This is a genomic window from Brevibacillus panacihumi (assembly GCF_003710985.1).
GTDB classification, from domain to species: domain Bacteria; phylum Bacillota; class Bacilli; order Brevibacillales; family Brevibacillaceae; genus Brevibacillus; species Brevibacillus panacihumi.
Genome location: NZ_RHHT01000045.1, coordinates 57672 through 113989 on the forward strand (window position 1 = coordinate 57672; position 56318 = coordinate 113989).

Genomic DNA, 56318 nt, shown 5'->3' on the forward strand with positions numbered 1-56318 from the left:
TCATCCCGATCCGCTTGTGTCCCCGCTGGACCAATGCCTGTGTCGCATCATAAGCGGCCTGAAAATGATCGATGGTGACGGACGGCAGCTTGTTGTCTGCGTCACGTGTAGCAGCCAGTACGGTAGGTACTTGCGTGCTGGTCAAGGCTTGCAGGTGATCCTCCTTGATCTCCGCTCCCATGAACAACAGCCCGTCCACCTGTTTTTCCAAGAGTGTGTTGATCAATTGCAGTTCTTTTTCCAGACGCTGGTCGGAGTTGCACAAAATGATATTGTACTTGTACATCGTCGCGATGTCTTCGATCCCCCGCGCCAACTCAGAAAAAAACAAGCTGGAGATGTCCGGGATGATGACACCGACTGTTGTTGTTTTCTTGCTGGCGAGACCGCGTGCAACGGCGTTGGGGCGATAGCCCAGGCGTTCGATCGCTCCGAGCACCTTCTTGCGAGTCATTGGTTTTACGTTCGGGTTCCCGTTCACAACGCGGGAAACGGTCGCCATCGATACTCCTGCTTCTCTTGCCACATCGTAGATTGTAACCGGCATCATGCACCCTCGCTTTCCCTATAAAATGGTTTTCATAATTATTTTCATAAATATATGCACCTATGATACGACAAGCTGTGCCTGTTGGCAATCGTTTTGCCAGGCCATTCATGCCGCTTATTTCATCAGTTTATTCATGGTTTTCAACAGCTCGTCAATGACCTCTTGGTCCCCTTGCTGGATGCGTTCGATGACGCAGCTTTTCATATGTCCTTCCAGCAGGATTTTGCCGACTGCATTCAGCGCGGATTGGACGGCTGCGATCTGATTGAGAATATCGTCGCAGTAGACGTCCTTCTCAACCATCCCGCGAATCCCGCGAATCTGTCCTTCTACCCGATTGAGACGCGACACGAGATTGGATTTGATCTTGTCCGAACGCTCTGTAGCACGCCCAGATGAACAGCAATGGTCTTGTTCCAATTCCTCCATCCGGTACCATCCTCCTTTTGCATTTCCGTATGTACCATAAGCTTACCTTGGCATTCCCGGGTTCGTCAAACGGGGAGAGGCCTGGTTGCGAATCCAGCGTTTTGATCAGGAAAAAGGCTGCCCCGCAAAAATCGGTTTCCCCGATCTTTTGGGACAGCCACTCTCAAGCCATACATCCTCGTCGTGATTAGCCTCTGGCTGCTACGACTTCCCCTTTGTACAATCCAGAAGCGATCAGTTCATCCACAAAGCGGTTGAAATCCGGGATATTCAACTGCTGCTTGGCATCGGACAGAGCCACGTCCGGATCCGGGTGAACCTCTACCATAATACCGTCCGAACCTACTGCAATACCGGCTTTGGCTGTCGGCAGGAGCAGATCGCGGCGTCCTGTCGAGTGAGTCACGTCGACAAAGACAGGCAGATGAGTTTCCTGTTTCAAGAGCGGAACAGCGGAGATGTCCAGCGTGTTGCGCGTCGCTTTTTCGTACGTGCGGATACCACGCTCACACAGCATGACCTGCGAGTTGCCCTCAGACAGGATGTACTCCGCAGCGTAGATGAATTCTTCAATCGTAGCGGAGAGTCCGCGTTTCAACAGGACAGGATGGTTGAGACGGCCCGCTGCTTTGAGCAGCTCGAAGTTTTGCATGTTGCGTGCGCCGATCTGAATGACATCGATGTACTGTGCCGCCAGCTCCAGGTCCGCAGGCGTCACGATTTCGCTGATGGTGACGAGGTTGTACTCATCGCCAATGCGCTTGAGGATTTTCAAGCCTTCTTCGCCCAAGCCTTGGAAATCGTATGGCGAGGTGCGTGGTTTGTACGCTCCGCCGCGCAGGGTGCGAAGGCCGCGTTTGACATGGTTTTCTGCAACAGCGCGCACCTGTTCGTAGCTCTCTACCGAGCAAGGGCCAGCGATCAGGATCGGGCTTGCGCCGCCAAATTCCACGCCTTTTACGGTGATAACCGTGTCTTCGGCCTTCTTCTTGCGGCTGACCAGCAGCACTTTTTTCTTGTCGTCGTTTTGCAGATCAAGAGAGACCTGGAAGATTTGCTTGAACAGATGGCGAATCGTGTTATCGTTGAAAGGTCCTTTGTTATGTTCTACCAATTGGTTCAGCATTTGACGCTCGCGCTCAGGATCAAAGCGGTTGCTGCCCAGTTTCTCTTTCGCCTTCCCGACTTCTTGAACCAGCGCAGCACGCTGATTGATCAATTCGAGAATCTGCAGGTTGATCTGATCGATCTGTTTACGCATGGTTTCGATTTGGTCGTGTGCCATGTCTCTCCACTCTCCTCTGTCTTCTGTAAGTAAGGTGTCGTCGATAAATTAGGGTTATTATAATCGATTCATTCTCCCTTGTCAGCAGTTTAGCGCCAAAAAGCGCGAAAGTAAATTGGAAATCGAAAACATCTTATTTTTCGACAGGATTCTTTTCTTGCAAAGTCGAATTATAGCGTTATTACAAGATCAGGAAAGACGTATGAAAAATGAGGAGTGACCTACCTTTGCTAGAGGTTGAAAAAACAGCCCAAGAAGAGCTGATATTTGCTTTAGATATTGGAACACGCAGCGTCGTCGGCTTAATCGTGGAGGCCGTCGGAGAGAAATACCGCGTCATCGATTGTGTCATCCGCGAGCATGACGAGCGCTCCATGCTGGATGGACAAATCCATGATGTGATGGCCGTGGCCAAAGTTATTGGACAAATAAAGGAAGAACTGGAACAAAAAAATGGTCCCTTGCACCGGGTGGCAGTCGCGGCGGCAGGACGTTCCCTGCGGACAAAGCGGGTAAAAATGGATATGCCGCTGGCCAAGCATGCCTTCATTACCCGCGAAGACGTGGTGGCAATGGAATTCGCTGCGGTGCAGGAAGCCCAGGCACAATTGGCACAGGAGCTGAACGAGCAGGATGTGACCCGCTATTACTGCGTCGGCTACAGCGTGGTCAACTACCATCTCGACGGCGAATTGATCGGCAGCCTGATCGATCAGCGCGGGGACGTAGCCAGTGTCGATGTGATCGCTACCTTCCTGCCGCGCGTAGTCGTCGATTCCCTGATCACTTCTCTGAAGCGGTGCGATCTGGACATGCAAGCCCTGACGCTGGAGCCGATCGCAGCCATCAATGTCCTGATTCCGGTCACGATGCGACGCCTGAATATCGCCTTGGTCGACATCGGTGCCGGCACCTCTGACGTCGCTTTGACAGAAGAGGGAGCGATTACCGCATACGGCATGGTTCCGGTGGCGGGTGACGAGATTACGGATGCATTGATGAATGCCTTTTTGCTCGACTTCCCGATGGCGGAAGAAGTCAAACGAGCGCTCTCCGTCCACGAATCCGTATCCTTCACAGATATTTTAGGTCTGGAGCAAACGTTGCCCGTAGCAGATGTGATTGCCGCCATCCAGCCGGATATTCAGCAATTGGCAGAAAAAATTGCCTTCAAGATATTGGAGTTAAATGGAAAAGCGCCGCAGGCAGTCATGCTGATCGGCGGCGGCAGCTTGACGCCTGGCTTGACCGATAAAGTGGCGCATGTGTTGAAAATGCCCGCTGCCCGGGTGGCTGTCCGCGGGAGCGATGCGATCAAGCAATTTATCGGAGACGATCATCCTTCACTCAATGGACCGGAATTCGTCACGCCAGTCGGGATCGCAGTAGCTGCTCGTCGCCATCCGCTGCGCTACGTGACGATTACCGTAAACGATCAAACCATTCGTATTTTTGACCTGCGAAAAATGACCTTGGGCGATGGACTTCTTGCCGCAGGGCTCGACATTCGCCGACTGTATGGACGCCCTGGTCTCGCCATGAGCGTCACGGTGAACGGACGGATGAGGATCATTCCAGGCGGTCATGGAACTCCTCCGGTCATCGAACGCAACGGTGAGCCCGCCGGATTGGACACCACCCTGGAGGATGGCGATACGATCCGGGCAATAGCGGGAACAGACGGGGAAAACGCCAAGGTGCAGATCAAGGACTTGCTGGATCGCCTGGACACCCTGGACATCCTCATCTATGATCAGCCTCTCTCGCTCGGACCGATCGCACGGGTCAATGGCGAGGTGCAGCCGCTGGACACCTGGCTTGCTGATCGCAGCGAGATCGAGATCCGTCTCCCCCAAACGGTAGGAGAAGCTCTGGTAGAAGCGGGTTGGGAATTGGCTCCTGTCGAAGCGGATGTGCCGAGCTTCCAATTTACCGTAAACGGGCATTCCTACAGCTTGCCTGCCCGGCAAGAGATTCTGCTGCTCAACGGCAAGGCATGCTCAAGAGCGGATTACCTGCGTCAGGGGGATGAGCTGGTGTATCGCCTGGAGGAAGTGCCCATTCCGGCAATCCGCGATGTCATTCCATTGGAGGAATGGGTCCAGGAATCGATCACCGTCCATTTCAATGGCGAGCCCGTCACCATTCCCGTCGCCCAGGTCACGATCACCATGGACGGCCGCGAAGCTCGTCCCGAGGAACCGGTCGCGAATGATGCCGTGATCCTGGTCAAGTCTACGGTAGGTTCTACTCCGGTGTTCAGCGACGTGTTCCGCTATGTAGACTTCTCTTTGGATCAACCGGACCGCGAAACCATCTCCGGCTTTGTCATGCTCGTGAACGGCGAGCCAGCTACGTTCCAAACCGAGTTGAAAACAGGCGACAAGCTGGAGTTGTTTTGGGATTAAACTGGTTTCCAAAACAAAAAGAGCAGTTGAGAGGGAATCGTCCCCGATCAACTGCTCTTTTGCTTTTGCTTTTTATTTTTGTTTTGAAAAGCTGCGGTTACGCAGGAGAAGAAAAATTCCAGGCGCAGCTCATCGCGTAGTCCAACCCAGCGGAGCGACGGTTGGCGGGAAGCAGAATCGCAACCATGCATTCACATCGAAGCGACCGCTGCTTTTGCGATTCCCCGCCAAACGTCGCGGAGCGGACAGTAACCGCTTCCCTGTGGACGAAGACCTGAGCGGAGAATGGAATTTTTCTTCTCCTCACGAAAGCCACATATCAAGATTTCAACGCTTCCCCAATCGCATCCTTGGTAATCTTCCAGTGAGAGGTATGCCATTTTACCTGGCCGCCATCCAACAGGAAAATCTGCGGGGACTCGTGCTTGATCGCAAATCGGTCGGCCACTTCATTGGATACAGGACGATCCTCCCGTACGAGAATGACCGCTGCCGGAACCTCTTGCTCCTGCAAAAAAGACTGAAACTCCTCATATGCAGACGTGCTGATCGGGCAGATCGTGCTGTGCTTGAACAACAGGCGTTTGCCCTCTCCCGCTACGAATTGATCCAGTTCCTCAATCGAATGCAGTTCTTTTTGTGCCATGCTATCTTCTCCCTTCTGACGTGACGCTATGGCTTCAGTATACGAAAACATGAATGGTAAAGTCCATGTGCCAGGTGCAAAACAAAAAACCACCCTGCGCACAAGGTGGTCATGGAATTACACCATAATTTTCGTCAGACGATGACGCAGCTCCAGCATCCATTTTTCGTCTCCCAGCGATTGGGCCAGCAAGAACAAGTCCAGTAGCTCGTTGACTCGCTCTTCCAGCGCTTCCCGCACCGTAGAGTCGCCCTCATTGGCAATCAGCACCAATAAATTGGACAACTCTGACATTTCCTCAAACTCAATCGCCTGCCGCTCGGGATTCTGCCCCAATTCCGCCATCAAGTCTTTCAGGTCTTCTTTGACAACATCCACTACCTGTGAATGGGCGCAGCTGTCGTCCACGCAGACGTGTACGGGTACATTTAATATCTTCACCCGATTTCGATACACGACGTTGCGCAGCACGACCTCCATATCACTGCCGCAGCGGCTGCATTTCTTCTGCATGAGTTCACCCCTATCTCTATCCACATATGTATGCGTCCCTTATGTATTCGCGCCACCCTTCTTCAATCCTGCTAAACAACAGATGGTACTTGGTGGATGTAGTGGCAGACAAATCAAAAACGATGCCCTTTTGACGGCATCGTTTTCCGAAGCAGATCTGAAGATTATGCGTAAATGGCGTTTACTTTTTCACAATGCGGACATACCGCCACCTTGCCGGAGTGACCAGCTTCGTCTTCCACCCGATACCCCGTAATCTGGTCCGAAAAGCAAAACAGGCACTCGGTATTGAAGTCCATGTCGTACTGCGCTTTCCAGACAATCGACTTGAAATCTTCCCCTACATTGATCGTAATGGGCAGCAGATCGTGTTGGAGACTGTGTAATGATCGTTGCATCGCAATGCCATCCTTTCGTGTATTGCAAAGTCTTTTCGTATCCTCTAGCTTTTCCTGATTTTCAGAATAATAAACATGGCGCCTGCACGGAGAAAAAAAGAATCTTCCTAAAAATGGGCGTTTGCCCGTATCGGCTCTTCGCCTATCCCCATATGTTATGGGTGTAAGCACAACAGCGGCTTAACACAAAAGGAGGTTTTTGATCGCATGAGCAGCATCTTTAACGGCGGTAATTTCGACGAGTTCACTCTGGTGTTGATCCTGTTCATCCTGTTGGTCATTGTAGGTTGCGGCTGCGATTAATCCAGTCCTTCCAGATAGCACAATTCAGCAGGAAGTCGCATATACTTGAACACCGGATCCTGTTAAGCGCGTTTCATACGCCAGCTACCCACCACGCGGGTAGCTTTTTTCCATTTTATATGTGTACAATATGAACGAACCGATTTGGAAATGGAAAGAGAGGAACCTCCATTTATGAAAGATCCACGTATCGAAAAACTTGCTGACGTATTGGTTAACTACTCCACTCGCGTACAGCCAAATGACAACGTTCTCATCTACGCGATCGGTCAAGTGCACGAATTGGTTCGCGCCGTCATTGCAAAAGTGTACGCTGCGGGCGCCAACCCTTATGTGCAGTTGATCGACCAATCCATCCAACGCGAACTGCTTCTCGGGACCAATGAAGCCCAGCTGGAAGTCATGCGCGAAGCTGATGTGAGCTTCATGAAAAAAATGGATTGCTACATCGGCATTCGCGGCGGGGACAACATCAGTGAACTGGCCGATGTGCCAGGGGACAAAATGCAGCTCTATTCCCGCCTTCTGACCCGCCCGGTTCTCGATGTGCGTGTACCGGAGACTCGCTGGGTGATTCTGCGTTATCCGAATGCTTCCATGGCGCAGCTCGCCAATATGAGTACGGATGGCTTTGAAGATTTTTATTTCAAGGTGTGTACGCTCGACTACGGCAAAATGGACAAAGCCATGGACAATCTCGTCGAACTGATGGAGAAAACGGACAAGGTGCGCATTACAGGACCTGGCACCGATCTGAGCTTTTCCATCAAGGGAATTCCGGCGATCAAATGCGCCGGGGAAGCCAATATTCCAGACGGAGAGGTGTTTACCGCTCCGGTGCGGGATTCGGTCAACGGCACGATTTCGTACAACACGCCATCCCCTTACCAGGGCTATACGTACGACAATATCAAGCTGACGTTCAAAGACGGCAAAATCATCGAAGCGACTGCCAACGATACTGCAAAAATCAATGAAGTCTTTGACACGGATGAAGGCGCTCGCTATGTCGGAGAGTTTGCAATCGGCGTCAATCCGTACATCCAAAATCCCATGAAGGATATTTTGTTCGATGAAAAAATCGACGGAAGCTTCCACTTCACACCTGGTCAAGCCTATGACGAAGCCTTCAACGGCAATAAATCCTCCATTCACTGGGACCTCGTGATGATTCAGCGTCCGGAATGGGGCGGCGGTGAAATCTGGTTTGACGACCGCCTGATTCGCAAGGACGGCCGATTTGTCGTACCGGAACTGGAGTGCCTCAATCCTGAGAATCTGAAATAATCTGCGCAAACGAAAAAAGCGAAGGACTCCCAGTGGTCCCTTCGCTTTTTTATGTGCACATGCATAGCATTGCTTCGTGCATCCTTCCCTTTTACATACTGTAGGCGGGTTCTTTGATCAGAGCGGGCGTCTTTTTCTCCAAAAATTGAATGGTCATCTCCAGATGGTGAATCGTATACTCCCAGCAAAATTTCTGATACGGATCAAACGTTTTCTCCAGCTTGATGTAGTTCGCCTTGCTCTGCGCTAACATCTGGCGCTGGATCGACATACAGTTTTCCATGAGTTCGCGCTGTTCCTGCGGCGTGCGTCCATTGCCGAAGAACACCTTCACCAGCATGTCAGAGCGCAGCACTGGCGGCAGGATCGGTGCTTGCATCTCCTGCTGGAAGGCTTCCTCGCCAGTCTTTGTAATCGAATACAGGATCTTGTTGGGCTTTCCGGATTGGATGACCTCTTGTTTGGTCACGAAGCCTTCTTCTTCCAGTTTGCGGAGCGCGGGGTAAATGGCACCAAAGCTGGCATCGTAGAAGAAACCAATGCTGTTGCTGAATGCCTGTTTGATGTCATACCCGCTCATTTCTCCATAACTCAAAAATCCAAGAATGATCGTTTTTACATCCATCTCTTCGCATCCTCCCATACCATTCCGTTCTTTTCTCTCTGTCTTGGACCGAACAAGGATGTTCAGCCTTTATGTTCAAAATATTCTTGAACTAAACTTCATTATACGTCTATTCGAATGAACATACCAATGCTAATTCTTTATTATATCAATCAAAAATAATGATACAACGCAAAGCCCCCGTCTCCCATGACAGAATCCTACTCCACCCGAATGGCAGACGTTTCCTTCCCAGCCTCATAAATCGTCATTCTGGAAACATGATCAGATGGATCATGGACGAACTCCACCTCCACTGACAGGACCCGGATAAAGAATCGGGTTTGTGACATGGGAGACAGCTCCAGACGCATTCCCCCGTCCACTTGCAGGAACAAACGGTTTTGCTCGGTTGACACTCTTGCATGCATGCCCTCACTCAAACGATAAGAGCCTGCATAGCGTTCAAAAATCGCAGGATCAACCTGCACTGCCTTCCTCATGGCAGGGGTCTTTGGCATTTCATATGGCTCATCAAACACTATCTGTTGGACTGCCTCCAGGAAGCTTTGCTCAAATTCATAATCCTGTTCTTTATTGCTCAAGTAGATAAGCGTTTTCCCAGCGTCGAGATATCGCATCATCAATGTCGCGTATCCCGGCCATCCCCCGCTGTGGCTGACGATGGTCCCCCTGCTCCCATGCTTTTCCAAGATCCAGCCGAATCCGTAGTCAAAGGTTTTCCCATTGTTTAACCGGACAGGCGTAAAGGCCTGTTCCAGAGACTGTTTGCTTACCAGCTTCTCCGTATATAATGCTTGATCAAATCTGAGCAAATCTCCAAGTGTCGAGTTTACCGTGCCATCTCCTTGAATCCCGTCCAAATACACGACATACTCGGTCTCGGTCAGCTGGTCGGGAAGCACGTATTGATCGGTCATGGCATCGTACACATAGCCATACGCATAGTCTTGGATTTTTTCATTGGAATGTCTCCGGTTGTATACCCGCGTATGCAGCATTCCGAGGGGACGAAACAGATGCGCATCCAGATACTCGGCGTAGCTCAGCCCGGAAATCCGCTCGATCAGCAAGGCGAGCAGGACATACCCGGTATTGCTGTATTCCCATTGCTCATTCGGCAAAAATTTGCGCTCCGGCTGATACTCTGTCAACAGTCGCAACACATCTTCATTGACAGCGATTTGATTCCGATCCCAATGCTTCTGAAACAACTCCATGTAATCGGGCAATCCTGAAGTGTGGGTAAGCAGATGTCTCACGGTAATGCCGGGATAGGGGAAACCAGGAAACCACCTGTCGATCAAATCTTCATAGGCCAATTGCCCCTGTTCTTCCAGCAGCATGATCGCTGTGGCGGTAATTGGCTTGGATAGGGAAGCCAGTTCAAACACAGATTCAAGCGTCAACTTGCGTTTGCTCTCCAGATCTCCATATCCAAATGCAGCCTGAAACAAAATCTCCCCTTGCTCAGCTGCGCATATTGCTCCATTGAGCAGTTCTTTTTCATGCAGCTCTGTACATAACCTTTCCAACTGCTGTTTCACCTTCATACAAAAACCTCCTAATCGTATTAGTTCATTTAACTATTTAGATACCTAACTTATTCCGCAAAAAAATTACGGCTTGCGTAATTCCTCCTCTACGATTTTCTGTAATTTCAGTGTCAACGAACGAAGCTGCTGTATCTCTTCGAACTCCATTTTCGAATAAAAACGTTCAATAATATCTCGCTCTACCGCCTCCTGCTTGGTGAAATAGGCAACGCCCTGAGAGCCTAGCTGCACAAGGATTTCACGCCGATTCTGAAGATTGATTTCCCGCTTCACGTATCCCATTTTCTCAAGCTTTCCCACAATCTGGCTGACAGCGCTAGAGGATACTTCCATCTGATCGGCAATCTCCCGGACCGTCATTCTCTGATGTTTATGGATCAGCTCCAATAGCAACGCCTGCTTGGTCGTAATCTCATCATCCAGCAAGGAGCGATATTCATGCAGGAGCAACGTATTGATCAGATACTCGGCTTCATTCATTTCTTTCACACAACGGATGAGCTCCTCATTTCCATGTTTCATTCCAACTCATTAACCACCTTTATTGTTAAGGTATCTAACACATAAGATACTGGATTTCCTGCGGCAAGGCAAGAGACTCCACCGAGAAAATGGGCGTCCCTCCCCTCCCGCCGTGCCATAGGATGATACATACCTATCTGCTGTAGGGGGGAGAGTTCATTGAAGAGTAAAAAGTGGTCCCACTATACACGTGTAAAGTACCCTGTGAGCAGCAGCAGTTTGCATCCCTTCAATTTTTTCGTGCCGATCGTCGAACAGGTACAGGAGGGAGTCGTCTCCATCGTCACCGAGGACGCTTCCCCAACGAAAAACGTGGATTCCTTTCTCCGCAGTATGATCTCGGAAGAAGAGCCCCCGATGTCTGCCGAGCGAAGCTTTGGTTCCGGCTTCCTTTTTCATCCAAAAGGATATATTCTGACCAGCGAGCATGTCATCGGAAAATCGAAACATATCTATGTCAAGCTGTTCAACGGGCGGGTCTTTGAAGCCAAGCGAGTGCTTGCAGACCGGGTCCGCGATTATGCTGTCATCAAGATCGATGCGGACTGCAAGCTGTTTCCCCTGGCATTGGGGAGTTCTGCTCACACCAAGGTCGGGGAATGGGTGATCAGCGTCGGTTCCCCACCTGTCGACGTAGAGCCAAAATCAAACAGGCTTTCGTTCCCCCAGTTGAAGCGCAAACTGGACGGGTCTTTGAATCGCCAGCCTGTAGGTCTCCTTCTCTCCAATCTGGCGAAACACCTCGCGTCCTGGCTTGGGATTCACTTCGATCAGCCAGGGTCTCCCCTGTGCGTCTACGCCAATGTCCAGACCGAACTCCATCATCCTGCCAAATCGCTCCTCGAGAACTTCTGCGATCTGATGCGCCAATCGGTCGCATTCCTCCGCGATCAATTGCGCGCGGCTCTCGCCGAATTTTTGTGTGAAGAAAGGTAAAAACGGAACTGCACTCCCGCCACCGTGCAGATTCGATGTAGAGCTCCCCGCTTTGCCTACCCGCACGCCGCGACCGGTCACGCTCCATTCCCCCCGCTCGTCTTTTTGGATCAGCAAGCGCACGTCCGCTACGCGATTGCCGACCAAAGCCAGATCCACCCCCTGTTGAACGAGAAAATTGCCGTCGCTGATCCGCTGCTCCCGCACCCAGCGCCTCACCCAATTCTCCACGCCTTGAATCGTCCCCAGCTTGGCTTTTACCTGCGAATAAGCTTTCGAGCGTCCGAGCAGCTCATATCCCTTGTCCCCCGCCGCAAGCTTCAGAATGCTGCGCCCTCCGGTACCATTGCCCGGCTTGATGTACAGCAGCTTATACCGTTTCAGCATCGCACGCACGGCTCCGGGACCGTAGATCGTGGTTTCCGGGATCCACTGGCTGACCCGTTCATCCTTCGCCAGCATCAGCGTCACTCTCCACTTCTTGCTGAACGGGCTGTTGGCAAAGGTGAACAGATTGCTGTGCCGAAGCCGCATATACTGGGGCACCCGGCGACGATAGCGGTCGATCACCACATCCGGCCAAGGCTGCCACCGGCTTTCCCAGCCACCTTCCTTTTTGGGCGTGAAGCCGCGAATTTTTCGTTGCGCTGCATTCACATCCTGATGAGAAAAAAGGTACACTCGTGCTCCCAGTTTGCGGCCAGCCAGTACCAGGCGACGCAAATAGTCCGGTTCTGAGAAGCGTTTTCCTTCCCGCCAGGTCAAAATGCCTACTACTCGCTCCTGTGCCAATCGAACCACCTCACCCATCATCTTCATCCACTGCCTAGTCTATGTGCCGCAGCCTAAGGGGGAGACATCCCGCGAAAAAACGGGCTTTTTCCTCCGCTGCCACCTCATCTCCGCATAAAAGGCAGCCTAAGAAGCCACAATTTAATGAGTAACAGGTACTCGCTACACTTCTGTTACTTACGTCATGCAAGTTCCTGTGATACAATAGGGGTTAATGTATAACAAGGTGCATAGAGGTGACGTCCACGTGAGTCAGGATTTAGCAGGTGAACACATGTGTCCAAAATACGAATGTGCGATGAACATCTTGGGTAAACGCTGGACGGGCTTGATTCTCCACGTGTTGCTTCGCGGGGCTGTACGCTTCAAGGATATCCGCGAAATGGTCCCGCATATGAGCGATAAAATGCTGTCAGAGCGTCTGAAAGAGCTGGAGGAGCTGGAAATTCTGGAACGCAAGGTGTTCCCCGAGATTCCTGTCCGGATCGAATACGAACTGACAGAAAAAGGAAAAGACCTCCGTCCCGTCATTGATTCCATTCATACATGGGGTCAAAAATGGATGTAACCCCTTCCCGCTTCCTAACAGGCGGGAATTTTTTTTGTCCAGGCATAAGCTCCCCTGCTTCACTGTAGACTCTAGCATCCTGAGATGACGGGAGGCTGAGACTTTGCGAGCGGCAGTGTACATCCGCGTCAGTACGGAAGATCAGGTAAGGGAAGGCTTCTCCATCGCGGCCCAACGAGAACGTTTGCTGGCTTACCTCCACTCCCAGGGCTGGGAGCTGGCCGATTTTTACACCGATGAAGGCGTCAGCGCCAAGGATCTCCAGCGTCCCGAGCTGACTCGCCTTCTGGACGATGTGCGCCAGAACAAGATGGATGTCGTGCTTGTCTACCGGCTGGACCGTTTGACCCGTTCCGTGCTGGACCTGTACCAATTGCTGCAGACGTTCGACGTCCACGGAGTCCATTTTAAAAGCTGCACGGAGGTCTACGATACGACGACTGCCATCGGGCGACTGTTTATCACGCTGGTGGCCGCCTTGGCCCAATGGGAGAGGGAAAATCTGGCGGAGCGCGTCAAAATGGGGATGGGGCAGATGGTCCGCGAGCGAAAAAGGCCCGGCGGTCCCCCACCCTACGGGTATGCCTTGCAGGATGGGCAATTGCAGATCCAACACGACGAAGCCTGCCATGTGCGGCTCATGTTCGAGCGATACGCCCAGGGACATTCCCCTCGTCAGATCGCGGAAGAAGTGAATCTGCGGGGAGCGCGCGGCAAAAACGGTGCCTGCTGGAGTGCCAGCGCGGTCCTGCGGCTCTTGAAAAACCCTGTCTACTATGGAGCCTTGCGCTGGAACTACGCCCATTCCGCTCCCCAACTGCGCCGACAAAGGGAGCAGGGTGATTATTTGTTGGAAGAAGCCGTCCATCCCGCCATCATCGATGAACCGACTTTCCAGCGTGTCCAGCAGCGCATGGCTGCCCGCGGCTCCCGACATCCGCGCGTGCTCGGCTCCTCTTTTCTCTTTTCCGGCATCCTCTTCTGTGCCCGCTGTCATGCCGAGATGCGCGGAAAAACCACACATAGCAAGGGAAAAAACGGAAGCCAGCACAGCCATACGTATTACAGCTGCAGCAACAAAGGAAAAGGTCTGTGCAACGCCACCCCCATTCGGGAGGATCGGCTGGAGCAAGCCCTGCTTCAAAACCTGCAAGAGAGTCCACCCGAGTCACACGCTTTTTGGCGGAATATTTGCCGTGATGCCAATACTCGGTCGTCTTTTCCTGCACCTTCACCCGCGTCCTCTGCAAAATGGGAAGAACGGCGCAGACGCTGGGAGGAGGCCTATGAAGCCGGTGTCCTCACACTGGCAGAATTGCAGAGGAAGCTGCAGGATCTGGGGCAAAAGCAATTGGCAGAAAAGGAAAAGCTGCCATCCCTCCCACAGATGCGGCATGAAGAGGAACGGGATGAACAGCAGTCCCTTACATGGAACAAGATCTGGTCCGAATCTACGCGCGAAGAACGCAGACAGCTCGCAACCAGCCTGATCCAGCGGCTGGAGGTGGAGGCATCTCCGGCTTTTGGTCCAGGAAACAAGCGCGGTGCCAGCGTTCGTCAGATCCTGTTTGTGGAAGAATAGCTTGGTTCTTTTTTTCTCTACGTGGGCATGCGGTTCTCCATTAGGGTTGGAAAATTCGGTCACGGCGGGGATTATCAGCGCAAAGAATCGGCGCTTGCAAGTCGCCAAGCGGATGTACGAGGAGATCTTTCAGACAGACGCAGCGATTAACCCCGGCAACAGTGGAGGACCGTTAATCAATCTGAACGGCGAAGTGGTGGGGCTCAATGCTTTCATCATTCAATCCAGCCAATGTCTCGGCTTTGCGATCGGGATAGACGCCTTGAAGCAGCAGTTGGATCAATACATGTTTCACTGAGGAACCAAAGAGAAAAACCCCGTCTATTGGGACGGGGCTTGTTTCTCAAAGGCAATCAGGATGACATCCTTGCCGTCTTGATTATTCAATTCACGTTCTGTCTCCTGAAGCTGTCTCAATTGGTCAGCGGTCAGTTGGGCAATCGGCAAATCGCCTAGACGCTCTTGGTTCACGCGGCACTCCCCCGTTAAGAGATCAATTCACGTCTAGTCTGCCCACCTAAAACGCTGTGTATTTAAGCAGTCCGCTGAAAGGCTTTGGCAATATCCGAGCAGGAGCGCTTGCAGAACAGAATCGGCAGCTTGCGATCCTTGGCCTGGCTCTTCACAGTCTTGGCCAGGTTGTGGTTGACGAAATCCGTCAGCACGAGAATCAATTGAACACCGGTCGGGATTTTTACTCCCGTCTGCGAGTTTTTTCTTCCCGTCACGTGATGAATCTCCTGAAAACCTTTCCCTTCCAACAGTTCGATAATATTCCCCAGGCGATCTCCGCCGATTACCAAAATGGATGACATGTCATAAGCCTCCTTAAAAAATGTTCTGCAGATTCATGTATGTAGCCAAGCGTCTTTTTAATTGATAATGAGTATCACTCTTATTGATAAATATTATCATTCCCAATTAGCTTTGACAATACTCTCCGTCATAAGTTTTTTGGAAAAATCGAAAACTAGGGCGAACGCGTGAACGTCCTACATAGTGGTTGCCGGGGGCTTTTTGTGAAAGGTATAATGAGGAAATAGATCATTTTGCGAGGAGGTGGCGTCGTGCAAGAGCTTTCGCAACTACACGCCATTTTTGATCGGACCCAAGGATATATCCACCGCTTCATGAGCCTGATTCAGCCGATTATTGACGCTGCGCAGGATGAGCACACCCGCTTGTACTATCACCATATATTGGAGGAGGAAGAGCAGCGCGAGGATCGCTTGAAGGAATTGATTCCCTATCTGCAATCCCTCACGGCAGAAAAAGCCGAACAGCTAAGCGACCGCGAACTGTCCCGGCTGCTCTCCGATATCAATCTGGAACGCTTTGGACTGCATAACTTCCGGGAGCATCTGGAGCTGGCCCTCTATGAGTTCCGCGACGAAGAGACGCGTCTGGACCTGGACGGGATGCGCGCGACCACCCATGAGGACTACCTGCGCGTCAAGGATATCATGGCCAGCTTGAGCGAGCGCTTTTCGGATGTATCCCACCCGGCTCTGACCGATCATGATGAGGGTCATGACATCCATGCCGTAGATCACCTCAAGGCCTCTGCTGCTCTGCCAAAAGGGGTCGCATCCGTCATCAAGCATGAGACAAGCCCTGCTCCCGCCAAAAAAGGGCTGACGGTAGGAAGTTTGAAAGGAAAATAAAGAACGAAAAAGCCGTTCTATCATGGAGGTAATACAATGGACAAACTCCGTAAATACCCTGACTCTCCCCTGACGCAAGACGAGTGGAAGCAACTGGACGAAACAGTCGTCGACATGGCTCGCCGCCAGCTCGTGGGACGCCGTTTTATCGATATTTACGGCCCGCTGGGTGAAGGCATCCAGACGATCACCAATGACGTCTATGAGGAGTCCCGCTTTGGCGGTCTTTCCCTGCGCGGCGAATCTCTGGAAATGACACAACCGAGCAAGCGCGTCAGCATGACCATCCCGATCCTGTACAAAGACTTCATGCTGTACTGGCGCGATGTGGCGCAAGCACGCACGCTCGGGATGCCGCTGGACATGAGTGCCGCGGCCAACGCAGCAGCAGGCGGAGCCTTGATGGAAGACGATCTCATCTTCAATGGCGCAGCCGAATTCGACCTGCCTGGCCTGATGAATGTCAAAGGCCGCCTTACCCATCTGAAAAGCGACTGGATGGAATCGGGCAATGCTTTCGCAGACGTAGTGGAAGCCCGCAACAAGCTGTTGAAAATGGGCCACAGCGGTCCCTATGCCCTGGTCGTCTCTCCTGAGCTGTACGCCCTTCTGCACCGCGTCCACAAGGGAACCAACGTGCTGGAAATCGAGCATGTGCGCAATCTGGTGACCGACGGCGTGTACCAATCTCCGACCATCAAAGGACGCTCCGGTGTCCTGGTGGCGACTGGCCGTCACAATCTGGATCTGGCGATTGCCGAGGATTTCGATACCTCCTTCCTCGGGGATGAGCAGATGAACAGCCTGTTCCGTGTCTACGAGTGCGTCGTGCTGCGCATCAAGCGTCCAAGCGCAATTTGCACGCTGGAAGACACCGAAGAATAAGCGAACAAGCAGAAAAAATGGCGTATCCCAAAGAGCATTTCGCTCCAACGGATACGCCTTTTGCTTTGCGTAAAGAAATCTGCGGCGGCTGACTATTTTCGCTCCAGCAATTTTTTCAGCTTGTTTTCTGTGGTGGAATCCGCAGCAGGCGTGTAAATGCTGCAGCGCAGATCCGAATCGCCATGCACCTGCAGAGATGTCAGATGAAACAGCATCTTCCCCGCCTTCGCATGCCGGAACTCGATCAAGACCTCGGGGGCGGTTTTTACCTCGCTTTGCTCCCAAAGCGCCTCGAAATCAGGATGCACGCTCTTCATTTCCCCGAGAAACCGATCATACCATTCATCCTCCACGTACTGCCCGTAATACACCCGGAGAATGGCAAGATACCCTCTGGTAAAATGCTCCCAGTTCACCGCCAATCGCTGAAGTTCTTTTCTGGTGAATAACAGCCGAATCATATTGCGCTGCTCGACCGGGATTTGCTCAAAATCCAAAAAGACGTGCGCGGCCGCCTCATTCCAGCCGACGATAAAAAATCGCCTGTCGGTGATAATGGTCGGGCAAAAACGCAGCTCGTCCAATATTTTTTGCAAAGACGGGCTGATTTCCGGCGGTTCTTCCTTCTGTACGATTGCTCCCGAGCCCGCTTCCAGGGCCAAAGCGTACAAATACTTTCGCTCGTCGATCGTCAATTGCAGCGCATTCGCGATTTGATCGAGAACCGATGTGGACATTCTGATGTCTCGTCCCTGTTCGAGCCACGTATACCAAGTCGTGCTGACCCCGGCCAATTGGGCGACCTCTTCTCTGCGCAGGCCCGGTGTTCTTCTGCGAGTGCCTGGTGCAAGCCCGATCGATTCCGGTAAAATGCTGGCCCGTTTTGCTTTTAAAAAAGCAGATAAAGCCTGTAGTCTCGTCTGCCGTTCCATGTCATCAATCCCTCACAACGTTATCCTGGTACTCATTATACTAGGATAATCTATAACTTGTAATAGGATAAAGAACATGACACGATACTGATATCAATTCCTATCGTTCAGGGAGGGGTTCATGATTATGGAACGTGTCGTCATTACGGGAATGGGCGTTATCTCGCCGCTCGGGAATGCAGTAGAGAGCTTTTGGAGTGGTTTGGTCCAAGGAGCATCCGGAATCTCGAGGATCGATACCTTCGATGTGTCTAGACAGAAATCGAAAATAGCGGGATTGGTTCGCGACTTTGATGCAGATGCTCTTTTGGGGCGAAAAGAAGCGCGGCGCATGGATCGTTTTTGCCAGTTTGCCTTGGCAGCCGCCAAGCAAGCCCTGGAAGATTCGCGTATTTCTCTGGAGGAGGTAGACCGGGAGCGTCTGGGAATTTACGTCGGCTCTGGTGTCGGCGGCATACAGACATTGCTCGAGCAGGATGCGATGCTGCGAGATCGCGGTCCTGAGCGGGTAAGCCCGTTTTTGGTGCCGATGATGATCTCCAATATGGCCGCTGCATTGATCAGCATCACTTTCGGTGCGATGGGTCCGACACTGTCCCCGGTTACCGCTTGTTCCATCGGCAATACCTCGATTGGCGAAGCGTTCAGACTCATTCGTGCAGGCGGTGCGGACATCATCTTCGCGGGAGGATCGGAAGCTGCTGTTACCGAGATCTCCTTGGCAAGCTTCGGCAATGCTACTGCCTTGTCGACCCGCAACGATGAGCCGACCAAAGCCAGCCGCCCTTTTGATGCCGACCGCGATGGGTTCGTCATGGCGGAAGGAGCAGGCATTCTGGTTCTGGAATCCCTTACGCATGCCCTGCGTCGCAACGCTCGCATCTATGCGGAAGTGATCGGCTATGGAGCGAGCTCGGATGCCTACCATATGGTGGCGACTCACCCAGAAGGCATCGGTGCCTACCAGGCGATGAAAATGGCGATCTCGGAAGCCGGAATTCACCCTTCGGAGGTGGATGTGATCAGCGCCCATGCGACCAGCACTGAAATCGGAGACAGATCGGAAACCATGGCGATTAAGCGCCTGTTCGGAGATGATGCATACCGCATCCCGATTACTGCCAACAAGTCGATGACCGGGCATCTGCTGGGTGCTGCCAGCGCTGTGGAAGCCATCGCTTTGGTGAAGAGCCTGCAGCAAAATATCATTCCTCCTACGATCAATCTGGAAACGAATGATCCGGCATGCGACTTGGACTATGTGCCAAATGAAGCCCGCGAGGCGGAATTGAACATCGGGTTGTCCAACTCTTTTGGCTTTGGCGGCCATAATGCCGTGATCGCGCTCAAAGCTTATCGTGAATGACCTGGAAAAAAAGCCGTCCCGCAGTCCTGTTCGAGACTTGCGGGACGGCTGTCTGCCGCATCACAGTTCTATTCTTTTCGTGGCAATCTTGTCGCAAAACTCACTGTCATGCTCCACAAAAAGGATCGTGGGCGCATGTTCAAGCAGCAGCTCCTCGATTTGAATGCGAGAGAAAATATCGATGTAGTTCAACGGCTCATCCCAAATGTGCAAATGAACCTTCTCACAAAGACTTTTGGCGATCAGCACTTTCTTCTTTTGGCCAGCGCTGTACGAAGATATATCCTTTTCAAATTGGACCCTGGAAAAATCAAGCTTCCTCAAAATCGATTTAAACAAGCTTTCATCGATTCCATGGCTCCTGGCAAAGTCCTTCAGATTGCCCTGCAAATAGGAAGTGTCCTGTGAAACGTATGATATTTTCAACTGACTCCCTTTTCTCAGGGTACCCGTATGATCAATCTCCTCTCCCAGGATGAGTTTGATGATGCTTGATTTTCCTGAACCATTTTTCCCGGAGAGAGCAATTCGATCCCCTTGCTCAATTGTAAAGCTGATATCTGAGCAGACCCTTTTCTCCCCGTAATGAATCGAGATGTGTTCCAGCTCAGCAAGCTGTCTTTTATGATAAACAAGCTGGGATAGTTTCAAGCTGTCGGCGCTCTCGATATTCTTCAGTAGATTTGCCTTCTCCTCGATGGCGGATTGCTGTCTTTGCTCGATGGATTTCGAACGCTTCATCATCTTCGCTGCCTTGTGGCCGACATACCCTTTATCTACCTTGGAGCCGGAATTTCTGGTCCCATTCTTTGTTTTTTCCACTTCATGCGACCAGTTGTTGGTTCGTTTCGCGGCATCCGATAAGCGTTTGATATCCTTTTTCAATCTTTCGTTCTCTGCGAGCTCATACTGATCCCGTCTATTTTTGTTCTCCCACCAGTCGGAGAAGTTCCCCTTTTGAACCTCTATGTCAGTCTTATTGATCGAGAGGATATGATCCACACAGTTGTCGAGAAAGGCTCTGTCGTGTGATACCAGAATAAACCCGCTTTTGGAATTGAGATACTCGCTGACAATTTGTCTGGCCTCTCGATCCAAATGATTCGTCGGTTCATCAATCAGCAAAAAACGATTATCCTGAAGAAACAAAGCAGCCAGCAGCACTTTTGTCTGCTCCCCGTTGGACAATGTCTCAAAAGGCCGGTCCAAAACATCCTCCGACACCTGCAGCAATGAAAGCTCACGCATGACCTGCCAGTGATATTCTTCTGGCACCCGATCATTGATCACTTCAAGCGTGCTTCTTTTCTTGTCTTTGACGGGAAACGGAAAATAATCAAAGCTGACAGACGCCGAAATGCTTCCGCTGTATTCATAGTTGCCAAGCAATAATTGAAGAAAGGTTGTTTTCCCTCTGCCGTTTCTACCTGTAAAGCCCAGTTTCCAATCCGTATCAAGTCGAAGATTGACATTTTCAAATATGTTATCAAAGCTGCCATCATAGGCAAACGTAAGGTTTGTTACATTGATCATTGACATATAAGAATCCCTCCTGTATGCGAAAAAATAAAAGCCACAAGAAAGTTACCTTTCTTGCAGCTCAAATGCATACAGAAAATCCACCCCGTCACGGGGCTGGACCTGGATATCGTTTGAGCGGAGAAGATAACGTAACTTTCTTGCATACGAAAAATAAAACATGCGAAATACATCGCTTTTTTGTTTTATTTCTTAGCAAGAAAAAGTCAACATTATCCACTTCAGCTCCCTTGTAAAAGTAAGCATATTTTATCATGCTTTTTCCTTCTTGACAACCAATCCTTCTCGGGAACACGCGGCACCACACAAAAGGGAACATCCCTCGGCCATGCTGATGGCCTTTGGGACGTCCCCACTTCACGTATCTTCTATCCCTTACACGGTTACTTTGCTGTAACGCTCCAGCGCTTTCCCCAGACGAGAAATCGCCAGCTCTGTATCCTCTTGGTTGAGCAATGTGTAGTTCAGACGCATGTTGTTCGTCTTGGTATCAGCTGCATAGAAGGCTTCGCCCGGAACGAACGCTACCCCTTCCTCGACCGCGATCTTCAGCAGGTCTGCCGACACGACATGCTCAGGCAGGGTAGCCCAGAGGAACATGCCTCCTCTTGGCTTCTGCCAGCTAAACCCTTCCCACTGCTGGCGAAGCAGCAGTTCGTTCATCCACTCCATCCGCTCTTTGTACGAAGCGCGGATTTTTGCGATGTGACTCTCCAGATCAAAATTGGCGAGCAGTTGGTGCAAAGCGATCTGGTCGATGGTGCTGGACTGCAGGTCTACGGCTTGCTTTGCCTTGACCATCATCTGGATGACGCGCTCGTCTCCGAGTGCCCAGCCTGTGCGAAGGCCTGGAGCCACGATCTTGGAGAACGTGCTGGTGTAGACCACACAGCAGTTCGTCGGATGTTCATCCAGTGAGAAAATGGAACGATACGGCGCCTCTCCATCAAATTGGATCTCGCCATACGGATCGTCCTCGAGGATGAGAATATTGTTTTCCTTGCATTGGCGCAAGAGTCCCAAGCGGCGTTCCATACTCCATACCTTCCCGGTCGGGTTGGCGAAAGTAGGAATGACATAAGCCATTTTTGGTTTGTACTGGGCAATTTTTTTCGCGAGATCATCCAGATCCATTCCGTCTTCATCTGCTTCCACCGGAATGACCTGAATACCGCGGAAATGGAACAATTGGATCGCAGCCAGGTAAGTCGGATTTTCTACCAGCACGACGTCGCCTTCGTCCAAATATACACGGCTGAGCAAGTCGACGGCCTGCTGGGAGCCGGTGGTGACCAACATATTGTCCACTCCAACGTGGATATGTTTTTGCTTCATGCGTTCCGCGATCCATTGGCGAAGCGGAATATAACCATCTGTCAAACCGTATTGAAGCGCAGTCGCGCCTAAATTAAAAGCACCGTCGAAGGCTTCCCGCATCTCAGCGATCGGAAAAGAATCTGCTGCCGGCAAACCGCCAGCCAAGGACAAAACCCGACTTCCTTGGGTCAGCTTCAAGATTTCCCGGACAACCGAAGATGATAAAGCTTCAGTAGATTTTGAAAATAAATACTCCATGTTCGGTTCCCCCTAGATTTTACTTATTATTGTTTTATCACTGACGTACTCTAAAGTCCAATCTTCACTGGCTATCGGGGGATAGGTTTTAGCTATGTCGAAACATTCACGGTTTTTTGCCTACAAGAAAACCCCTTTCGCTCGGAAAGGGGTTCGTATTTTTCAACTATAGGGCTAGGCGATGCGTACCACACGTGTTTTTTCCTGCGCTGGGAGGAAATCCAGATCGACATGCGCCCGGGCTGTTTCCAGTCCGATGTCCTGCGCCAATTGAGTAGCCTCTTCCTGGAAGGTCAGTGTACAGCTTCCTTCATTCAATTCGCAAAGCCGCTTCAAACGCTTGAGGCGCTCAGCTGTTTTTTCCTCGCGCATAAGATCATTTTGGAGCTCCCAGACATCGACGTGTCGGGCGTCTGCAATCATACTGATATCATCGACGTGAACGATCAGTCTCTTGCCTTCTTCTGTGACAAAGCCGACGGAGCAAAAATGCGTACCGGACATTTCCAGACGAGTGAGAACGGCGTTGGTATAGATTTCACCTGTGCGCAGCCGAATCGAGCCAGCTTCAATAGCTCCGCCTACTTTTCGCTCGTTGGCGATCACTGTATACATGTCTGTGTAACCGTTTATCTGATAGCGCATGGCATCCTCCTGCTATGTAGATGAATGTGAGACTCATTATCATTCGCAACAACATCATCGTATAATGAAAATCATTATCTGTCAACGTTGAGAATGATTTTTATTGTCTCCTTTTTTCATTTAGTATATGCGGCTAGTGGGTAGATGGCTATTAGAAAAAGCTGGAGGGCATAAATCCGGGCTTGTTTGGTTGGCGGTCGGCAGGCTGTGGTGGCCAGGGAGGAAAAGGGGAAAACGCTCCAGGCGGGTTGGGATCTTCACTGTGGGTCATCCTGGCCGCCTCCCACTCCAAAGGCGGAACCGCGGCCAAAAGCAGCTGATTTCAAAGAAGTGATTCAAGGTTGTCCGCTAAAAACGTGTTCCGCCTTTTCCGTTCCGGCTTGGTTAAGATCCCAAATGCCTTCGCTTTTTTCCCCTTTTCCTCGACCAGCACTCCTGATCTCCGTAGGGGTTAAAAGAAAAAAGCCCCAGGACAATTCCTGGAGCTATTTGCATAGACACTAAATCGCTTCTGCCAAAATCAAAAAGCGGTGCTGGCGGATTGCGAGATAACCCTTGGATTGCATTTCCTGATGGATCCGGTACAGTGCCTCCATCTGCCGCTCCACGTCAAAGTCTGGGGCTTGCCAAGGGATTGCGCGTAAGTAGTAGATGAGGGCTCCCACATCGTAGAAGCGCTGGGTCGGGTATTCCTCTTTGGAGCACAGGATACGGAATCCGTTTTCCTCCAATTGTCGGACTGCCGTCTCCAGCTTCCACTCGGTAAAGTCTGTCGGGAGCGGCAGACCTAATTTTTCATTGAGCTGGCTGCAATCCTCGCCGCCTACTTGCTGGGTCAGGAATATGCCCCGCTCGGCGATGATCCGGCGCACTTCTTTTGCCGAAAAAGACTCATGCTTATTCAGGATCAGTTCGAATTGTCCGTCTTCAAAAGGCAGTCTGTCGTCATCTTCGACCTGTAATACTTGCACCCCCAGAGGCTCCAAACGCTCTTTTGCAACCGGGATATTGGGCAGATACCCCTCCGTTGCAGCCGTCTTCGCTGGGAAGGGTCTTAGCATGGACAGAAACTCTCCCCCGCCTGTTCCCATATCCAGCAAGGAGTTCGCTTTCTGAATCTGCGCTATTGCCATGCTCCCGTACGACCAGGACAAAGGCTCGCTGTGAAGGCGTCCCGTCCCTGTGATCCAGGAGAAATCCCAGCCCTGAAAAGGCTGATTGGCTCCGTTTATGTAGGTCATGAATAGTTCATCATGTTTCATTTTCTCATCTCCTCAGTCGATGGGATCTTTTTTACTTCAACGTTGTTTTAATATATTGATTTTTTCTCTTACCTCATTCGCTTCCTCTTGTCCGATGTACCTCCCCGGCAACTCCCGAAACAACAAAAGGTATTCCAGAAGCTCCACATTGTTTGGTGCCAGTTCAACGGCTTTCCTCGCATGAAAGAGAGAGGATTCATAGCCGCCTTCATAATGACAGAAGCAAATGTTCAACAGTTCGGAGGCAAGGTAGTGCAAATCGGGGGTTTCCTCGTCCAGAAGTAAAGAGACAACAAACGTGTAGGCACAAAAACTTTTTTCATCATACCCCACCTTGTAAAGAATGCCCCTAACTGTATCTTCGTCCATCCCTCGCACATGTTCCTTAGCTTTTTGGAAATCTCCCTCTAGAATGAGTTTGATCAGTTCATCCTTTATGTCAGCACCTCCTCATAACGTTACCCGTCTGATGAACTTGGAAATTATCCATTTATTTCTAAAAAAAATGAATGAATTATTTTTTATATCATGATAGCATCCAAATTGCGGAAAATAACCATTTGAAAGGAAGATTCACGTTATGGAAACAAGAGTCGAAACTCTCCCGAACTATCGTATTGCGTATGTACGACAATATGGTCCTTATGGTCCTGCCAATCTGCAGGCGATGCAAAAACTAAAAAAATGGGCGATGGAGAAAGGACTGCTTACCGAATCAGCTATTTTATTCGGAATACCGCAAGATAATCCGCAAACAACCCTTCCTGAGAAATGTAGATATGACGCTTGCATTGCCATCAGGAATGATGAACAGATAGATGATCTCGTCTGCGAAAGTGAACTACAAGGCGGAGTTTATGTTATTTTTACCATCAAACATACAGCAGAAGATGTACAACGAGCATGGACTGAAATTTTCCCAGCCATACACAACATGGGATTTCAGATTGACGGCAAACCGATTTTAGAAAAATACAGTGGCGACATGCTAAAGAATGATTTTTGTGAAATATGTGTACCGATAAAACCGGTTTAGCCTGATGGTTTTCTGATGTAACGCATTCCTTTTTAAGAGCGTAACCATTCATAGTATTGTACATATTTTCCATGAAAGGAGTAAAGCTATGTATGGTTTGCTTAATCTAGGCAGCCTTGTTCTTGGTCTCATCGCTTGGATCCTTCCTACTGTAAATCTTATGCGAAATAAAAAGCATGGCCATCAAAATTGGGGCATTCTCTCCATGATGAGCTTCGGCGCTTGTGCGATTTCACTAAGTTTCCAAATTTTCTATCACAATCATCTGGTGACGATTGAGGACTGGGCTGCTCTGATGGATACGACGGACGCCGTGGCGTTCGCTACAGCCGTTCTTCTGATTGGTACTATCCTATTAAATGTAATGACTCTATTTCTATATCACGACAGAACAACAAAGTAGGAGTTACACTTTCTGAAAGTACAAAAAAGCACCGGAAAACCGGTGCTTGCCTTATGATAATGATTTCTAATCTCCGTTTACTTCCCCTTCGCAAACAATCCCAGACGCTCGATCCGCGATACCGCTTCTGCCAGACGCTGTTCATCGGACAAGAGGGCAGCCCGTACGTAGCCTTCTCCGGTAGGGCCGAAGCCGATGCCCGGAGCGACGACGACATGCGCTTTTTCCAGCAGCAGGTCGGAAAAGGATTCCGAGGTATAGCCGGCAGGTACTGGCAGCCAGGCAAAGAACGATCCTTGCGACGGCTGGGCTTGCCAGCCAATGCGGTGCAGATTGGAAAACAGCGCGTTGCGTCGTCCCTCATAGACGGCTACCAGGTCGCGCACGCATTGCTGGGAATCGGTCATGGCGCGGGCTGCTGCCATCTGGACAGCCCCGAACATGCTGACAAAATAATGGTCCTGAATCAGATTGATCAGACGTACCAGCTCACGATTGCCCACCATCGCTCCTACGCGCCAGCCCGCCATATTGTAGGTTTTGGAGAGCGTGTAGAACTCCACACCCACTTCCTTGGCTCCGGGGAGCTGCATGAAGCTGACTGGTTTTTTGCCGTCGTAGCTGATCGCTCCGTAGGCAAAATCATGGCAGACGACGATCTCATGCTTTTTGGCAAAGCGAATGGTTTCTTCATAAAATTCGATCGACGCATTGACTGCCGTCGGATTGTTCGGGTAGTTCAAAAACATCAGCTTGGCGCGATCCAGGTCCGCTTGCTTCAATTGGCTGTAGTCAGGCAAAAACTGATTTTCTGCCTTCAGCGGCATCATCACCATGCGACCGTCCACTACCGCTACACCGGACCAGTAATCCGGATAACCGGGATCGGGAACCAGCGCGACATCCCCCGGGTTCATCAGCACCTGGCAGATTTCCACCAAACCCGTTTTGCTGCCGAAGAGAATCGCTACCTCCTCTTCGGGATCGAGATCGACGTCGAATTCGTTTTTGTACCATTGCGCCACGGCTTGCTTCAGTTCCAGACGTCCGCTGAACGGCGGGTATTTGTGATGCAGCGGATTGCTTGCCTGTGCCTGCATTTCTTCAATAATATGCGGCGGTGTCGGCAAATCGGGATTTCCTTGTCCCAGGTTGATTACGTCATGTCCGGCAGCGATCACTTTGTTTACCTTCGCTACCAGCGTGGCAAAAAACTGTGTCGGCAACCGATCGATCATGTCGGCAGGTTGGATGCGCATCTCTCTTCAGATCCTTTCGCTCCTTGGAATAAAAAACCCCTCTTTCCATACAGAAAAAGGGGTGTACTCACTTTCAAGTCAAGAATGGGCACAGCTTAGGAAGCTGTGGGGCTTCTTCGGGTCAGTCCCTCCACCTCTAATATGGCAGTAAAACACGCGGAATATCATGTTTTGAATCTTCTTCATACTACTTGAGCGATTTGCGTGTGTCAAGAATTTGCTTGGCCCTCCTGCCTACATTTTGCCTGCGAGAGGTGTAGGCGATAACGGCTTTTTGCCGCGCTTTACGAACTGGTGGTGGAGCGCAAAGAATCCCACGGAAACCAGCGCCAGACCCGTCATGATGTAAAGCAATCCCTGCGCATCGTACTCCTGGAAAAGAAAGGCGCCCAGAAGCGGTCCGAGCATCCTTCCGGCGGAGCCGGTCCCCGTCACCAGTCCCTGAATAAACCCTTCCTGGCCTGCGGGGGTAAATTGTGCTGCTACGGTCGGAACAGCAGGCCACATCAGCATTTCGCCCAGCGTCATGATGAACATCGCTGCGAAAAAGCCCGCATAGGCTGTCGTCTGCGTAAGGATCAGCATGGAGAGCGCAAATACGTATGCGCCGAGCAGCATCTGGGAGATCAGTGTTTTGGCAAAGCGGCGGATCACCCAGGAAATCAGCGGCTGTCCGAACAGAATCAATCCGCCATTGAGCGTCCACAAGAAGCTGTACTGGCGCAAGGAAATACCTAATGATTGCATGTAGCTGGACAAAACCGTCGTCCATTGCACATATACGATCCAGCTAATCAGAAGCCCTGCGCAGAGCAGAAGAAGCGCGGTCCAGACGAACTGGCGCGACATCGCGGGAGCTGCAGGAATGGACGTTGGCGTACCCGCTGCCTGCGGCTCTTCTGCGACGGCAAATGGCATGCTCTGACTGTCTTTAAGATACCGCGGCAAAATGCATACGAAAAGCAGCAAAGCTGCGGTTTGCGTGATGGCGTTCCCGAAGAAAGTCCAGGCAAAGGAGATACTGGCTAAAAGCCCCCCTAATGCCGCCCCGGCCGCGACTCCGGCATTTTGCGCCACGTAGATCATATTGATGCCCTTTCGCCCACCCTGCGGCCACAAGACGACCGCCAGTGCATTAATTACCGGCGACAACATGCCGTAAAAAAGTCCGTTCAATAACAATAATATCGTGTACATGGTAAAATCCTGGGTCATCCCCAGACCCGCTGACACGGTAATGATCCCGATCGATGCGATGACCATCGTGCGCAGCTTTCCCCAGCGGTCGAACATCATTCCGCCCAATACGCTTCCAACCAAAAAAGCCCCTTGGTTCAGCAGCAGCAAAAAGCCCGCCACCGTCAACGGCTTACCCAAATGGTCGTGGATATAGATCGTGACCAAAGGCCAGATACAAGCCATGCCAGTAGAAGAAATAACAGCAGCAATCGCCAGAAGACGAATGCTGCCCGGATAGGACTTCCATTTTTCTATCATTTTGAATTGTCCTCTCGTGTGAAATCTCCGCTCTTCCCTCCGGTTTTGCGCAAAAGGCCGGTCGATTCGATCACCATGGCTTTGTCCATCGCCTTGCACATATCGTACACCGTCAATGCAGCTACACTCGCTGCTGTGAGCGCCTCCATCTCGACACCCGTTTTTCCGGTCGTCTTGACAGCAGCTTCGATCTCCAATGTCTGTTCATCCGCAAAAGAAAAGCGAATATCAATGCCAGTCAGCGGCAGCGGATGGCACATCGGGATGATCTCCCACGTTTTTTTGGCTGCCATGACACCAGCAACTTGAGCGACCGCCAGCACATCCCCTTTGGCAACCCGTCCCTCCCGGATGCGTGCCAGCGTTTCTTTTTCCATCACCATGCGGCTGTACGCGACGGCTTCGCGCTTGGTGACATCCTTATCGGAGACGTCGACCATTTTAGCCCGGTTTTGTTCATTAAAATGCGTCAATTGATCGTTCATGCAGCCCTCCCGTTAGACAACCTTTTTCTTATCGTTCGCAAATGATTCCTACCCTCCTACCTTACTCCCGCGACGCAATAATTGCAATGAGGAAAGTGGTGGTGGGCCCAAGCATTCTGAAAAATAAAATCCCGTACTGCAATCGTACGGGAAAAGGAATAGCAAAGATTCGTTTTTTCATTACAATTGATGATGATTCACTCTTGGATGATGCTCTCTCTCCTTGAAAATCTGGATGAACTCCACCAGGCCATCGACGGCAGCCGCAAGCAGCTTCTCCCCTTTTTCCCGCGTGGCTACAGTCGGGTCTCCCAACGTTCCCGTTTCAGAGATCGCGCTCCAGTATGGCATCATGACGACGGGACGCCCTTCGCCTTTTCCGACCAGGTCCAGCCAAAAATACTTGGAGTTCTTGAATTTGTCCAGATCGCGGACTGCTTTGTCCATTTGCACAAGGTCTTCTTTGATAGCCAGATACATGGAGGTCTCCAGCTCACAGGCATGGTTCATCCCGCCCGGATTCTCGGATTCCCGGATCTCCTCCGCCATCTCGATCAGCGGCTGCAAATCCCAATGAGAGATCGAAGCGCACATCACCTCAGGGTATTCCAGGATCGTTTGACGGGCTACTACCTGCAGCAAGGAGACGTTGCTACCGTGTCCATTGAGCAGGAGAATGCGCTTGAAGCCTTGATGCGCGAGACTGCGGCATACATCGGTGACGTAGCTGATGAAGGTAGCGGATGATATCGAGATGACTCCGGGAAAATCCATCTGATGCGGCGCATAGCCATGATTGATCGGGGGAATTACGACCATGTCCGCAGGGCTTTTTTGCGCAGCGCGCACACACACTTCATTGGCGAGCACGAGATCCGTATCCACGGGAAGATGATGGCCGTGCTCCTCGATCATCGCGACCGGGACCACCGCTACCCGCTCCTCGCGGATGACCTGCTGGATTTCAGGCCATGTCATTTCAGCGAAAAGGTATTTGTTCATCCGAGCATTCCTCCTATTGCCATACAAATTCGAATACGATGTCTTACCATGCGGCAGCTATCAGCTTGCGTACATCCGCTTCTGTGATTTGACGGGGATTGTTCGGAACATAGCCATCCTCGATCGCCTGCTTGGCAATCAGGTCGATGTTGGACGCCTTCAGACCCAGCTCCGTCAATCTTTGCGGCATTTGAAGATCTTCGAGCAGGGAGCGAACGACGGCTGCTGCTTCCTTCGCCTTTTCTTCCAAGCTCCACGCATGCCTGCATCCCCCGCCCAACAGTTCAAAAACGTCGGCGTATTTGGCCGGATTGGCAATCCAGTTCCACTCGATAGCAAGCGGGAGCAATATGCCGTTTACCAAGCCATGCGGCACATCATAGTAGCCGCCGATGGCATGCGAGATGGCATGTACAATACCAAGCGAGGCATTCCCCGCCCCGACCCCGGCAATCGTGCTGGCCATCAGCATGTTGTTGATGGCTTCCAGATTTCGGCTGTCCGCCACGGCTGGGCGAATCGCGCTGTGAATCATCGCAAGCGCGTGCCGATTCAATGCATCGGTGATCGGATTGGCCTTTTTGCAGACGTATCCTTCAATGGCATGTGTCAAAGCATCGATTCCCGTAGCCGCTACCAAATGCGAAGGCAGCTTCGTAAGCAAACAGGCGTCGAGAAAGGCGATTTTCGGAGCAAGCGAAGGACCGCCGACGATCATTTTCAGATGGCGCTCATGGTCGCTGATGACGCATGCTCGCGTTACTTCACTCCCGGTGCCTACTGTGGTCGGCACAGCCAAAAGCGGAATCGCTTCTTCCTGAAATACACCGCGCCCCTCATAATCCCGAATGGAGCCGTGATTGGCCAGCAACAGGGCGAATGCCTTCGCTGCATCCATAACGCTGCCGCCCCCGACGGCGATGATCAGATCGGTCTGCTGTTCTCGAATGGAGTGATAAGCTTTGTCAATGTGGGCAACATCCGGATTGGACTGAACCTCGTCGAATACGGAATACCTGATTTTCGCCGCATCCAGAACTCCCATCACATGCTCAAAGACACCTGAGCGGACGATTCCCTGGTCGGTTACGAGCAAGATGTTCTCGTATCCCTGCCTGCGGATTTCCTCTTCCATCCGCTCCACACAGCCTGGTCCAAAAACAAGCCGAGTCCCCAGCAAAAATTCTTGGTACGAAAGCATCGCCATCACCCTTCCTCCATAAATCCGCCATCGATTTCATCCAACGGCCAGATCGGGCGCGGGATTTGCTTGTAGGCAAAATGGGTAAAATCGTTGGAAGCGAGTCCCGGTGCGTCAACGTAGATCACCTGGCTTACCAGCGGATCAAAGGCTGCCCGGAAGTGATTCTTCACTTTCAGCCCCAAAATCCGTTTCGTCGTCGGCTCAATCCCGATGTGGCGGAACAGCTCCGGATCATTCGCAGAGAGGGCACGACCCGTCAGCAATATATCCAATCCCCCTGCCCTGATATGAGCGGCGCCATTGGTATCCACAAGAAGTCCTGTGTTCATCGGTCCCTTGTTTGTGAAAACGCCATTGGTCAGCGCCATGATTTTTGCATCAACTTCTACCGGAGGTCCGAATTCCGGAGACAGCTTTCCGCCGAGAGACAATCGAATCGTGGCTCCCGCTCCCGCTTCCATGCATGCCTGAAGCGACTCCTCGTCGTACAAAGCCCCGAACAACGCATTTTCGAGATCCAGCGCAATCATTTCCCGCAGAAGCTCCGTCGTATCCCCCGTGCCTCCGCTCAACGGATTGTCCGAAATATCTGCCAAAGCGATCGGCTTGTCTGCCTGGATTTGCAAAGCGCTCTGAAGGGCATCCCGCACTTTCGGCAAGGCAATCACAAAACACTCCCGATTTTCCCACACCTGCTGCGCCAAAAAGCGGGCTGTTTTCCGTGTTTTTTCTTGATCTGTCCCAACGACCAGGACGCTCGCTCCCGCCTCCGGGATATCCGCGTACGGAAACCCTCCAAAGATAGAAGCACCGACGATGTCCGCATCCTGTTCCTGTTTTTTGGCCAGCTCCACAAGATCGTACATCGGTCCTTCCTCTGTGCGCATGTTCAGGCTGGGCAGCAAGGCGCGCAGCTTGACAAAGGAAGCGTAAAAGCGAGTTCCGCCGTCGAGCTGCCGATAGAGCATTGTCGCTGCTTTGCAGCCTTGCTCATACATGTCCACATGCGGGTAGGTCTTGAATCCGAAGTGCAGCGGCGTGAAGTCGAGAATGCGTCTGCCCAGATTGGCGTGCATATCCAGGGTCGTAGCAATGGGCAGGGACTCTCCGACCTTCTCTCTGATAGCCGCGAGCATTTCGACCTCGGGATCAGTCACACCTTCGACGACCATCGCGCCGTGCAGCGCCAGCAGGAGCCCGTCCATTTCCCCGGCCTGCTCAATGGCGTCCAGCATTTGACTGCGGATGACCTCGTAGGTCTCCCGGGTTACCGGCCCGGATGGAATCGCTGCCGCGCAGAGGAGTGGAACCAGGGTCCCTCCCTTTTCTCTGACCACATCGATGAATCCGCCGACCTCAGTCTTGGTCCCGGTGTATGCGGCCAATATTTCCTCAGCCTTGTAGTAGCCTTCCTGGATAAAGTCGTCCAGCGTCGTGCGGACCGGACTGAATGTATGCGATTCATGATAGAAGAATGCGATACCGATTCGATAGGAAGCCATGCTTACACCCCTTTTGTCTCCATGTTTTCTCTCCATTCAATGTCGAACTCGGCACCCGTCTTTTGCCGCACTTCCTCCAGTGTCGAGTGGGGAGCCAGCTCGATCAGGCGCAGCCTGCCATCCCGTACGCAGAAAACAGCCAGCTCGGTGACAATCAGATCGACAGGGCGCAGGGAGGTCAGCTCGAGCGAAGTCTCTTTGACAATTTTCGGCTGCCCGTCCTTGTTGGTGTGCATGGTGGCAACGATCACCTTCCCGGCTCCTTCCAACAAATCCATCGCACCGCCAACCCCCAGTACAGCCTTGCCGGGAACAGCCCAATTCGCAATCTGGCCGCGCTGATTGATTTCGAGTGTCCCGAGAATCGTCACATCGACATGGCCCCCGCGAATCATCCCAAACGAAGCGGCACTGTCAAAAAAGGAGCTGCCTTCCTCGACTGTGACGGGGAGCTTTCCGGCATTGACCAGATCGGCGTCCGCATGTTCAGGACCTGGCGACGGCCCTACACCCAGAATCCCATTTTCTGAATGAACGAACACCCGGACGTCTCGGGGGAGGTAATCGACCACCAGAGTGGGAATGCCGATTCCCAGGTTGACGACGTCTCCGTCTTGCAGCTCTTTGGCTGTACGAGCGGCGATATACTCCTTGGCCTTCATAAGCGGCACTCTCCCTTCACAGTCAGGTAATCAACGAAGAGGTGCGGTGTTACGATTTCTTCTGCAGACAATGCGCCCACATCGACGATTTCGTCCACTTCCGCAATGACTGTCGCAGCGGCTGTCGCCATCATCGGATTGAAGTTGCGCGATGATTTGCGATAGATCAGATTTCCCAAACGATCAGCTTTATAGGCGCGAATCAGGGCCACATCAGCACGCAAGGAGGGCTCGAACAAATATTCCTTCCCATTGATCAGCTTGCGTTCTTTTCCTTCAGCCAGCTTCGTCCCTACCCCCGTCGGCGTATAGAAGCCCCCGATGCCCGCACCGCCTGCACGGATGGCTTCCGCCAACGTCCCCTGCGGCAGGAGCTGGATTTCCAGCTCGCCCTTCTGATTGGCCTGCACGACATCGGGATTGGAGGTAAAGTAAGAGCCGATTGCTTTTTTCACCCTCTTCTGCAAGACGAGAACACCCAAGCCTTTTCCCGGTTCTCCCAAATTGTTGCTGATAATCGTCAGGTCTTTTGCATGCGATTGGCTCAGCTCATTTACAATGGTCAACGGGCAGCCTACCAGTCCAAAGCCGCCGACCATCAAGCAATCTCCGTCTTTTATCAGCGCTACGGCTTCTTTCGCATCTATGATTTTTGCCATTGGAATCCCTCCGAAAAAAGAAATCCGGCAAAGAGGAAAAAACAGTCTCCTGTTTCCGCCACGCCTTTACCGGATTTAGATGAGACCATGGAAAGAGGGTATTTCTTTCCACTTCATGAAAATCCATCGTTCTTTTTATTTGTCGATCCATACATTCCAGAGCCGCGGATAGCCTGCGCTCCAGGATTGATATCCCTTCAAGTACGACTGATGCGCTTCGATGACTGGATAATAGTAGGTAGCGGTAAAAGACAAATCTTCACGCAAGAGATCCTGCACCTGACTGTAAATCTCTTTGCGTTCTCCTTGGTCTACCGTCGTCACGCCTTTGTCGAGCAGTTCATCCATCTTCGGATTTTTATAGCCGTTGAAGTTGGAACTGCTGTGCGTGTAGGCATAGTAAATTTGATTTGGATCTGGTCGCGGAGTGATATGGCTGACAGCCAATTGATAATCGCCAGAGTTGCTGCGCTCGGAAATGAAGGAGGCCCACTCCAGGATTTCCACCTCCACGTTCATCCCGATCTTTTTCAACTGATTTTGGATCGTCAAAGCCGCTTTTTGGTGGTGGTCATAGGCCTTGGCAGTGGAGATCACGATTTTTTCGCCGTTGTAGCCCGCTTCTTTCAGCAGTTGTTTTGCTTTTTCCAAATCCTGCTGATAGTCTTTGGCATGCGCTTCCGTGTACCACTCCGTCTCGGTATAGACCGGCGAGCTGGCTACCTTGCCCAGACTCCAGGTAGCCACATCCACGATTTCCTGCTTGTTCAGCGCGTAGGCGACGGCCTGTCTCATTTTGAGATTGTCAAACGGCGGCTTTTTAAAGCCGAAGAAGAGATAGCCCCAGTTCATGGAGGTTTCCTTGGCCAATACAATGTTGCTGCTGGTTTCCAGGCGCTTTACATCCTTTGGCAAAATGTCTGTGGCGAGATCGATCTCCCCTGTCTCCAGAGCGGTCAAACGAACTGTTGCCTCGGAGATCGGCTTGAAAATGACTTCATCGACATACGGTTTTTTCGCACCGCCGAAACCGCTTGTATCTCCCTCTGGAGAAGCGTATTGGTAGAAGCGCTTCAACACGAGCTGCTTGCCCTGCTCCCATTTTTCAAACTGGAAGGGGCCCGTTCCGATTGGCTTGGTGATCGTACCGCTCTGTTCCTCCGCGATCCCTTTGGGCATGATGACCGCAGGATTGTAAGGATTGGCCAGAGAGGCAAGAAATACGCCCGAAGGCTGTTTCAAATGGAAAACAACTGTGTAATCGTCCTTGGCTTCGATCGAATCGACCATCGAGAATTCCCCTTTGCGGGCTGCCACTTGCATGAAGCGCTCGATGGAGTATTTCACATCTTCTGCTTTCATCTCTTTCCCGTTGTGGAATGGGACGCCTTTGCGCAGGGCAAACGTGACGCTCTTGCCGTCTTCGCTCGTCTCCCACTTTTGCGCGAGCATCGGGATGATATTCATTTTTTCATCGATTGTCACCAGCATTTCCTGTACGTGCAAAAGAGGAATACGGTCTGACAGAACAGTCGATCCGTGCAGGTCCAGCTTGGTCAAATCCGCGCTGACACCCACCGTCAGCTTGCCGCCCGATTTAGGCGTTCCCTGCTCTTGCGGCGACGTAGTGCTTCCATTCTCGGAGCCCGCAGGCGGGGCTGAAGCTGAACCTCCGCAGCCTGCTGTCACCCAGGCGAGCATCAACACCATTGCGAACAGCGCAAACACGCGAATCTTCCTGAACTTTTGCATGAACGAACACTCCTTTATTGGATGAGATGGCAAGCAACCGCATGACCGTTGGATTCGATCAGGGGTGGAACAGTCTTTTTGCACGCTTCCTCCGCGTAAGGACAGCGCGTATGGAACTTGCAGCCCTGCGGCGGGTTCGCCGGATTGGGAATTTCGCCTGCGAGGGTGATGCGCTCCCGTTTTTTCCGGGGGTGTTCCGCCGGGATTGACGAGAGCAATGTGCGCGTATAGGGATGCTGCGGATTGGTGAACAGCTCCTCTGCGGTCGCCAGCTCGACGATATTCCCCAGGTACATCACGGCGATCCGGTGGCTGATGTGCTTGACGACACTCAGGTCATGCGCGATAAACAGCAGAGAAATTCCTGTTTCTTCCTGCAATTCCTCAAGCAGATTGATGATCTGGGACTGAATCGATACGTCCAAGGCGGATACCGGTTCATCACAGACGATCAGCTTGGGATTTAAGGCCAAAGCGCGGGCAATTCCGATCCTCTGTCGCTGTCCGCCGCTGAACTGATGGGGATAACGCTCGGCGTGCATGGGATTGAGCCCCACCTTTTGCAGCAGTTCAGATGCTTTTTCTCTCCGTTCGTGCTTGGTCAATTCCGTATGGATGCAGTACGGCTCTTCGAGAATATCCCCAATTTTCTGACGCGGATTGAGAGAGGAGAACGGGTCCTGGAAGATCATCTGCACCTCTCGCTTGAAGGCCAGCTTTTCTTTGGCACTCATGGTGGAGATCCCTTTCTTGCCAAACTGGATCTCCCCTGCGGTGGCTTGCAAAAGCTGCACGATGACCCGTCCCAAGGTACTCTTTCCACAGCCGCTCTCTCCGACCAGGCCGAAGGTTTCACCGGGATAGACCTGAAAACTGACCCCATCCACCGCTTTGACATTTCCTGTCTGTCTGCGCAGCAAACCCTGTTTGATCGGGTAGTATTTTTTTACGTCATGCAGTTCCAACAATGGTGTTTTGTCCACTTTTTACACACCTCCTTGCTTGGCGATGACCTGATCGCTGTGCCAGCACTTGACGCGATGTCCCGGCGCAAGCTCCTGGATCGGCGGCTCTTTTTCCTGGCACAACGAGGTGGCATACGAGCAACGGGGATGAAAGCGGCACCCCTTCGGCATATCTCGCTGCAGCGGCACACTGCCCGGAATCGAATACAGCTTCACCTTTTTGCCGCTGATCTTGGGGATGGAGCGCAAAAGACCTTCGGTGTACGGATGCGCCGTTTGATCAAACAGCACTTCCGTCGGGGCTTCCTCCACGATCTGGCCCGCGTACATGACCATCACGCGGTCACAAGTCTCTGCTACCACGCCCATATCGTGCGTGATCATGATGATGGCCGAGCCAAATGTCTGCCGCAGGTCGTTGAGCAGATCCAGAATTTGCGCCTGGACCGTCACATCCAGGGCCGTCGTCGGTTCGTCGGCGATGATCAGCTGCGGATTGCAGGCCAAGGCCATCGCGATCATGACACGCTGCCGCATGCCCCCCGACAGCTGATGCGGATACTCGTGGTATCTCAGCTCCGGATTGGAGATGCCTACGCGGCGCAAGAGTTCAATCGAGCGCTCTTTTGCCTCATTCGCCGCGATCTTCTGATGGAATTGCATCGCTTCGTCGATCTGGCTGCCGACGGTAAAGGCCGGATCAAGCGAGCTCATCGGGTCTTGAAAGATCATCGACATGCTGTTGCCGCGGATCGAACGCAGGTAGTCAGGAGACTCCGCAAGCAGGTTTTTCTCCTGAAACCAGATTTCTCCGCCGATCTGTTTCGCGGGTGGAGACGGGATCAGTCCCATGATCGCCATCGAGCTGACGCTTTTTCCGCAGCCGCTCTCTCCGACCAAACCGACAGTCTCCCCTTTGTTCACATGAAAATCGACGCTGCTGACCACTTCGACCGGTCCGTCCGGGGTGTGGAATTGAACCGTCAACCCTTTTACATCCAACAATCTGCTATTCATGTGTGCATCATCACCTCTGCTCGTAGAATCGTCTGTTCATAGGGATTGGCTATTTCATGCGAGGGTCCAGGTAGTCACGCAGTCCATCCCCCAAAAGATTCAAACCCAGGACCGTAACAGCGATGGCCACACCCGGAAAAACGGTGATCCAGGGTGCTTCCAGCATGTACTGGCGACCGTCGTACAAAATGTTTCCCCAGCTTGGCTCCGGCTGCGGTACCCCGAGCCCGATAAAGCTGAGCGAAGCCTCTGCCAGAATCGCGTAGGCGAAGTAGGTCGTCATCTGGATCAGCAGAGGCGACAAGCAATTGGGCAGGATGTGCTTGAAAAGGATGCGGATATGGGAGCCTCCCATCACCTGTATCGCCTCTACGTATTCCTTGTTTTTTACCGACAAAACGGTTCCCCGCACAAGTCTGGCGAACAAAGGCGCGTACACAACAGCCAGCGCCACAATGATATTGCCCATGTTGTTCCCGAGAGCCGCCATCAGCGCAATTGCAAACAAGATCGGCGGGAAGGACATCAAACCATCCACGATCCGCATCAGGACGTTATCGACCCATCGGCCGTAATAGCCGGAAATCAAGCCGATTACGATGCCGATCGCCGCGGAAATCGTCACAGCAGACACGGAGATGGCGATGGAGACCTGCGCCCCCATCAAGACGCGGCTGAAAATGTCTCGCCCAAATTCATCCGTCCCGAAAAGATGCGTAGCGGAGGGATTGGCGATGCGATTCCCGTAATCGACATCCTCCACGGGATCAAACGGCGCCAAAAGAGGAGCCAAAATTGCGATCAGGATGACAAAACAGACGATGGCAAGGCCGAAGACGGCTGTCTTGCGAATGGAGAAAACCTTCCAGAAGGCACGCATCTGTTCGGCAAACTGGCCCTTTTTCTCTGCTTCTTTCGTAATCTCTACATATTCCAAGCTTTCTCACCCCTCGTTGTAGTCAATTTTGGGATCGAAGTACGCATACAGCAGGTCTACGACCAGACTGATCAAGACGTAAATCACGGCCACGCACAGAATCACGCCTTGGATGACAGGGTAATCCCGGTTGAAGACGGACTGGACCAACAGCTGCCCGATGCCCGGGATGCTGAAAATCGTCTCGACGACCACCGTTCCGCCAAGCAGAAGACCGAAGTTGATTCCAATAATCGTAATAATCGGGATCATGGAGTTTTTCAGTGCGTGCTTGAGGATAACGACCTTTTCCGTCCCGCCTTTGGCACGGATGGTACAAATGTAATCCTGCTTCAGCACTTCCAGCATGCTCGAGCGGGTCATGCGCGTGACGATTCCCGCTTGCAAAAAGCCGAGTGCAAATGCCGGCAGGGCGAGATGCTCCAGATGCTTCCAGAGATTTTGCGTCACATCGACGTAGCCCGTAGAGGGGAACCAGCCCAAATGAAGCGAAAAGGTCATGATGAGCAGAAGTCCCGCCCAAAAGTTGGGGACCGAAACCCCGATCAAAGCGATCAGCATGGCTCCGTAATCCCAGCGGGTGTTGTGCCGAACGGCCGAGATGATGCCCAGTGGAATTGCGATCACGACGGAGATGAGGAGCGCGTACATGATCAGCGCCATGGTGGCCGGCAGACGCTCCCAGAGCAAGGTCAGCACCTCTTTGTCGGAGACCAGGGAGTGGCCTAAATCGCCGGACAGCATATGCCCCAAGCCAATTGAAAAATTGTTCTGCCAGCGGTTTGTTCAAACCGAGTTGTTCCTGCAGCTCAGCCAGCTGCTGGGGAGTCGCTTCGGCCCCCAGCATGACGGCAGCAGGGTCTCCCGGTACCAGGTGAACCAACAGAAAGACCACGATGGATACAACCAAAAGTACCGGAATCATTGAAAATAATCGTTTGATGACGTAGTTTGCCATGTTTGTTTTCTGCCTCCTTTCCCATGCACGGGCTAGACATTCGTGTAAATCGTCTTCCATTCTGTCATGGTGTCAAAAGCGTGGTGGGAGACCTCGCGATGACCATTTCCGGACATTTTCATTCCGCCAAACGGAGCTCCCGTCTCCGAGCTGGACGTGCCGCTGTTGATGTAGACAAGACCGGATTCCAGCTCCCTCATCGCTCGTCCTGCATAATGCAGGCTGTTGGTGTAGATGGCGCTGGACAGACCGTATTCCGTGTTGTTGTTGATCGCAACCGCCTCTTCAAAATTTTTCGCCCCGAGAATTGCCAGCACCGGACCGAAGACCTCCTCTTTGGCGATGCGATCCGTTGGACGAACGTTGGTGATCACAGTCGGGGCGTAAAAATACCCTGAATGCTCCAAACGCTCTGCTCCCGTCAGCACGATGCCACCTTGAGCTTGTGCGATTTCTACATAACGCTCGACAGTATCCAGCTGGCTGCGCGTAGCCAGTGGCCCCATCTCAACTCCTGGCTGCAGGCCATCACCGACCGTGATGCTTTTAGTCAGTGCAACGACGCGGCGCTCCAGTTCTTCGCGGATGGATTCTTCGGCGATGACGCGGCTTGCTGCCGTACATCGCTGCCCTGCTGTCGTGAATGCCGCTTTCACGATCCCCTCCGCGGCCTTGTCCAGATCAGCATCAGCCAAAACGATCACACCGTTTTTACCGCCTAGCTCCAATGAGACCCGCTTCAGCGTCCGGCTTCCTTTTTCTGCCAAGCGAATTCCTACTGCCGTAGAGCCAGTAAAGGAGATGACCTTGACATCTGGATGTTCCACCAGCGCCTCCCCTACTTGGCTGCCCGACCCCAGAACAAGGTTGAGGACACCTGGAGGAAGTCCGGCTAACGCGAACAGCTCCGTAAAGGCACAGGCAGATAGAGCTACGTTGGACGCCGGCTTCCAGACGACCGTATTGCCTGCGATCAAGGCCGCAAATATCTTGTAGGCGGCAAGGGCGATGGGGAAGTTCCAAGGCGTGATACAGGCGACGACTCCAATCGGCTCACGGATGGTCATCGCCATTCGCTCACTGGCAGATGTCGGGATGGTTTCGCCGAACAGCCTGCGCCCCTCGCCCGCCATATACCTACAAGCCGCGATCGTCGCATCCAGCTCGCTTCGTGATTCGCCCAGCACCTTGCCCATCTCGATGGTCATGGTTCGGGCAATCGCCTCTTTGCGGGAAGCCAGCAGATCCGATAAGGTGTACAGAATCTCGGCACGATGCGGTGCAGGTATTCTGCGCCAGGCTTGAAACGCCTCATGGGCGGACGAGACGGCTTCATCGACTTCTCGTTCCCCCGACATCCGGCAGGTTGCGATCACCTCCTGCGTAGCCGGGTTGATGCTTTCAAAGCATGAATCTGTCTTCGGCATGCGCCAGTCGCCATTCACAAAGTTTCCTTTGTAAACAGGGCTTTGCACCTTGCTCATCCTCTCAACCTCCCTTTCTTCCACTCCGTATCCCTACTGCAAGGAGGAGGCGCGAATCTGCTCTTCCCACATGGTGACGGCTTCATCCAGGATCTGCACCAGCTCATCCACCTCAGCCCGCGTAATCGTGAGCGGCGGTGCTACCAGCAGATGGTTGCCCAGAATTCCGTCTACCGTTCCCGTACCGGGATAAAAGACTGCTCCTCGCTCCATCGCCGCTTGATTGAGCCGCTCCGCCATGTCGAGACCCGGAGGAAAATGCAGATCCTTTTCCCGATCGAGCAGGAGCTCGAATCCGAGCAAGAGCCCTTTCCCCCGCACTTCCCCCATCATCGCGTGACGGCTTTGCAGTTCCTGCAAACGTTGGAACAGGTAGGCACCCTGTTCAGTCCCATTCTCCCGTACGCGTTTTTCCCGATAGTAGCGGACCGCAGCCAAGCCTGCCGCGATAGATACCGGATGGCCGCTGAAGGTGTACCCGTGTACAAACCGGCCGTTGCCGTACTGAATCAGGCTGTCGACCAGCTTGTCGGAGACGACCATGCCGGCCAGTGGAGCGTAACCGCCTGATACCCCCTTGCCAAAAGTCAGAATGTCCGGCTCCACGCCAAAATGCTCGATGGCAAAATTCGTACCCGTCCGTCCGAAACCAGTCATCACTTCATCGACGATCATGACGACCTCGTAGCGATCACAGATCTCCCGGATGCGGCGCAGATAGCCTTCTGGCGGGACGACTGCCCCTTGCTGGCTCCCGACGATGGGCTCGCAGATGAAGCACGAGATATTTTCGGGACCCAGTTCGCGGATCAGCCGTTCCAGGTCGTCTGCACAGGCCAACGTGCTGTCCTTTTGACAGGTCTCCGCTGTTTTTCCGTATGGACAGCGCTTACAATACGGCGAATAAATATGTCGGGCGTGATTGAGCATCGGAGTGTACATCTTGCGCCTTTTGATATCTCCTCCGGCAGACAGGGAGGCCATGGTATTGCCGTGGTAGCTTTGCCAGCGGCCAATCGCGATGTGCTTGCCCGGTTGTCCACGGTCCGCATGATACTGTCTGGCGAGCTTGATCGCACTCTCATTGGCCTCCGATCCACCCGATGTAAAGTAAACTCGATTGAGGGTCGAGGGTGCCAACTCCCCGATCTCCTTCGCCAGCTCCTGCAAAACCTCTGTTTCAAAGCGGAGCGTATGGACGAAGCCCGCCTTCATTGCCTGATGTGCCATCGCCTCCGCGATTTCTCCGACCCCGTGACCCAGATTGGCAGCCACAGCTCCGGATGAAGCGTCCAGGTATCTCTTGCCTTGCGAATCGTACAGATAGACACCCTCACCGTGCGTGATGAGCGGATGCTTTTTGTAAAATCGCGATGAAACACGTAATCCTTTACCTGCTTTACTCCTCCCATTTTTCCACCACCATTGCCATGCCCTGACCACCCGCAATGCAGAGTGTGCCGAGCCCGTATTTTGCATCTCTCTTGCGCATTTCGTGAACCAGTGTCACCAGGATCCGCGCTCCCGAGCAGCCCAGTGGATGTCCCAGGGCGATCGCGCCACCGTTGACATTTACCCGCTCCTCCGTAATCCCCCACTCTTTGAGAACAGCGAGGCTTTGTGCGGCAAAGGCTTCATTCAGCTCGATCAGTTCCATGTCGCCAAGCTCCAGACCCGCCATGGCAAGGGCCTTTTGACTGGCCGGAACCGGTCCTATCCCCATCTCTTTGGGGGATACACCCGCAGCGGCAAAGGAACGAATTCTCGCTAGCGGCGTCAGCCCCAATGCGAGCGCCCTCTCTTCCTTCATCATCAAAAGCATCGCGGCTCCGTCATTTCTGCCGGAAGAATTGCCTGCGGTGACGGTTCCACCCTCGCGAAAGACTGGTGCCAGCTTCGCCAGTTTTTCCAGCGTGGTTTCACGAGGATGCTCGTCTACCGCGAAGAGGCGTGTTCCCAGTTTTCCTTCCTGTATCTCCACCGGCACGATCTCGTCCGTGAAAGCATGCGTCTGGATCGCCCGTCTGGCCTTCTGCTGGCTTTGCAGGGCGTAGGCATCCTGCTCCTCGCGCGAAATGGCGTACTTTTCAGCCAGCCATTCCGCCGTCTCGCCCATCGTAAAATGCCCATAGCGGGATTGCGGCTGCGAGCGCGGCTGACTCTCGGTGTTGGAATCATAGAGAGTGAGATCACCCGGCTGGATGCCGAAGCGGTTCCCAACAAAGTAATAGGGAGCTTGCGACATGCTCTCCACTCCTCCAGCCAGCACGATCTGGGACTGCCCCATCGCGATCGACTGGTAGGCGTTGGCGACTGCCTGCATCCCTGATCCGCATTGGCGGTGTACCGTGTAGCCTGTGACGCTCTCTGGAAAGATTGCCTTCAATGCGCTCACGCGGGCGATGTTGGGGGTGTGTGCGCTTTGCTTGGTTTGGCCGACAATTACCTCGTCAACCAGGTCAGGAGTGAGACCGGATAAGGAGAGATTGTTGTTGATGACGAGTGCGAGCAAATCCTCTGGCGGGACGGTGGCTAATGCGCCTCCGAATCTCCCGATGGGGGTACGTAGTGCATTGACGATGACAACCATTTCTTCACCTCGATTGGTTATTGGGGACCTTGTGGAAAAACGAAAAAACCGAGCTCATGGCAAACAGACCTTCCAGGAATGAGTGTTCATTCCCAAGAGTCAATGCCGAGCTCGGTTTTGATGAGAACATGGAAAGAGGTTGTCTTCCCACTTCAAAAAAACCAATCCATATGCTATTTTTGCTTCTCCAAAAGGTCCCAGTATCGTTGTACGGCTGATTGCAAAGCGACGATGATCGCCTGCTGGGACGGAGCAAAGTAGTGGCTTTGAATGCGCTGAATCAACGGCTCCAAGCCATGATCGAGCTGGTAGCCGATCAGCAGCCTCTCAAAAAAGTTTTTGGTCAAGGCAGCCACAAAGGTAAATTCCACTCCAACAATCTTGTGCGAGATAAGGTCGACCTCCAAAACAATACCCGCATGCTTGTATACCTCATACATGGAAGTACCTTGGGGAGCCTTGGAATAGCCTGTGACTAGAACTGTATTCAATTCCTCCATGGTGCACGTCCCTTATCTTTTTTCAATTAGGAACATTATAAAAATACCGAATATTTCTTGTCAATCATGTAACCTGATTTTTTTTTTAGAATTTCTTAAATTGTACTCTATTTTGTAAACTTGCGATCGTCTCGTCAATTGCCTTCTTTTCTCGCGTATTTGCCAAACCCCACCTGATCTACCTCGTGCACACCGAGATGATGCAAGATGTAAATACCGTCCTTTTCTCTCTGCATCGTCGCGAACTTGGCATTCATCCCGGACCAGCCCTCTGTACCGTTTTTGGGGTAGGTGTCAGCCGCAAAAAGTTGCGCATTTTCCTTGCTGCTCCAAAGGGTAACGGTACGCCCCTTGACCTCGGGCAGCTGGTTCAGGATGCGCAGTATGTAGAGCTTTTGCAGATCCGTGTTGCGAGGTACTTCCTCGCGATAAACCGGTGAGTACACGACCGTTTTCTCCTCATCGTCGGCGATGATCTCAAATGGAAAATCCTCATCATCCCCATTCAGGACTTGCGAGACAAACCGCTGGTATTGATGCAAATGCTTCTCGGTCTCCTCCAACTCTTTTTGCAGGCCTTCCTGCTCCCCTACGTTTGCCTTCACCTTCATGGACAATGTAGCAATCTGCTGCTGCAATTGCTGGTTTTCTTTTTCTGCATCGAGGGTTTTTTTAGCATGTTCGTCCTGGATCGATGTCAGGCTGAACCACATTACCCCTGCTGCAGCCACACACCCTGCGAACAATCCGAGAAAAAATTGTTTCATGTCTGATCCCCCTTGAAAACGTCCCTGCGACTTTTCTCTTTCCATAGAGTATGACGTAATGAAGCGAAAGAAGGATACCTGCCTGTCCGCGCATTGGCATCTCCCACTAAGTATGGTATCTTCAAGCCATAGAGAATGGTGCTACTAACTACGGGAAGCGAGGAGTTACTTTGACGATTACGATCTTGTTGTTTGCCGGACTTGCCGAACGAGCCAACCAGCGAGAGATTCAGCTTACCCTGCCTGAACAGGCGACGGTGCGTGATTTGTTGCAGGCAGCAGCCGAACAGTATCCCGCCCTCTCTCCCCTGCTCGGCAGTTGTTTTGTCTCTCTCAATCACGAATATGCGGCACCCGATCACGTCATTCAAGCAAGTGACGAGATTGCCCTCCTGCCCCCTGTCAGCGGCGGAGAAGAGCCCTTGTTTTCGATTACAACGGAGCCGCTCAGCGCAGACAAGCTGATCCGTCTGGTGAGCAATCCGCATGCTGGCGCGGTCCTTACCTTTGTCGGAACCGTGCGTGAATTTACACATGGACAGCGTACGGTCTATCTTTCATATGAAGCTTACGCCCCCATGGCTGTTGAAAAAATGAAGCAGATCGCCGCCGAGATCGACGAGCGCTGGCCCGGTGCGCGGGTAGCGATGCAGCATCGCATCGGAGATCTGCAAATCGAAGAAATCGCCGTGATCGTCGCGGTTGCCACACCGCACCGCAACGAATCCTTTGAAGCAGGCCGCTACGCCATCGAAAGGCTAAAGCAAATCGTTCCCATCTGGAAGAAAGAGATGTGGGAGGATGGCAGCGAGTGGAAAGGACATCAACAAGGTCCGTGGAACCCGCTGGCGACCTACGATAAAGGGGGGGAGTAACACGTGGACACGCGATATTCCCGTCAAATCCTGTTCGCCCCGATCGGACGGGCAGGCCAGGAAAAACTGCGTCAAAGCCGGGTAGCCATCGTCGGGATGGGCGCGCTGGGGACCGTCTTGTCCAACCATATGGTGCGGGCCGGGGTAGGTTTTGTGCGACTGATCGACCGCGATTTTGTAGAGCCGAGCAATCTGCAGCGGCAGATGCTGTACGATGAAGCAGACGCTGCCGACCATATGCCCAAGGCGATTGCGGCACACGCCAAGCTCTCCCGCATCAATTCCGAGGTTGCCATCGAGCCGATTGTTGCCGACCTGACCGCTTTCAATGCAGAGCAGTGGCTGACAGACGTGGACCTCGTGCTGGATGCGACAGATAATTTTCAGGTTCGCTACCTCGTGAATGACGTCTGCGTCAAACACGGGATTCCCTGGGTCTACGGCGGAGCAGTGAGCGCGACCGGAACCTTTACCACAATTCGCCCGGGTGTCACTCCCTGCCTGCGCTGTCTGTTCCCGGAAGCACCGCGTCCAGGCGAGATGGCGACTTGTGATACAGCAGGCGTGATTGGACCGATCATCCATATCATCGCTTCGTATCAGGCGACAGAAGCGTTCAAAATCCTGATTGGAGCGGAAGAAGCCTTCAACCCCAATCTGGAGCATTTCGACATCTGGCACAACCATCATCAGCAGATCAAGGTCGCCCATGCGCGGCACGCGAATTGTCCTTGCTGCGGTCAGCGGGAATTTTCCTTTTTGAATCCAGACACCCAGGACGGACAAGCCGTATCGCTATGCGGGCGAGATACCGTGCAAATCTCGCCTCTCGACAGCATGTCGCTCGATCTGGACGCACTTGCCAGCCGGCTTGAAGCATTGGGGCAGGTGGAGCGCAACAAGTTTTTGCTGCGGTTCCACGTCGCTCCCCATACGCTGGTCGTATTCCCGGACGGCCGGGTGCTCGTGCAAGGAACGGATGACGTCAGCCAAGCCAGGACTCTCCACGCCAAATATATTGGCGCATAAAAACAGGGTGATCTCTGCCGTCAGTTGCCGACGGCGAGATCGCCCTTCTTTGCTTGATTCGCTGGTTATATTCTGTCATGGCTCCACTCTTTTCACCACATCGGGCAGCGTAACGGTAAATGTCGTTCCTTCACCCAGCTGGCTTGACACAGCAATCGTGCCATGGTGCAGATCGATGATTTTCTTCACGATGGAAAGCCCCAGCCCGCTTCCTCCGCCTCCGATGCGGGTTCGCGACTTGTCTGCCTTGAAAAATCGCTCGAAAATGCGCTCCTGATCCTCTTTGGCAATTCCGATGCCCGTATCGGTTATGCGTACAATCACATCTTGTTCTTGGCGATGCATCTGAATCCCCAGTCTTCCGCCTTGCGAGGAAAACTTGATGCCGTTGCTGATCAGGTTGTTCCAGACCTGGCTCAGCATCTCCTCATCGGCGACGATCTCCACCTTCTCCAAGGCGATATCCAAGTCTAAGTCCTTTTCCAGCCATTGCGGCTCACACGCCAGAATAATGCGGCGCAATTGCTGATCCAGGCTGTAGGCCTTGCGCTCGACGGGATGATGCTTTCCCTCCAGCGACGTCAGTTTGAGCAAATTGTCGCTGATCTTGGACAGTCGTGCGCTCTCCGCCTCAATGATTTCGAGATAATGCAGTTGTTCCTCGCGAGTGAGATTGTCATTTTGCAATGCCCTGGCAAAGCCGCTGATCGAGGTCAAAGGAGACTGGATCTCATGGGAAACATTCGAGATAAACTCCTGACGCAATTTCTCCATCTCCCCCAGCTGTTCTGCCATGTGGTTGATGCCATCGACCAGCTCGCCCCAATGACGGTCCATTTTCACATCGAGGTTGACGCTGAAATCCCCTTTGGCGATTCTGCGCAGCGCATCGATCAGCATGCGAAAGAGATCGAGATGACGCCTTGGAAACAGCCTGGAGGCCAGAAACATCACCCCCAGGAAGATGAAAAATCCGAGAAAGCTTTGGATCAACGCCAGGGAAAAGTCAGTAGCCTCGGGCCATATTTTGGGGTACAAAGCTGACGTAATGCCATAGGCCGCCGACCAACAGCCGGCCAGCAGGATCAAAAAGGCAAGGATGCCGAGCAACCTGACAACGTAGCGCCACCCACGCCACGTTTTCATGGAAGCACCTCCAAACGATAGCCGAGACCGCGAACCGTTCGGATCAAAAAGCCGTATTCCTCAGCAGGGAACCGCTCGCGCAACCGATTGATATGCACATCCACGGTACGCTCATTTCCTTCAAAATCATACCCCCAGATTTGTTCAATCAATTGCTCGCGGGAGAGCGTTTTTCCCGAATAGCCGGCCAGCATAAACAGCAGCTCAAATTCTTTGAGCGGGATCGTCAACAGTTTGTCGTCCTTCGTGATTTCGAATGTTTGCCGATTTATTTGCAAACTGCCGACCTGCACGATATGGGAAGCAGCGATGCGGTACCGCTTCAGCAATGCCTTGACCCGGACCACCAGCTCCGCAGGCTCGAACGGCTTGACGAGATAATCGTCGGTGCCAAGCTCAAAGCCTTTGATCTTCTGTGACGTCTCCCCCTTCGCCGTCAGCATCAGCAGCGGGATGTCGTACATCTTGCGCAGCTCACGGCATAGTTCCCAGCCATCCATGTTGGGCATCATGATGTCGAGGACAACCAGATCAGCAGGGGTGTGTTCCAGTCGGGCGAGAGCCTCCTGACCATCCGCCGCTTCCACGATGTCAAAGCCTTCCCGCTGTAAAAAGACTCGGACCAGCTCGCGAATATACGGATCATCGTCAACCACCATGATTTTTGCCAACGGGTTGCACCTCCTTCACACGCAATTGTTGGGTAGCAAATTCACGGTACATCGCATGGGTAGAATACAGTTCAGCGTGCGTACCTCTGCCGGTAATTTTTCCCTTTTCCATAAAAAGAATCTGATCAGCATCCACAACGGTAGAGAGGCGATGGGCGATGACGAGCGTAGTGCGTCCCTTCATGAGATTGGCGAGCGCCTGCTGGACGATCCATTCCGATGTGCTGTCCAGACTGGAGGTCGCTTCATCCAACATGAGAATTTGCGGATCTCGCAGCAAAGCGCGAGCGATGCCGATGCGCTGGCGCTGCCCTCCAGACAGCTTGACGCCCCTCTCTCCTACCTGTGTTTCATACGCATCAGGAAATTCCTCGATAAACTCGTCTGCATAGGCCATGGCAGCCGCCTGCTTCAGCTCTTCCTCGCTGATCTCACGTGACAGGCCATAGCAAATATTTTCCCGAATCGTCCCGGCGATCAGCGGGCTCTCCTGCGATACATACCCAATCTTGCTGCGCCAGGACGCCAGTGTAAAGTTGTGGATCGCTTCGTCACCCAGACGAATCTCGCCGCTTTGTGGCTGGTAATAGCGTTCGAGCAAGGAAAACATGGTCGTTTTTCCGCTTCCGCTCGGTCCGACTATCGCAGTGACCTTCCCGGGATCAATCGTGAAGCTGACATCGTCCAGAATCCTTTCTCCGTCCTCTTCGTAAGCAAAGCTGATATGCTCCACATAGATGGGCAGCTCCATATTCTCCACGTTTTTCCCGGAAGCATGGTCTTCCTCTTCGGTTCCCAATGTAACGATGATTCGCTCCGTCGCTCCCATCGCCTTTTGCAATTGGGTAAAAAAGTGCGTGAATTGCCCCAGCGGCATGATAATCTGGACGAGATATAAAATGAAGGCGACCAATTCCCCGGCCGTCAGTGCACCAGTGGACACGCGCATGCCGCCGTAGCCCATGATCACGACCAAAAGCACCATGATGATGAAGGACATCAACGGCCCGATCATCGCTTGGACTCTGCCTTCCCTGACCCCGAAGCGGAACAGGTTGTCGATGCCTTTTTTTCCGTTCCCATACTCTAACGGCTCGGCATTGGAGGATTTGACCAGACGAATCTCGGAGAGCACCTGACTCATGATCGCGGTAAAGCTGGCCGTCTCATCCTGCAAGCCTTTGGAGATCCGATACATCTGACGCCCCAGGGGAAGCAGGATAGCGAATGAGATAGGAACAGCAATCAGGATCACCAGCGTCATCTGCCAGTCGAGGTAAAAGAGGGTTGCCAGTGAACCGATAATAGCAATCACACCGGTAAAGAAGTTGGACAAATGCTCGGAAATCAGACTTTTGACGACACCGGTATCATTGGTCATCCGGCTGATGGTGTCCCCCGTCTGGTGATTGTCATAGTAAGAGACCGGCAGCACCAGCAGCTTTTTCCACAGCCGATCCCTTAATGCTGCTACGATGCTTTGCCCGACATGATTGAGCAAATAGATCGAAATCCCTCCGGCTACGGCTTGCGCGATAAAGGCGAGAGCCAGAAGCGCGATTTGCCCCCTGCTGATGTCCGAAATCGTGAAGCTATCCACGAGATCTCGGGTAAAGAGAGGAATCACCAGGCTGACCAAGGTCGTGGCGACACTGAGGAACAATGCGAAGCCGATTTTCAGCTTGGAAGGCTTCGTCTCTTTTATTAATTGAAAGAACGGGCGCCAGCTTGCCTTTGTTCGATCCGTTTTATCTGTTTTCATAAAAAATCCTCCCTGTTTCAAGATTGCTGTCCCCATTCGGCAGGAGAGCAGCGTTCTTCTCTTTGCAAAAGAAAAAATACCGCATGAATGTAAACAGAATATAAACGGAATAATACGGGAGATTGGGTCATTTTTTTATTTTACCTTGTTCTTATTTGTTCTCAGATTATTTTTGTATATAAATGATTAATTTGGGGTAGAAGACGGGAGCCAAATCGAGTATAATAGGTTCGTAATTAATAAACGAAACTTAGTTTCATCAGATGAAACCCCAAGTTGACCAAGGGAGGTTGTATACATTGTCTAACAAAGATGCTTACAAAGTGAAATCTTCCCTTCAAGTAGGCGGCAAGTCTTTTGCATACTATCGCCTGCAAGGGTTGGAAGAACAAGGCGTCGGGGAAGTTTCCAAGCTGCCGTTCTCCATTAAAGTTCTGCTCGAGGCTGCCGTTCGCCAATTCGACGGCCGCGCGATCACCAAGGAGCACGTGCAACAACTGGCCAACTGGACAAAAGGCCGCGACGCAAACCAAGAAGTACCTCTCGCTCCTGCACGTATCGTTCTGCAAGACTTCACCGGTGTGCCGGCTGTCGTTGACCTGGCAGCAATGCGCATTGCGATGAAACGCGCTGGCGGAGATCCAAAACGAATCAATCCGCTGGTTCCAGTAGATCTGGTAATCGACCACTCCGTCATGGTTGACGACTTCGGCAACCCATTGGCGTTGGAAAACAATATGAAACTGGAATTCGAACGCAACCAAGAGCGCTATCGCTTCCTGCGTTGGGCGCAAACTGCGTTTGACAATTTCCGTGCCGTTCCTCCTGCTACCGGTATCGTTCACCAGGTAAACCTGGAGTATCTGGCAACTGTAGTCGCTACTCGCGAAGTAGACGGCGAACTGGTCGCATTCCCTGATTCCCTCGTAGGTACTGACTCCCACACCACCATGATCAACGGTCTTGGCGTACTCGGCTGGGGTGTCGGCGGCATCGAGGCTGAAGCAGGAATGCTCGGACAACCGCTCTATTTCGTAACACCTGAAGTAGTTGGTTTCAAACTGACCGGCACTCTGAGCCCTGGTGCTACTGCAACTGACCTGGCTCTGACTGTAACCCAAATGCTGCGCAAAAAAGGCGTGGTTGGGAAATTCGTAGAATTCTACGGTCCTGGCCTGTCCAACATCTCGCTGGCTGACCGCGCGACTGTAGCCAACATGGCACCTGAGTACGGCGCAACTATGGGCTTCTTCCCAGTAGATGCGGAAACACTCAACTACCTGCGCCAAACAGGCCGTGAAGAAGACTTGATCTCCCTGGTAGAAGCATACACCAAAGAACAAGGCCTCTTCCGTACAGACGATACGCCAGACCCAGTATTCTCCGAAACACTGGAACTGGATCTGTCCACTGTCGTACCTAGCTTGGCTGGTCCAAAACGCCCGCAAGACCGCGTAGAGCTGACTGCGATGAAGCAAAGCTTCAACGACAGCCTGCGTACGCCAATCGAAAAAGGCGGCTTTGGCCTCTCCGATGAGAAAATCGCAGCGGAAGCTCCTGTCGTCTATCCAAACGGCGAAAAAGCTACGCTGAAAACCGGTTCTGTAGTAATCGCAGCGATTACTTCCTGTACCAATACATCAAACCCAAGCGTAATGCTGGGCGCTGGTATCCTGGCGAAAAAAGCAGTGGAGAAAGGCCTGAAAAAGCCTGCTTTCGTGAAAAGCTCCCTGGCTCCAGGTTCCCGTGTCGTAACCCAATACCTGATCGACGCAGGTCTGATGGATTCTCTGAATGCACTCGGATTCAACGTAGTCGGTTATGGTTGCACCACTTGCATCGGTAACTCCGGTCCATTGCCAGAGGTTACAAGCAAAGCGATTGCTGACGAAGATCTGACTGTAGCAGCCGTTCTCTCTGGTAACCGCAACTTCGAAGGCCGTATCCATGCACAGGTAAAAGCGAACTACCTCGCTTCTCCTCCATTGGTTATCGCCTATGCCCTGGCTGGTACTGTAAACATCGATCTGCAAAACGAGCCGCTCGGCGAAGGCAAAGACGGTCAACCTGTTTACCTGAAAGACATCTGGCCAACTCCTGAAGAAATCGCAGCTGCGATGGACAAAGCGATGAACCCTGACCTGTTCCGCGCTGAGTACGGTCAAGTCTTCACACAAAACGAAGCATGGAACAAAATCGACGCTCCAACTGGCGATCTGTACGAGTGGGATGAAAACTCCACCTACATCCAGGAGCCTCCATTCTTCCAAAACCTGCAAGGTGATGTAGGTCATATCGCGGACATCAAGGCAGCAAGCCCAATCGCCCTGTTCGGTGATTCCGTAACAACAGACCACATCTCCCCAGCAGGAAACATCGCGCCAACAAGTCCTGCAGGTCTCTACCTGCAATCCAAAGGCGTAGAACGCAAGGACTTCAACTCCTACGGCGCTCGTCGCGGTAGCCATGATGTCATGATGCGCGGTACTTTCGCCAACATCCGCATCCGCAACCAAGTGGCTCCAGGAACAGAAGGCGGCGTAACCAAATACCTGCCATCCGGTGAAGTTATGTCCATCTATGATGCTTCCATGAAGTATCAAGCAGACGGTACTCCACTTGTGGTACTCGCAGGTAAAGAGTACGGTACTGGTTCTTCCCGTGACTGGGCAGCGAAAGGTACCTTCCTCTTGGGCATCAAAGCTGTCATTGCAGAAAGCTTCGAGCGTATCCACCGTTCCAACCTGGTCGGTATGGGCGTACTGCCGCTGCAATTCGCTGACGGCCAAAGCTGGAAGTCCCTCGGCATCGACGGAACCGAATCCTTCAGCATCGAAGGTCTGTCTGACGATGTTCAACCGGGACAGCGCGTAACCGTAACAGCTACACGCAAAGACGGCAGCACACTGCAATTCGATGTGATCGTTCGTCTCGACTCCATGGTAGACGTCGATTACTACCGCAATGGCGGTATCCTGCAAACCGTCCTGCGTCAACTGCTGGACGAAGGCAAAAAGGTAAACGCGTAAAACCTAGTTTTTCAAATACGTCTGCAACAGCACCCACCCATATAAAAGAGGCAGGCATCGTCTACGTGCGATGGCCTGCCTCTTTTGCTTGTTCATTTTCCAATCTCGACGCTGACGCCGCTCTTCCTTTTGCCGCTCACAATCCCCGATGCGACCGTAACCCCCAGGAAGACCAGCAGACCTCCCCAGATTTGCGATGCGGTGATGCTCTCTCCCAGCAGGATACTGATGATGGCGGTAAAGACGGGGATCAGATTGAGGGTAATACCGGCTTTGTTCGCTCCAAGAGCACGAACCGACGTATTCCAGAAGACGAAGGAAAAAATGGACGGAAACAACACGATGTAGAAGAAGCCTGTGATCGCAAGCGGCTGCATCGTTGTCAGGTCCACGCCCTCCCAGATGGCAAACGGCAGCATCATCAGGACGGCAAGTACCGTAGAGGACGCTGTGGCGGTAATAGGTGCCACCCCTTTTACCCTTCGCCCGATAATGGAATAAAACGTCCAGACCAGTACTGCCCCGATCGCCAGAATATCTCCGCGATTGTACTCGATATGCAGGAGCTGCCCGAGATTGCCTCTCGTCAGTATTACGATCACCCCGAGCAAAGAAACGAAAAACCCGACTCCCTGCAAGCCTGTGATTTTCTCTCGCAGCAAGAAAAAGGAGAACAGCACGATAACGCCCGGATTGAGGGCAGCCACTAAAGCTGCATTGGTCGCTGACGTGTATTCCAACGCCGAGTACAAAAACAGGTTATAGCCAATTACTCCGAAAAGGCTCATGAGAAGCAGCGGCAGCCATTGCCTGGCCACCTGCTTTGCGTCCGGCTTCTCCATCAGGATGGCAAGCGGGATCAATACGACCAGCGCCAGCACCCACCGCGCAAAGGTGAGCCACAGCGGGCTCAACACGGTCACGATGTATTTGCCAAACACAAAATTCCCAGCCCAAAACAAATTACAGAAGAACAACAGCCACCAGGCTCGGTGTTTCCCCAACCACTACACTCCTTCCCGCTTCCCCAACGCTTGTCTTCTCTCATTTTTATTAATATTCCAACTTTACTCGAAGCGCATGGCTGCTGTAAAGAGGAGCCATCCTATCACGGAGGAGGGATTGGAATGGAACGACAGGATTTCGAAAAGATTTACGAGGCTTATAAAACCGATGGCGAGCGCAGAGCAGTCGTGGAACAAGGAATGATTGAGGATCAAGCAAGCCCGGGCCAGGAACGGATCGTCGCCGTGCGCAAAAACGAGGATGGCGATCTGATCGCCTTTCAAACGCATACCGGACGCCAGCTGGACTATGTCACAGCCCTGCAGGAAGCAAAAGCAGGGAAGCTCGCCCACGTCGATGTGTTTCACAAATACGGGCGTGATATTTTGCGCAGCGAGCCTGACGGGATCAAAGAAAACAACCTGGACAATTTGCCGGAATTTTAGTGTCAGCAGACCTATGCAAAGCAGGTGCTCCTTGCCAAAGAGACGCCTGCTTTTTGTTTTCCTCACTCCTCTCACCTCTCCCCCATATCATGGTGAAGAGCCCTGTGAAGGAGAGAATCACGTGAGAATCTGTTTTTTCTGCAATCTCATCGAGTTCAAGCCCAAGGGAAATGTCCTGCAGTTCTTCATTATGCTGCGAGCGCTCGACCGAAAGCTCGGGCAGCTCAACAGCCGTGAACGGAAGCGTTACGCTTTCGACTGCGTTCTTCCCTTTTCGTTTCGCAATGGAACAGGCGGATTCCATTTTTCCCATGTCCGCTTCCACCAATCGGATGATCCGACCCAAACCATCCTCTCACTCGATCGGAAAAACAAGTATGACTTCATTTTTGTGCGCGGCCGCAACGATGCGCACAAGCTGCTGCAGCATAAGGAATCACTGTCGCAAAAGCTGCTGTATTTGGCCACCCAGTACAATCTGCAGGATCCGTACATCATGGGGCGGACCGACTATCTCTTCCGCAACAGTCGGATGGTTTTTTTTCAGACGGAGCCCAATGCGGAGCGCTACCGCCGCTATCAGCTAAACAAGGGAAGCTACTCGGAGCAGGAGCTAACCCGCAAGATCCAGGTATTGCCGCAGTTCGTCGAGCCGAGCCGTCACCCCCTGAAAATGCGCCGGGAGGATAAGCCGCTTCATCTGATCATGGCCGGAGTGATCCGCCCGCGCTATGGACTGGCCGTTGCCGCAAAAGCCATCCAACTGATCCGCAAACATTCCCCCAAAGCTCGTCTGCGTGTGCTCTACCCGTCGATCGTCGGGACATACAGGAAGCGCGCCCAGCAATTGCTGCGCATGCCCGGCGTCTCTGACCACGGGCAAAAATCGATGTGGGAAACCAAAGAGATGATCGTGGACAGCGGGATCGGCCTCGCGCTTCTTTACGACCGGACCAACGACCAGAACCCCTCCCATTCGTACCTATCCCGCATCCTGGAGTACATGGCTCTCGGCGTCCCCGTCCTGACAACGCGCACAGTCGGCAATCTTGCATTGCTGGGAGAAGACTACCCGCTGTTCGTTGAATATGCGTTTGACATCCAGGAAAAATACATGCGCCTATGCGATCCTCAATACTACGAGGAGATGAGTCAATATGTAAAGGAGCGAGGCAAGCGTTTTCTCGCAGAACATGCAGTGGAGCCGCTATGGGACGCCCTGCACCGGGAATACAGGTTGGGAACAAAGAAATAAAGAAAACCAAAAAAGCCATCACTGGCATCGATCGCCTGGGACTGACCCCCGTCCGTAGGACAGGGATCAAAACACCTTAGCCAATTAAGCAGCCAGTTGCCGATATTGAATCGGTGACTGGTTGTTTAGTTTCGTTTGAATGCGAATTGAGTT

At 52.4% G+C, this 56318-nt stretch carries 57 protein-coding genes and 2 pseudogenes (1 of these 59 only partly in view); 17 read left to right on the plus strand and 42 right to left on the minus strand.

Annotated features, from left to right (window positions below):
* The 3 genes from ccpA to EDM58_RS18480 all read right to left on the minus strand — a co-directional run.
* Window positions 1-547: the 5' portion of a catabolite control protein A gene (ccpA, locus tag EDM58_RS18470; protein ID WP_122914676.1), read on the minus strand. Its footprint begins 464 nt before the window's first position; the window shows 547 of its 1011 coding nt (coding positions 1-547); it begins with the start codon at window positions 545-547; its stop codon lies beyond the left edge, outside the window.
* A gap of 117 nt (window positions 548-664) precedes the next feature.
* Window positions 665-979 carry a metal-sensitive transcriptional regulator gene (locus tag EDM58_RS18475; protein ID WP_023557751.1) on the minus strand — a complete coding sequence of 105 codons (315 nt, stop codon included), beginning with the start codon at window positions 977-979 and terminating at the stop codon, window positions 665-667.
* 187 nt (window positions 980-1166) lie between these two features.
* Window positions 1167-2264, minus strand: coding sequence for a bifunctional 3-deoxy-7-phosphoheptulonate synthase/chorismate mutase (locus tag EDM58_RS18480; protein ID WP_122914630.1), 1098 nt, complete (start codon window positions 2262-2264; stop codon window positions 1167-1169).
* Between the two features lie 209 nt (window positions 2265-2473).
* Between EDM58_RS18480 and EDM58_RS18485 the strand changes: the two genes are divergently transcribed.
* Window positions 2474-4672, plus strand: coding sequence for a cell division protein FtsA (locus EDM58_RS18485; protein WP_122914631.1), 2199 nt, complete (start codon window positions 2474-2476; stop codon window positions 4670-4672).
* A 97-nt stretch (window positions 4673-4769) separates the two neighbouring features.
* Here EDM58_RS18485 and EDM58_RS25540 read toward each other — a convergent pair whose 3' ends face one another.
* The 4 genes from EDM58_RS25540 to EDM58_RS18500 form a co-directional block, all read right to left on the minus strand.
* Complete coding sequence (locus EDM58_RS25540; protein ID WP_148039346.1) at window positions 4770-4979, minus strand: hypothetical protein; 210 nt, start codon at window positions 4977-4979, stop codon at window positions 4770-4772.
* Between the two features lie 12 nt (window positions 4980-4991).
* Window positions 4992-5318, minus strand: coding sequence for a bacillithiol system redox-active protein YtxJ (gene ytxJ, locus EDM58_RS18490; RefSeq protein ID WP_122914632.1), 327 nt, complete (start codon window positions 5316-5318; stop codon window positions 4992-4994).
* 117 nt (window positions 5319-5435) lie between these two features.
* Window positions 5436-5831 (minus strand): hypothetical protein, encoded by a 396-nt coding sequence (locus EDM58_RS18495; RefSeq protein ID WP_122914633.1) that lies wholly within the window; start codon window positions 5829-5831, stop codon window positions 5436-5438.
* Window positions 5832-5995: 164 nt separating this feature from the next.
* Window positions 5996-6229 carry a hypothetical protein gene (locus EDM58_RS18500; protein ID WP_122914634.1) on the minus strand — a complete coding sequence of 78 codons (234 nt, stop codon included), beginning with the start codon at window positions 6227-6229 and terminating at the stop codon, window positions 5996-5998.
* A 207-nt stretch (window positions 6230-6436) separates the two neighbouring features.
* Between EDM58_RS18500 and EDM58_RS18505 the strand changes: the two genes are divergently transcribed.
* On the plus strand, window positions 6437-6532 hold the full coding sequence (locus EDM58_RS18505) for a YjcZ family sporulation protein (protein WP_023557759.1): 96 nt from the start codon (window positions 6437-6439) through the stop codon (window positions 6530-6532).
* A gap of 174 nt (window positions 6533-6706) precedes the next feature.
* On the plus strand, window positions 6707-7819 hold the full coding sequence (locus EDM58_RS18510; protein ID WP_122914635.1) for an aminopeptidase: 1113 nt from the start codon (window positions 6707-6709) through the stop codon (window positions 7817-7819).
* A 91-nt stretch (window positions 7820-7910) separates the two neighbouring features.
* Here EDM58_RS18510 and EDM58_RS18515 read toward each other — a convergent pair whose 3' ends face one another.
* The 3 genes from EDM58_RS18515 to EDM58_RS18525 form a co-directional block, all read right to left on the minus strand.
* Window positions 7911-8444 carry a PadR family transcriptional regulator gene (locus EDM58_RS18515; RefSeq protein ID WP_023557761.1) on the minus strand — a complete coding sequence of 178 codons (534 nt, stop codon included), beginning with the start codon at window positions 8442-8444 and terminating at the stop codon, window positions 7911-7913.
* Between the two features lie 200 nt (window positions 8445-8644).
* Window positions 8645-9997, minus strand: a complete 1353-nt coding sequence (locus EDM58_RS18520; RefSeq protein WP_122914636.1) for a serine hydrolase — start codon at window positions 9995-9997, stop codon at window positions 8645-8647.
* 66 nt (window positions 9998-10063) lie between these two features.
* The gene (locus EDM58_RS18525) at window positions 10064-10522 is read right to left on the minus strand and encodes a MarR family winged helix-turn-helix transcriptional regulator (protein ID WP_122914637.1); all 459 of its coding nucleotides are present in this window, start codon (window positions 10520-10522) and stop codon (window positions 10064-10066) included.
* A 357-nt stretch (window positions 10523-10879) separates the two neighbouring features.
* Between EDM58_RS18525 and EDM58_RS26265 the strand changes: the two are divergent.
* Window positions 10880-11143: pseudogene (locus EDM58_RS26265) on the plus strand (S1C family serine protease); the annotation flags it as partial.
* Between the two features lie 24 nt (window positions 11144-11167).
* Here EDM58_RS26265 and EDM58_RS18535 read toward each other — a convergent pair.
* On the minus strand, window positions 11168-12250 hold the full coding sequence (locus EDM58_RS18535; RefSeq protein WP_122914677.1) for a YheC/YheD family endospore coat-associated protein: 1083 nt from the start codon (window positions 12248-12250) through the stop codon (window positions 11168-11170).
* Window positions 12251-12497: 247 nt separating this feature from the next.
* On the opposite strand from EDM58_RS18535, the gene EDM58_RS18540 reads away from it, so the two are divergent.
* From EDM58_RS18540 to EDM58_RS26415, 3 genes are all read left to right on the plus strand, one after another.
* Window positions 12498-12818, plus strand: coding sequence for a winged helix-turn-helix transcriptional regulator (locus EDM58_RS18540; protein WP_023557766.1), 321 nt, complete (start codon window positions 12498-12500; stop codon window positions 12816-12818).
* A gap of 103 nt (window positions 12819-12921) precedes the next feature.
* Window positions 12922-14400 carry a recombinase family protein gene (locus EDM58_RS18545; protein WP_122914638.1) on the plus strand — a complete coding sequence of 493 codons (1479 nt, stop codon included), beginning with the start codon at window positions 12922-12924 and terminating at the stop codon, window positions 14398-14400.
* Between the two features lies 1 nt (window position 14401).
* Window positions 14402-14698, plus strand: a complete 297-nt coding sequence (locus EDM58_RS26415) for a S1C family serine protease (protein WP_122914639.1) — start codon at window positions 14402-14404, stop codon at window positions 14696-14698.
* Between the two features lie 23 nt (window positions 14699-14721).
* Here the strand turns inward: EDM58_RS26415 and EDM58_RS25820 are convergent, their stop codons facing one another.
* Window positions 14722-14871, minus strand: a complete 150-nt coding sequence (locus EDM58_RS25820) for a hypothetical protein (RefSeq protein WP_183187557.1) — start codon at window positions 14869-14871, stop codon at window positions 14722-14724.
* 62 nt (window positions 14872-14933) lie between these two features.
* Window positions 14934-15215 carry a DUF2325 domain-containing protein gene (locus EDM58_RS18555; RefSeq protein WP_023557770.1) on the minus strand — a complete coding sequence of 94 codons (282 nt, stop codon included), beginning with the start codon at window positions 15213-15215 and terminating at the stop codon, window positions 14934-14936.
* A gap of 252 nt (window positions 15216-15467) precedes the next feature.
* On the opposite strand from EDM58_RS18555, the gene EDM58_RS18560 reads away from it, so the two are divergent.
* Both EDM58_RS18560 and EDM58_RS18565 read left to right on the plus strand, forming a co-directional pair.
* Window positions 15468-16064, plus strand: coding sequence for an IMEF encapsulin system ferritin-like cargo protein (locus EDM58_RS18560; protein ID WP_122914640.1), 597 nt, complete (start codon window positions 15468-15470; stop codon window positions 16062-16064).
* 36 nt (window positions 16065-16100) lie between these two features.
* A complete protein-coding gene (locus tag EDM58_RS18565) occupies window positions 16101-16949 on the plus strand; it encodes a family 1 encapsulin nanocompartment shell protein (RefSeq protein WP_122914641.1) in 849 nt (282 codons plus the stop codon).
* Window positions 16950-17041: 92 nt separating this feature from the next.
* On the opposite strand, the gene EDM58_RS18570 is transcribed toward EDM58_RS18565, so the two are convergent.
* Window positions 17042-17881, minus strand: a complete 840-nt coding sequence (locus tag EDM58_RS18570) for a helix-turn-helix transcriptional regulator (RefSeq protein ID WP_122914642.1) — start codon at window positions 17879-17881, stop codon at window positions 17042-17044.
* A 127-nt stretch (window positions 17882-18008) separates the two neighbouring features.
* Here EDM58_RS18570 and fabF point away from each other — a divergent pair, with 127 nt between their 5' ends.
* Window positions 18009-19247: a beta-ketoacyl-ACP synthase II gene (fabF, locus tag EDM58_RS18575; protein ID WP_122914678.1), complete on the plus strand. Its 1239-nt coding sequence runs from the start codon at window positions 18009-18011 to the stop codon at window positions 19245-19247.
* Between the two features lie 60 nt (window positions 19248-19307).
* Here the strand turns inward: fabF and EDM58_RS18580 are convergent, their stop codons facing one another.
* From EDM58_RS18580 to EDM58_RS18600, 5 genes are all read right to left on the minus strand, one after another.
* Window positions 19308-20786: an Lsa family ABC-F type ribosomal protection protein gene (locus EDM58_RS18580; RefSeq protein WP_122914643.1), complete on the minus strand. Its 1479-nt coding sequence runs from the start codon at window positions 20784-20786 to the stop codon at window positions 19308-19310.
* 375 nt (window positions 20787-21161) lie between these two features.
* Window positions 21162-22361 (minus strand): aminotransferase-like domain-containing protein, encoded by a 1200-nt coding sequence (locus tag EDM58_RS18585; RefSeq protein WP_122914644.1) that lies wholly within the window; start codon window positions 22359-22361, stop codon window positions 21162-21164.
* Between the two features lie 174 nt (window positions 22362-22535).
* On the minus strand, window positions 22536-23006 hold the full coding sequence (locus tag EDM58_RS18590; protein ID WP_122914645.1) for a hypothetical protein: 471 nt from the start codon (window positions 23004-23006) through the stop codon (window positions 22536-22538).
* A 500-nt stretch (window positions 23007-23506) separates the two neighbouring features.
* Complete coding sequence (locus EDM58_RS18595) at window positions 23507-24268, minus strand: methyltransferase domain-containing protein (RefSeq protein ID WP_122914646.1); 762 nt, start codon at window positions 24266-24268, stop codon at window positions 23507-23509.
* Window positions 24269-24304: 36 nt separating this feature from the next.
* Window positions 24305-24637: a hypothetical protein gene (locus EDM58_RS18600; RefSeq protein WP_122914647.1), complete on the minus strand. Its 333-nt coding sequence runs from the start codon at window positions 24635-24637 to the stop codon at window positions 24305-24307.
* A gap of 211 nt (window positions 24638-24848) precedes the next feature.
* Between EDM58_RS18600 and EDM58_RS18605 the strand changes: the two genes are divergently transcribed.
* Both EDM58_RS18605 and EDM58_RS18610 read left to right on the plus strand, forming a co-directional pair.
* The gene (locus EDM58_RS18605) at window positions 24849-25304 is read left to right on the plus strand and encodes an AraC family transcriptional regulator (protein ID WP_122914648.1); all 456 of its coding nucleotides are present in this window, start codon (window positions 24849-24851) and stop codon (window positions 25302-25304) included.
* Between the two features lie 88 nt (window positions 25305-25392).
* Complete coding sequence (locus EDM58_RS18610; protein WP_122914649.1) at window positions 25393-25707, plus strand: hypothetical protein; 315 nt, start codon at window positions 25393-25395, stop codon at window positions 25705-25707.
* A gap of 77 nt (window positions 25708-25784) precedes the next feature.
* Here EDM58_RS18610 and EDM58_RS18615 read toward each other — a convergent pair whose 3' ends face one another.
* The 19 genes and pseudogenes from EDM58_RS18615 to EDM58_RS18700 all read right to left on the minus strand — a co-directional run bounded on the left by EDM58_RS18615 (window position 25785) and on the right by EDM58_RS18700 (window position 44947).
* Window positions 25785-26966: a pyridoxal phosphate-dependent aminotransferase gene (locus EDM58_RS18615; protein ID WP_122914650.1), complete on the minus strand. Its 1182-nt coding sequence runs from the start codon at window positions 26964-26966 to the stop codon at window positions 25785-25787.
* Between the two features lie 234 nt (window positions 26967-27200).
* Window positions 27201-28463 carry an MFS transporter gene (locus EDM58_RS18620; RefSeq protein WP_122914651.1) on the minus strand — a complete coding sequence of 421 codons (1263 nt, stop codon included), beginning with the start codon at window positions 28461-28463 and terminating at the stop codon, window positions 27201-27203.
* Complete coding sequence (gene moaC / locus EDM58_RS18625) at window positions 28460-28948, minus strand: cyclic pyranopterin monophosphate synthase MoaC (protein WP_122914652.1); 489 nt, start codon at window positions 28946-28948, stop codon at window positions 28460-28462. The genes EDM58_RS18620 and moaC overlap by 4 nt, the downstream gene beginning before the upstream one ends.
* Before the next feature lie 180 nt (window positions 28949-29128).
* Complete coding sequence (locus EDM58_RS18630) at window positions 29129-29950, minus strand: creatininase family protein (protein ID WP_122914653.1); 822 nt, start codon at window positions 29948-29950, stop codon at window positions 29129-29131.
* A 43-nt stretch (window positions 29951-29993) separates the two neighbouring features.
* Window positions 29994-31157 (minus strand): iron-containing alcohol dehydrogenase, encoded by a 1164-nt coding sequence (locus EDM58_RS18635; protein WP_122914654.1) that lies wholly within the window; start codon window positions 31155-31157, stop codon window positions 29994-29996.
* Window positions 31157-32656, minus strand: coding sequence for a M81 family metallopeptidase (locus tag EDM58_RS18640; RefSeq protein WP_122914655.1), 1500 nt, complete (start codon window positions 32654-32656; stop codon window positions 31157-31159). Before EDM58_RS18640 ends, EDM58_RS18635 begins: the two co-directional genes overlap by 1 nt.
* 2 nt (window positions 32657-32658) lie before the next feature.
* Window positions 32659-33318, minus strand: coding sequence for a 3-oxoacid CoA-transferase subunit B (locus EDM58_RS18645; protein WP_122914656.1), 660 nt, complete (start codon window positions 33316-33318; stop codon window positions 32659-32661).
* Window positions 33315-33977, minus strand: a complete 663-nt coding sequence (locus EDM58_RS18650) for a CoA transferase subunit A (RefSeq protein WP_122914657.1) — start codon at window positions 33975-33977, stop codon at window positions 33315-33317. The genes EDM58_RS18645 and EDM58_RS18650 overlap by 4 nt, the downstream gene beginning before the upstream one ends.
* Before the next feature lie 135 nt (window positions 33978-34112).
* Window positions 34113-35729, minus strand: coding sequence for an ABC transporter substrate-binding protein (locus EDM58_RS18655; protein ID WP_122914658.1), 1617 nt, complete (start codon window positions 35727-35729; stop codon window positions 34113-34115).
* 14 nt (window positions 35730-35743) lie between these two features.
* A complete protein-coding gene (locus EDM58_RS18660; RefSeq protein ID WP_122914659.1) occupies window positions 35744-36712 on the minus strand; it encodes an ABC transporter ATP-binding protein in 969 nt (322 codons plus the stop codon).
* Window positions 36713-36715: 3 nt separating this feature from the next.
* A complete protein-coding gene (locus EDM58_RS18665; RefSeq protein ID WP_122914660.1) occupies window positions 36716-37711 on the minus strand; it encodes an ABC transporter ATP-binding protein in 996 nt (331 codons plus the stop codon).
* A gap of 49 nt (window positions 37712-37760) precedes the next feature.
* Window positions 37761-38648, minus strand: a complete 888-nt coding sequence (locus tag EDM58_RS18670; protein WP_122914661.1) for an ABC transporter permease — start codon at window positions 38646-38648, stop codon at window positions 37761-37763.
* Window positions 38649-38654: 6 nt separating this feature from the next.
* Entirely contained in the window at window positions 38655-39392 is a 738-nt protein-coding gene (locus EDM58_RS18675) for an ABC transporter permease (RefSeq protein ID WP_342769039.1), read from the minus strand.
* 55 nt (window positions 39393-39447) lie between these two features.
* Window positions 39448-39666: pseudogene (locus EDM58_RS26485) on the minus strand (hypothetical protein); the annotation flags it as partial.
* Window positions 39639-41090 carry an aldehyde dehydrogenase family protein gene (locus tag EDM58_RS18680; RefSeq protein WP_122914662.1) on the minus strand — a complete coding sequence of 484 codons (1452 nt, stop codon included), beginning with the start codon at window positions 41088-41090 and terminating at the stop codon, window positions 39639-39641. The pseudogene EDM58_RS26485 and the gene EDM58_RS18680, both read right to left, overlap by 28 nt.
* Window positions 41091-41123: 33 nt before the next feature.
* Complete coding sequence (locus tag EDM58_RS18685) at window positions 41124-42569, minus strand: aminotransferase family protein (protein WP_246000869.1); 1446 nt, start codon at window positions 42567-42569, stop codon at window positions 41124-41126.
* A complete protein-coding gene (locus EDM58_RS18690; protein ID WP_122914663.1) occupies window positions 42490-43680 on the minus strand; it encodes a thiolase family protein in 1191 nt (396 codons plus the stop codon). Before EDM58_RS18690 ends, EDM58_RS18685 begins: the two co-directional genes overlap by 80 nt.
* A gap of 173 nt (window positions 43681-43853) precedes the next feature.
* Window positions 43854-44180, minus strand: a complete 327-nt coding sequence (locus EDM58_RS18695) for a DUF3870 domain-containing protein (RefSeq protein WP_023557796.1) — start codon at window positions 44178-44180, stop codon at window positions 43854-43856.
* 134 nt (window positions 44181-44314) lie between these two features.
* The gene (locus EDM58_RS18700; protein WP_122914664.1) at window positions 44315-44947 is read right to left on the minus strand and encodes a hypothetical protein; all 633 of its coding nucleotides are present in this window, start codon (window positions 44945-44947) and stop codon (window positions 44315-44317) included.
* A 170-nt stretch (window positions 44948-45117) separates the two neighbouring features.
* Here EDM58_RS18700 and moaD point away from each other — a divergent pair, with 170 nt between their 5' ends.
* Window positions 45118-45822, plus strand: a complete 705-nt coding sequence (gene moaD, locus EDM58_RS18705; RefSeq protein WP_122914665.1) for a molybdopterin converting factor subunit 1 — start codon at window positions 45118-45120, stop codon at window positions 45820-45822.
* 3 nt (window positions 45823-45825) lie between these two features.
* Window positions 45826-46851 carry a ThiF family adenylyltransferase gene (locus EDM58_RS18710; protein WP_122914666.1) on the plus strand — a complete coding sequence of 342 codons (1026 nt, stop codon included), beginning with the start codon at window positions 45826-45828 and terminating at the stop codon, window positions 46849-46851.
* Between the two features lie 75 nt (window positions 46852-46926).
* On the opposite strand, the gene EDM58_RS18715 is transcribed toward EDM58_RS18710, so the two are convergent.
* The 3 genes from EDM58_RS18715 to EDM58_RS18725 are packed head-to-tail and all read right to left on the minus strand — an operon-like array spanning window position 46927 to window position 50430.
* Window positions 46927-47997, minus strand: a complete 1071-nt coding sequence (locus EDM58_RS18715; RefSeq protein ID WP_122914667.1) for a sensor histidine kinase — start codon at window positions 47995-47997, stop codon at window positions 46927-46929.
* Complete coding sequence (locus EDM58_RS18720) at window positions 47994-48668, minus strand: response regulator transcription factor (RefSeq protein WP_122914668.1); 675 nt, start codon at window positions 48666-48668, stop codon at window positions 47994-47996. The genes EDM58_RS18715 and EDM58_RS18720 overlap by 4 nt, the downstream gene beginning before the upstream one ends.
* Entirely contained in the window at window positions 48646-50430 is a 1785-nt protein-coding gene (locus EDM58_RS18725; RefSeq protein ID WP_122914669.1) for an ABC transporter ATP-binding protein, read from the minus strand. The genes EDM58_RS18720 and EDM58_RS18725 overlap by 23 nt, the downstream gene beginning before the upstream one ends.
* A 299-nt stretch (window positions 50431-50729) precedes the next feature.
* On the opposite strand from EDM58_RS18725, the gene acnA reads away from it, so the two are divergent.
* Window positions 50730-53459, plus strand: coding sequence for an aconitate hydratase AcnA (acnA, locus tag EDM58_RS18730; RefSeq protein WP_122914670.1), 2730 nt, complete (start codon window positions 50730-50732; stop codon window positions 53457-53459).
* A gap of 92 nt (window positions 53460-53551) precedes the next feature.
* Here the strand turns inward: acnA and EDM58_RS18735 are convergent, their stop codons facing one another.
* Window positions 53552-54463, minus strand: coding sequence for a DMT family transporter (locus EDM58_RS18735; protein ID WP_122914671.1), 912 nt, complete (start codon window positions 54461-54463; stop codon window positions 53552-53554).
* 123 nt (window positions 54464-54586) lie between these two features.
* Between EDM58_RS18735 and EDM58_RS18740 the strand changes: the two genes are divergently transcribed.
* On the plus strand, window positions 54587-54910 hold the full coding sequence (locus EDM58_RS18740; protein WP_122914672.1) for a DUF3892 domain-containing protein: 324 nt from the start codon (window positions 54587-54589) through the stop codon (window positions 54908-54910).
* Window positions 54911-55031: 121 nt separating this feature from the next.
* On the plus strand, window positions 55032-56165 hold the full coding sequence (locus EDM58_RS18745; RefSeq protein WP_122914673.1) for a glycosyltransferase family protein: 1134 nt from the start codon (window positions 55032-55034) through the stop codon (window positions 56163-56165).
* The last annotated feature ends 153 nt before the right edge of the window (window positions 56166-56318 follow it).

Excerpts from the sequence above, each read along its gene's own strand:
- EDM58_RS18495 (WP_122914633.1), bottom strand. The coding sequence starts at position 5,831 with ATGCAGAAGAAATGCAGCCGCTGCGGCAGTGATATGGAGGTCGTGCTG.
- EDM58_RS18740 (WP_122914672.1), top strand. The coding sequence starts at position 54,587 with ATGGAACGACAGGATTTCGAAAAGATTTACGAGGCTTATAAAACCGAT.
- EDM58_RS18590 (WP_122914645.1), bottom strand. The coding sequence starts at position 23,006 with ATGCGCTATCAGATAAACGGTTACACAGACATGTATACAGTGATCGCC.
- EDM58_RS18650 (WP_122914657.1), bottom strand. The coding sequence starts at position 33,977 with ATGGCAAAAATCATAGATGCGAAAGAAGCCGTAGCGCTGATAAAAGAC.
- EDM58_RS18525 (WP_122914637.1), bottom strand. The coding sequence starts at position 10,522 with ATGAAACATGGAAATGAGGAGCTCATCCGTTGTGTGAAAGAAATGAAT.
- EDM58_RS18500 (WP_122914634.1), bottom strand. The coding sequence starts at position 6,229 with ATGCAACGATCATTACACAGTCTCCAACACGATCTGCTGCCCATTACG.
- EDM58_RS18640 (WP_122914655.1), bottom strand. The coding sequence starts at position 32,656 with ATGGCTTCCTATCGAATCGGTATCGCATTCTTCTATCATGAATCGCAT.
- EDM58_RS18725 (WP_122914669.1), bottom strand. The coding sequence starts at position 50,430 with ATGAAAACAGATAAAACGGATCGAACAAAGGCAAGCTGGCGCCCGTTC.
- EDM58_RS18580 (WP_122914643.1), bottom strand. The coding sequence starts at position 20,786 with ATGTCAATGATCAATGTAACAAACCTTACGTTTGCCTATGATGGCAGC.
- EDM58_RS18505 (WP_023557759.1), top strand. The coding sequence starts at position 6,437 with ATGAGCAGCATCTTTAACGGCGGTAATTTCGACGAGTTCACTCTGGTG.
- EDM58_RS18555 (WP_023557770.1), bottom strand. The coding sequence starts at position 15,215 with ATGTCATCCATTTTGGTAATCGGCGGAGATCGCCTGGGGAATATTATC.
- EDM58_RS18475 (WP_023557751.1), bottom strand. The coding sequence starts at position 979 with ATGGAGGAATTGGAACAAGACCATTGCTGTTCATCTGGGCGTGCTACA.
- EDM58_RS18665 (WP_122914660.1), bottom strand. The coding sequence starts at position 37,711 with ATGAATAGCAGATTGTTGGATGTAAAAGGGTTGACGGTTCAATTCCAC.
- EDM58_RS18680 (WP_122914662.1), bottom strand. The coding sequence starts at position 41,090 with ATGAGCAAGGTGCAAAGCCCTGTTTACAAAGGAAACTTTGTGAATGGC.
- EDM58_RS18635 (WP_122914654.1), bottom strand. The coding sequence starts at position 31,157 with ATGGCGATGCTTTCGTACCAAGAATTTTTGCTGGGGACTCGGCTTGTT.
- EDM58_RS18565 (WP_122914641.1), top strand. The coding sequence starts at position 16,101 with ATGGACAAACTCCGTAAATACCCTGACTCTCCCCTGACGCAAGACGAG.
- moaC (WP_122914652.1), bottom strand. The coding sequence starts at position 28,948 with ATGAACGATCAATTGACGCATTTTAATGAACAAAACCGGGCTAAAATG.
- EDM58_RS18605 (WP_122914648.1), top strand. The coding sequence starts at position 24,849 with ATGGAAACAAGAGTCGAAACTCTCCCGAACTATCGTATTGCGTATGTA.
- EDM58_RS18645 (WP_122914656.1), bottom strand. The coding sequence starts at position 33,318 with ATGAAGGCCAAGGAGTATATCGCCGCTCGTACAGCCAAAGAGCTGCAA.
- EDM58_RS18630 (WP_122914653.1), bottom strand. The coding sequence starts at position 29,950 with ATGAACAAATACCTTTTCGCTGAAATGACATGGCCTGAAATCCAGCAG.
- ytxJ (WP_122914632.1), bottom strand. The coding sequence starts at position 5,318 with ATGGCACAAAAAGAACTGCATTCGATTGAGGAACTGGATCAATTCGTA.
- fabF (WP_122914678.1), top strand. The coding sequence starts at position 18,009 with ATGGAACGTGTCGTCATTACGGGAATGGGCGTTATCTCGCCGCTCGGG.
- EDM58_RS18620 (WP_122914651.1), bottom strand. The coding sequence starts at position 28,463 with ATGATAGAAAAATGGAAGTCCTATCCGGGCAGCATTCGTCTTCTGGCG.
- EDM58_RS18610 (WP_122914649.1), top strand. The coding sequence starts at position 25,393 with ATGTATGGTTTGCTTAATCTAGGCAGCCTTGTTCTTGGTCTCATCGCT.
- EDM58_RS18570 (WP_122914642.1), bottom strand. The coding sequence starts at position 17,881 with ATGGAACGGCAGACGAGACTACAGGCTTTATCTGCTTTTTTAAAAGCA.
- EDM58_RS18615 (WP_122914650.1), bottom strand. The coding sequence starts at position 26,966 with ATGCGCATCCAACCTGCCGACATGATCGATCGGTTGCCGACACAGTTT.
- EDM58_RS18600 (WP_122914647.1), bottom strand. The coding sequence starts at position 24,637 with ATGGACGAAGATACAGTTAGGGGCATTCTTTACAAGGTGGGGTATGAT.
- EDM58_RS18655 (WP_122914658.1), bottom strand. The coding sequence starts at position 35,729 with ATGCAAAAGTTCAGGAAGATTCGCGTGTTTGCGCTGTTCGCAATGGTG.
- EDM58_RS18585 (WP_122914644.1), bottom strand. The coding sequence starts at position 22,361 with ATGGAGTATTTATTTTCAAAATCTACTGAAGCTTTATCATCTTCGGTT.
- EDM58_RS18480 (WP_122914630.1), bottom strand. The coding sequence starts at position 2,264 with ATGGCACACGACCAAATCGAAACCATGCGTAAACAGATCGATCAGATC.
- EDM58_RS18515 (WP_023557761.1), bottom strand. The coding sequence starts at position 8,444 with ATGGATGTAAAAACGATCATTCTTGGATTTTTGAGTTATGGAGAAATG.
- EDM58_RS18700 (WP_122914664.1), bottom strand. The coding sequence starts at position 44,947 with ATGAAACAATTTTTTCTCGGATTGTTCGCAGGGTGTGTGGCTGCAGCA.
- EDM58_RS18715 (WP_122914667.1), bottom strand. The coding sequence starts at position 47,997 with ATGAAAACGTGGCGTGGGTGGCGCTACGTTGTCAGGTTGCTCGGCATC.
- EDM58_RS18675 (WP_342769039.1), bottom strand. The coding sequence starts at position 39,392 with ATGCTGTCCGGCGATTTAGGCCACTCCCTGGTCTCCGACAAAGAGGTG.
- EDM58_RS18510 (WP_122914635.1), top strand. The coding sequence starts at position 6,707 with ATGAAAGATCCACGTATCGAAAAACTTGCTGACGTATTGGTTAACTAC.
- EDM58_RS18520 (WP_122914636.1), bottom strand. The coding sequence starts at position 9,997 with ATGAAGGTGAAACAGCAGTTGGAAAGGTTATGTACAGAGCTGCATGAA.
- EDM58_RS18685 (WP_246000869.1), bottom strand. The coding sequence starts at position 42,569 with ATGCAAAATACGGGCTCGGCACACTCTGCATTGCGGGTGGTCAGGGCA.
- EDM58_RS18595 (WP_122914646.1), bottom strand. The coding sequence starts at position 24,268 with ATGAAACATGATGAACTATTCATGACCTACATAAACGGAGCCAATCAG.
- EDM58_RS18695 (WP_023557796.1), bottom strand. The coding sequence starts at position 44,180 with ATGGAGGAATTGAATACAGTTCTAGTCACAGGCTATTCCAAGGCTCCC.
- EDM58_RS18485 (WP_122914631.1), top strand. The coding sequence starts at position 2,474 with ATGAGGAGTGACCTACCTTTGCTAGAGGTTGAAAAAACAGCCCAAGAA.
- EDM58_RS18690 (WP_122914663.1), bottom strand. The coding sequence starts at position 43,680 with ATGGTTGTCATCGTCAATGCACTACGTACCCCCATCGGGAGATTCGGA.